We start from the raw sequence: 57671 nt of genomic DNA on the forward strand, positions 1-57671 counted from the left end.
GAAACGATGCATCGCCGATGGTAGTGTGGGGTTTCCCCATGTGAGAGTAGGTCATCGTCAAGATTAAATTCCGAAACCCCTATCTGCTGATGCAGGTAGGGGTTTTGTTTTAGTAGAAGTTATCGATTTTCGCCGGCACGTTGCTGTTGAACGGGCTGGTCACAGAATTTCTTGACGACCATAGAGCGTTGGAACCACCTGATCCCATCCCGAACTCAGCAGTGAAACGATGCATCGCCGATGGTAGTGTGGGGTTTCCCCATGTGAGAGTAGGTCATCGTCAAGATTGAATTCCCAGAACCCCTGTCTGCTGACGCAGACAGGGGTTTTGTCGTTTTGGGCCGGTAATCGGATCGTGCCCCTGATTACTGCCGACACCCCGGCAAACCGTGGGGCCGTTGCTATGCTGTGAGAGTCGGGGACTGGCAAAAAAAGAGTCCGCGACGTCAATGCGTCACTGGTCATGGGGATTCCAATAATGAAAAACCCTTATGTTCCCGGTTTCTGGTGCGCCATCGCGGCGTTGGTGCTGCTTTCGGCCACTTATTTCTATGGCGTCATGCTGACTCACCAGATCGAAAAAGCGCTGATATTCCTGGACAGTGCATCTGCGCTGATCGGCGTGATATCCATCGCCATCGTTGCCTGGGCGTCGCTGCAAGGGCAACGCATCAAGAAGAAACACCTGGGACAGGGCAAGACCCTGGTGCTGATCTGGGACACCAAGGTCGCATTAAGACGCGTCGAAACGGTGTTCGATCGTTATTTCTGGGGCAGCTACTGGCAGCCTGGTCGTACCTTCCAAGAGGTCATGGGTGAACTCACAGGCACTCCGCTGGAAAAAAGTCTCGAAGCCCTGAAAATCCAATGTGCCGCTCTGGACAAACAAATCGCCCAGGACGGCTGGCATTGGCTGAGCAATGCCCGTGAGCTATGCGATGTGGCCAATGCCATGGCCCGTGAACGTTATCAGTTGGATTTCTGCGACCCTCGTGCAGAGTCATCGGGCGCGGCGGTCATCAACCGCGATTTCGAGGTGCTGGTGTACACCTGGACAGCACGGCTCAGGACTTTCGACCATCAACTGGACGAAATTGAAGTCCAATATTCGTAGACCACCTCTCAAGAATTTGCTTTATCCCCTTTAAACATTGGGCCCCCAAGGGTGCCTGATGGTAATCTCCCCCCCTCTTTACGGCGTCAAGCCATACCCTTCGCGGGTCAGGGAAGACGACGGCTTTTTCAACCATGGATATCGATCGGGTCACTTATGAATAAATCAGCAAGCGTACTCTTGGGAATCGTTGTAGCGATCGGAGCTGTCAGTGCGGGCGGCGCCTGGTACACCGGGACCAAGCTTGAGGGCGTGCTGCAAACTGCCATTGCCGAAAGTAACAAGCAGATGGTGACTGCCTTGGCCGGCTCCAACAGCTCGTCCTCCATCGAACTGGTTTCGCTGGATCGTGGGATCTTCAGCAGCACCGCTCATTATCGTCTCAAGGGTGAAGGCGATATGTTCGGTGGCGAAGCGGTGGAGCTGCTGGTCGTGGACAACATCGAACACGGTCCGCTGCCTTTTTCCCGTCTGATGACCCTCAAGTGGCTGCCGGTCATGGCCACCAGTCATGCCGAAATCGAACGGACCCCGCTGACCGAAAAATGGTTCGCCGCCGCCAAGGACAAGTCGCCGGTCAAAGGTGTGTTCAACCTGGGTTACGACCAATCGGTCAACGGCACGCTGGAATTGCTGCCGCTGGACGCCAAGCTGGATGAGCAGTCCCAGGTCGTCTTCTCCGGCCTGAAACTCGACCTGGCCGCCAATGCCCAGGCACAGAAGATCAAGGCGGACGGCTACATGGACAGCCTCAAGCTGACCAGCGTCGCGGAGGATCAGAGCCCGGTACTGGTTGAACTGAATGGGCTGACCCTTGCCAGCAACCTGAGCAAGAGCACCTACGGCTATTACATGGGCGATAACGCCCTGATTCTGAGCAACCTCAAGGCCAGCTTCGGTGAGCAGAAGTCGGTGGTGGGCCTGAAGAATATCGAGATGAAAAACAGCAGCACCGAAAGCGGCACCAGCGCTTCGGGGCGTGCCGATTACAAGATCGGTGAGTTGTCGTTCAACGATAAGACCATTGGTGCCGCGCAGATGGCAATCAGCGCGAAGAACCTCGACATTCCCGCCACCATGTCGCTGATGCAGGTTTATCAGGCCAAGTTGCAACCCTATGAAAAAGCCGCCGCCGAAGCCGCTGAAGCTGGCGAGCCCGCTCCGGAACTGAACCTGACCGAGGCCGAAGAGGCGAAGGTCAAGGCCGACCTGGAAAAACTCCTGGCCGCTGGCCCGCAGATCGCGTTGGAGAATCTGTCGTTCAGTACCGCCAGCGGTGAAAGCCGTGCGAGCCTGGTCGTCGATCTGGCCAAGCCGCAATCGATGGACCTGCCGCCTGATGAGCTGGGTCGTCAGTTGCTCGCCCTGCTGGAATTCAACGTGAAAGTGTCCAAGCCGATGCTGGTGGACCTGGCGACCGTGCAAGCCCAGATGGAAGGTCAGACTGACGCCAAACTGATCGCGGATCAGGCCCTCGCCACCAGCGATATGTTCAGCGCCATGGCAGTGGGTACGCAGCTGGCGACCCTGGAAGGCAACGATGTGGTGACCAAGCTGCGTTATGCCAATAATCAGGTTGATTTCAACGGTAAGAAAATGACGGTCGAAGAATTCACCACGTTTGTGATGAATCAAGTGGGTGGCGGCGTCGCCGTTCAGTAACAGCGTTTAGCAACATCTGGAACCGGTCCGTGCCTTGCGCACGGGCCGGTTTTTTTTCGCCTTTCGATAGGAGCCGAATCTGTATCGATTCTGAAGAATTGTGGCGTTCTCAAAAATGCAGCGCCCCGCGATGCAAGACTAGGCCCATTAGAGCTTGGCTGGATTTCTTTGATCCGGCTTCCTGTTTGATGGGCAAGGGGCACTGCGACCCGGCTGGCCATGTAAGGATGCTGACGAATGCCGCGTACTGTGGGTCCTCTTATTCAATGCGGTTTGCGCCCGTTGTTTGGCGTCGTGTTGTGCAGCCAGTTGTGCTGGCCGGCCTTCGCATTCGCCGATACCACCTATGACCAGATGGTGCTCGACGCCCGTGCCGGCCATTACACGCCTGCGTTGACCCTGTTGCGTCGGGTACCGGCCGGACAGGCCAGTGCCGCCCAGACCAGTGATTATCTGCAGATTGCCAGTTGGGCCGGCCTCGATACTGAAGTGGTGCAGGTCTATGAAACTCAGGGGCGCCACCGCAACCTGCCAGTCCAGGCGCTGAGCGCAACGGCTCGTGCCTACCGCAATCTCAGGCGTTGGGATTCGGCCGCCGAGCTGTACCGCCAGGCGCTGCTGATCGAACCCCAGAATCCTGACCTGCAACTCGGCCTGGCCTTGACCCAGGCCGATGCCGGCAAGCCCGATGAGGCCGTCGCTCGCGCAAGGGCCATGGTCGCCGCGAAGCCTGAAGACCCGACGCGTCGGATGGCCTTGGGCTATGCCTTGACCCGCGCCGGTAACCCTCACGGAGCGCTGTTCGAATACGACCAGGCGCTCTCGCACGCTGGCAGCAGGCCCGAAATCGCCGGGGAATACATCAATGCCCTACAGCGTGCACGCCTGCCGGAGCCGGCATTGCGGCTGGCCCGTCTTCAGCCGGGTCTGATTGACCGCGGCGTGCAACGGCGGCTGGAAGGCGACGTGGCGGCCGAGCGGGTTCGCTTGGCGGACATGGCCAGTCGCAGCGAAAAGGACCGCTTCGTCATCGCCGATCGTGCCCTGGCCGATTACGATAAGTTGCTCGCCGCCTGGACGCCGGTGCCCGAAGCCCATGATGACGTGCTTCGCTGGCGAATCGACCGCATGGGTGCGCTCAACGCCCGGGCGCGTAGGGCGGAAGTGATTGCCGAGTACCAGAAGTTGATCGCCGAAGGCGTGAGTATTCCCACCTATGCCTTGCGCTGGGTGGCGTCCTCCTACCTGGAGCAGCGTGAGCCGGAGATCGCCGTCGACCTGTACCGACGGGTACTGAGCGCACCGGACGCCGATGCCGCGGATCGCTTTGAAGACAGTACCGCCCTCTATTACGCGCTGCTGGAAAGCGAAAGATCCGAAGAAGCCCGTGCCTTGGCCGAGGACCTGGCGAAGTCCCAGCATCCACGAGTCGAGCTCAAGGGCTTGCCAATCGGCAACCCCAACGACGAGTGGATGGATGCTCAACTGCTCGCCGCCCAGTCCGGGACCTATGGTGCCGATCTGCCTACCGCGGAGGCGCGCCTGGAAACCCTGGTCAATCAAGGGCCCGGCAATATCGGCCTGCGGCTGGCCCAGGCTGATCTGTATCAGGCCCGGGATTGGCCGCGCCGTTCGGAGAGCCTGCTCAAGGAGGTTGAGGCGACCACCCCGCGCAACCGGGACCTGGAAATCGCCCAGGCCCGCGCCGCCATGGATTTGCAGGAATGGCGGCAGTTGGATGTACTGACCGACGATGTTGTTGCTCGTTACCCGGAAAACGCCCACGTCAAACGCTTGCAACGCCTGCGCGATGTGCACGACATGGCTGAACTGCGCATCGAGGCCTACACCGGCAAAAGTTATGGCGGTGGCAACGGCGATGCCGGTGCGGTGACCGGCAGTCGGGACTTCGGTGTCGAAACGTTGCTCTATAGCCCACCCATCGACGAGGACTGGCGGCTGTTCGGCGGCGTCGGCTATGCCACGGGCGACTTCGAGGAAGGCACCGGCCATCATCGCTGGCAGCGCCTGGGTGTGGAGCGTCGCAGCCGTGACATGACCCTGGAAGCGGAAGTCTCCAACCATGCCTACGGCTCCGGTGACAAACAGGGCGCGCGCGTGGCGTTGGCCCGGGATATCGATGATCACTGGCAGTACGGCGGCAGCCTGGATTACCTCTCGGCCAACACGCCGCTGCGTGCCCTCAACAGCGGCATTAGCGCCAATGGCGGCAGCGGTTTCATCCGCTGGCGAGCCCATGAAAGCCGCGAATGGCGATTGACGGTCAGCCCGTCCCACTTCAGCGATGGCAACAACCGTCTCGAAACCCTGCTGACCGGCCGCGAAGGTCTCTACAGCACCCCGCGCCTGCAACTGGAGCTGGGTCTGGAGGTAGCGGCCAGCCGCAACAGTGGCTCCAACGAAGTGCCCTATTTCAACCCCAAGTCGGACCTCGGCGTGATGCCGACCCTCACGGCCAACCATGTGCTGCATCGCCGTTACGAAACCGCATGGAGCCAGCAATTCCAGGTCGGTGCCGGCAGCTACAGCCAGCGCGACCACGGCACCGGCGCCATGGGACTGCTCGGGTACGGCCAGCGTTTCCTCTGGAACGACGTGCTCGAGGCCGGTGCCACGCTGAGCTGGCTCAACCGCCCTTACGATGGCGATCGTGAAAGCGATCTGCGCCTGCTTGTCGACCTCACCTACCGTTTCTAGAAGAGTTTGAAAATGCCTGTCATTTCGCGATTCATCCTTCTGCTGGGGGTCTTGCTGATCAGCGCGTGTGCCCAGCAGGCCCCGGCATTCACGCCGCCCTCGCAACGCCCCCTGGCGGCCAACGATGAGCCGTGGCCGAAGAACCATGTGCTCGGCATCGCCTATCACGACGTCGAGGACCTCGATCCGGACCAGGCGCTGGTGGCTGTGCGTACCGAACGACTGATCGAGCAACTGGCGTGGCTGCGGGAAAACAACTACCAGCCGGTGACCGTGGACCAGATCATCAACGCCCGTAAAGGCGGCCCCGAGCTGCCGCCGCGTGCGGTACTGCTGAGCTTCGACGACGGCTATGCGAGTTTCTACACCCGCGTAATGCCGATCCTGCGCGCCTATAACTGGCCGGCGATCCTGGCGCCGGTGGGCAGTTGGATCGATACGCCGCTGGACCAACCGGTGGATTTCGCCGGGGTGCCGCGCAAGCGTTCCGAATTCCTGACCTGGGAGCAGATTCGCGAAGTGTCGAAATCGGGTCTGGTGGAGATCGCCGCCCACACCGACGCCAATCACAAAGGCATCCTCGCCAACCCGCAAGGCAACCAACAACCTGCGGCCACTACCCGGCGCTACGATCCCGCCACCGGTCGCTATGAAACCGAGGCCGATTTCCAGGCTCGCCTGCGCAAGGACGTGGCGTCGATCTCCGAGAAAATCCGCAAGGTCACCGGTTACCGTCCGCGAATCTGGGTATGGCCTTACGGGGAAGCCGATGGCACCGCGCTGCAGGTGATCGACAGCGAGGGTTATAAAATGGCCCTGACCCTGGAGGACGGCCTCGACAGCCTCGGTAACCTGATGAGCGGGCCGCGGTTTTTGGTGGCCTCCGATCCGGATGGCGCGCATTTCGCCGAAAGCATTGTTTCCGTGCAGACGAACGACCCGATGCGGGTGGTCCATGTCGACCTGGATTACGTTTACGACCCCGACCCTGTGCAGCAGGAAGCCAACGTCGGCAAGTTGATCCAGCGCATCTATGACCTGGGCGCCAACACGGTATTCCTGCAGGCCTTCGCCGATCCAAAAGGCGATGGCTTGGTGCGTTCGCTGTACTTCCCCAACCGTCACTTGCCGGTACGGGCCGATCTGTTCGACCGGGTCGCCTGGCAGTTGCGCACACGGGCCAATGCCAAGGTCTATGCCTGGATGCCGGTGCTCAGTTTTGCCCTGGATGCGAAGCTGCCGCGAGTGCAGCGCTGGGATCCGGAAACCGGCAGGACTGGCATCGCCCCGGACCAGTACGTGCGCTTGTCGCCGTTCGATCCGAACGTGCGCAAAGTCATCGGCGAAATCTACGAAGACCTGGCGCGGTTGAGCTCAGTGGACGGGGTTCTGTACCACGACGACGCCGTGTTCTCCGACTTCGAGGATGCCGGTCCCGCGGCCCTGAAAGTCTACGCCGCCAATGGCCTGCCGACGTCCATCGCCGCCCTGCGTGAAGACCCGGCAGCGATGCAACGCTGGACCCGCTTCAAGAGCCGCTACTTGATCGATTTCACCCGTGAGCTCACCGCCAAGGTCCGGGCGATTCGTGGTCCACAGGTGCTGACGGCGCGCAATATTTTTGCCGAACCGATGCTCAATCCCGACAGCGAAGCCTGGTTCGCCCAGAACCTCGACGACTTCCTCGGTGCTTATGACTGGACGGCACCGATGGCCATGCCGTTGATGGAGAAACAGACCCGCGCGCAGTCCGGCCCATGGCTGGAGCGCCTGGTCCAGACCGTCAAGGCCCGCCCCGGTGCCCTCAAGCGCACGGTGTTCGAATTGCAGGCCCGTGACTGGGACAGCAAGCCGGCCAGCGATATCGAGGGTGAACAACTGGCCGACTGGATGGGGCGCCTCAAGCGCCAGGGTGCGACCAGTTTCGGCTACTACCCGGACAACTTCATCGAAGACCAGCCCGCGGTGAAAACCGTGCGGCCGGCGCTCTCCAACAAGTGGAATCCTTGACATGCTCGACAGACTGCTCGCTCTGCTGGTGCTGGCGATCGTCCTTGGAGTGCCCCTGGGCCTGATCTTCCTGGTCACTGGGCAATTCCTGATGGACTTCGTGTTCTTCTACCCGCTGTTCATGTCCGGCCTGTGGATCGCCGGTGGCCTGTATTTCTGGCTGCACTGGGAGCGCCACTGGCCGTGGAAGGACGACACTCTGCCGCCGGCCCTGGCCGGCGAGCCGCTGATCAGCATCCTGGTGCCTTGCTTCAATGAGGGCGACAACGTCGCCGACACCATTCACGCGGCGCTGGGCCAGCATTACCCGAACATCGAAGTCATCGCCATCAACGATGGCTCCAAGGACAACACCGGCCAGGTCCTCGATCTATTGGCGCTGGAAGATCCGCGCCTGCGGATCCTGCACCTGGCGGAAAACCAGGGCAAGGCCGTGGCTTTGCGCATGGGTGCCATTGCGGCTCGCAGCGAATACCTGGTGTGCATTGATGGCGACGCACTGCTGGCGCCCAATACCTGCGCCTACTTGGTGGCGCCGATGCTGGAGAATGCCCGTCTTGGCGCCGTGACCGGCAACCCGCGTATCCGTACCCGCTCGACATTGGTGGGTCGGGTCCAGGTCGGCGAGTTCTCCTCGATCATCGGCCTGATCAAGCGCACCCAGCGGATCTTTGGACGGATCTTCACCGTCTCCGGCGTGATCGTCGCCTTCCGTCGCACGGCCCTGCACAGGGTCGGCTACTGGAGCCCGGACATGATCACCGAAGACATCGACATCAGCTGGAAGCTGCAACTGGACCATTGGAGCATCTTCTACGAACCCCGTGCGCTGTGCTGGATCCTCATGCCCGAAACCTTGCGCGGCCTGTGGCGGCAACGGCTGCGCTGGGCCCAGGGTGGTGCCGAGGTGCTGTTCAAGAATATCCGCGGCATCTGGCAATACCGTCATCGCTACCTGTGGCCGCTGCTGTTCGAATATTGCCTGTCCACGGGGTGGGCGTTCACGTTCCTGCTGTCGGTGGTGTTCTGGGGCGCGGGTAAATTCGTCGAGATGCCGGCGGCCATCGCGGTCGATCATTTGATGCCGCCGGCCTTCACCGGCCTGTTGCTGGCGGTGGTGTGCCTGGTCCAATTCGCGGTGAGCATCCTCATCGATCGCCGTTACGAAAAAGGCCTGTGGCACATCATGTTCTGGGTGGTCTGGTACCCGTTGGTGTTCTGGTTGATCAGCCTGTTCACCACCCTGGTGAGTTTTCCGAAGGTCTTGTTCGGGCAGCATCAGAAGCGTGCGCGCTGGGTCAGCCCGGATCGGGGTATCAAACCGTTTGGTGATGATGAAGAGGAAGTGATCCGATGAAAATTATCAGGACCCGGCAAAGGCCTTTTCTGGTGCTCATCGATGTGTTCTTCACGGTGCTGGCATGGGTTGGGCTGCTGTACCTGCTGGTCAATGGGCTCTGGCCGCTGTTCGACAGTCACGCCGGGCCGCGCTTCGGCGGAACGTGGCTGGATACCCTCGGGACGTTGCAGATCTACGGTTGGGTGGCACTGGTCAACGCGGTCATCCTGATTGCCTGGGCGCGTTATCAGCAGCGCAAGAGTCGAAGCTTCGCCCAGCGTCGATTGCCAGCGCCGGTCGTCGACGATCAGGGTTTGAGCGACAGTTTCAAACTGACTGACGAGCGCCTGGACACCCTGCGCCGGCCGGGCTCCAAAATCATCCATAACAACCAGGAGGGTGACATCAGCCATGTCGTGCCGCACTTTCATGTGCTGAGCAAGGAACTGCAACCGCCGCCCCTGGCGCCGTTTGAGCCGACGCGGGTTATCCAGCTGCCGGCCGATCATTCGATGTAGAGGCCGCCGACGCCTTCGCGAGCAGGCTCGCTCCCACAGGGATTGGTGTGAGCCCAAGTTTGTAGGCAACGCAGCTTAATGTGGGAGCGAGCCTGCTCGCGAAGGCGATAGGTCAGGCGCTTGAAAAATCCCGGATCAACCGCCACGCCTCGTCCACCGGCAGCGGTTGTTTCATGCGTTGGGCCAGCGCCGCCATGGCTCGGCCTTCATCGCAGGCCACAGCCGCGGCAACCAGGCCATCCTTGCCCAACAGACCAATGAAGGGCGGATGCTCGGGGGTGCCCTTGAACTGCACCTCATCCCATTGTTCGGCATGGCCGAGGTAGTCGTAGCGTTTGTCGAAGTGATAGGTCCAGAAAAACGGCACATCCAGGTAATGTTCTTCACCACCGAGCATATTCGCGGCTGCGATCCGGGCCTGTTGCTGGGCCAGGCGCCAATGTTCGATTCGCCGGGGCTGGCCGTTGAGAGGAAAGGTCGCGATATCACCGACGGCCCATACGCCATCGGCCACGCGCATGCCGGCGTTGACGGTCAACGACTGGTCTTCTTGCCGTGGCAAATCGGCGAACGGTTCGGTGGCCGGGCGCACGCCGGTCCCGACAATCACCAGGTCCGCCGCAAAGCGCTGGCCGTTATCCAGCACCACGGCCTCAACCGTGCCGGCACCTTCGATGCGCGCCGCTTCGCCCTCGCTGTGATACACCACGCCGTTGGCTCGATGCCGGGCGAGGATGGCCTGGCCGACGCTGTCGCCCAACTGCGCCGCGAACGGCACGGGATGCCGGGCCAGGACAGTGACGCTCAGCTCCCGTTTGCGCAGCGACGAGGCGACTTCCATGGCAATGAAACTGTCACCGATAATCACCGCCCGTTGCCCCGGCCGGGCACTGTCGAGGATGTGCCTTGCGTGCTCCATCGAGCGCAGCACGAACACCTGCGGCAAATCGATGCCCGGCAGGTCCGGGGTCTTGGGCGTTCCGCCAGTGGCAATCAGGGCTGCGTCGTAGCTCAGCGTCTGCCCGTCGGCCAGGCGAATCTGGCGAGAGGCGCTATCCAGACCGATGACCTCGCCGTGAATCCGTTCGATGCGTTGCTGGGTGAAGTAAGTTTCATCGCGCAGTGCGGGGGTCTCGTCGACGGTCATGTCACCGGCCAGGACGTATTTGCTCAGCACTGTACGGTCATACCCGGCGTCGGGCTCGCGATCAATCATCTGGATCCGGCCGCCGAAGCCTTTATTGCGCAATGCCGCAGCGCATGCCGTACCGGCTGCCCCGGCACCGATGATGACAAAGGCGCGTGGGTCGTCGGCCGGCGGGATTTTCTCGTCGGGCAGCGGTTGATCATCGACCCAGATGTCGCCGTCGCGCACCTCGACGTGGTAGCGCTCCAGGCTGTCGAGGGCCGGCGGTTCGCACAGGGCGCCGTCTTCAGCCCGAAATGCCGCCTTGTGCCAGGGACAGATCAGCCGTCCGTGACACACCGCACCCTTGGCCAGCGGCGCACCAGCGTGCGGGCATTTGCCCTGGAAGGCGCGTACCTGATCGCCGGTGCGCAGCAGCACGATGGGCGTTTCGTTGATCTTGACTTCGAGGCCGCGGTCTTCGCGTACATCCGTGAAGCGGGCGACTTGATGCAAGGGCATGGTCGGTCCTCCGGCAGGCGTTTCTCGTTGGAGTCGGCTGATTGGAGTGAGGTTCATCATAATTGTCACTGCAACCCGGGCGAAGCTGGGGCTATAGTGCGCAGGCCGTCCATGGCCTGACCCGCATAAGGTGCCCGGTATGACCCGATTGACTTCCCTCACTCCCTGGCTGGCAGCCTTCACCCTGGTGCTGTGCGCACAAGGGGCTGCCCAGGCTGACGAGCGCTTCACCCTCAACATCCCCGGCGTGTCGGATGACCGTCTTTTCACCGCTGCGGCCGCCAGTGATGCCAACAATTGCGGGGGCAAGAACATTTCCCCTGCCTTGAGCTGGAATGCCGGCCCACCGGGCACCCTCAGCTACGCCATCGTCATGCTGGATCCGGATGGCCAAAGGGGTCAGGGCGTGGACCATTGGGTTCATTACGGTATCAAGGCCACTACGCGGCAAATACCGACCGGGGCGGGCAGCAAGTCCACGCTGGAAGGCATGAGCGGTATCAACAGCAAGAATACCCGTGGTTACATCGGTCCTTGCCCACCCATCGGCGACAGCGCTCATCACTACCTGATCCAGCTCTTCGCCCTGGACCTGCCACCGGATGCGTTGCCCGCGGGACTGACCCGTGCCCAGCTGATGGAAAAGATCAACGGCCACGTGTTGCGCAACAGCAGCGTCGTGCGGCGTTACCACCGCTGATCTCTCTCCCTGTGAGCCTTTGTGGCGAGGGGATTCCCATCCCCCCGCCCTTTCAACAACCTGATATTCAAATCTGCCCATGACAGCCATCACCCATCCGCCAGGCGACCGGTTCAGCCGGTCCGACTACAAGACCCTGGGGCTTGCCGCCTTGGGCGGGGCGTTGGAGATCTACGATTTCATCATCTTCGTTTTCTTCGCCCTGACCCTCAGCCAGTTGTTCTTCCCACCGGAAATGCCCGACTGGCTGCGCTTGCTGCAAAGCTTCGGGATTTTCGCCACTGGCTACCTGGCGCGGCCACTGGGCGGCATCCTCATGGCACACTTCGCTGATCGCCTGGGACGCAAGCGGGTATTCAGCCTGAGCATCCTGATGATGGCCTTGCCATGCCTGCTCATCGGCGTGATGCCGACCTACGCACAAATCGGTTATTTCGCACCGTTGCTGCTGTTGGCGCTGCGTATCCTGCAGGGCGCGGCGGTGGGGGGTGAGGTGCCGAGCGCCTGGGTGTTCGTGGCCGAACATGCCCCGCTCCACCATCGTGGCTACGCCCTGGGCTTCCTCCAGGCCGGGCTGACCTTCGGCTACCTGCTCGGCGCGCTGACCGCCACGGCGCTGGCCCGTATCTACACCCCAACGGAAATCCTCGATTACGCCTGGCGCATGCCTTTCCTGCTGGGCGGAGTCTTCGGCGTCATCGGCGTCTGGTTGCGGCGCTGGTTGAGCGAAACACCGATCTTCATGGCCTTGCAAGCCAACCGCGAAGGCGCAGCGGAACTGCCGTTGCGCACGGTGCTGCGGGAGCATCGGCATGCCTTGCTACCCGCCGCCATTCTGACTTGTGTGCTGACCTCCGCCGTGGTGGTGTTCGTAGTCATTACCCCGACCGTGATGCAGAAAAGCTTCGGCATGACGCCTGGCCAGACCTTCGCCTTGAGCAGCCTGGGCATCGTCTTCCTGAACATCGGCTGTGTCCTGGCCGGCCTCATCGTCGACCGCATCGGCGCCTGGCGCACGGTCATGCTCTACAGCGTGTTGCTGCCCCTGGGCATCTTCGTGCTCTACGCCAGCCTGATCAACGGCGGTGCCTGGCTGGGCCTGGCCTACGCCGTGGCCGGCCTGGGTTGCGGCGTGGTCGGCGCGGTGCCTTCGGTGATGGTCAACCTGTTTCCGCCGAAGATCCGCGTCTCCGGCATCTCGTTCACCTACAACATCGCCTATGCGCTGTGGGCCAGTGTCACGCCGCTGGTGCTGATCGCGCTGGTGCCTTGGAGTCCGTGGGTGTGCGTGGGGTATAGCGTGGTGATGGGGGCGGTGGGTGTCGCGGCGGCGCTGTTTTTCTCGCGACGTCCCATGAAGTCGGCGCAGCCTTCATTGGCGTGTGACGCCTAGTCCTGCTCAGGCGCCTCTGCAGGTCCAGCCTTCAAAGGTGTTCACGCAAGAAGTCCACAAACGCCCGGGTACGTGCCGAGCGGCGTCGGTCCTGACTGAATACCGCGTGGATGGGCAATGCCATCGGCAGGTAATGGGCAAGCACGTTGGTCACGGTTCCCTGGTGAACATCGGCGGCGAACAACCACTGTGGCGAAAGCGAAAGCCCTAACCCGGCAAGCACCATTTCCCGGATCGCTTCGCTGCTGTTGCTGGTGACGTTGCCCTTGATCGTCACGTGATGTTGCTCGCCATGGTGGTCGAATTGCCAGGCGTCATAATGTTCCAGCAGGGTAAACCCCAAACAGTTATGGCGGCTCAGGTCGGACGGTTCGAGTGGCGTGCCATGCCGTTGCAAGTAGGCGGGGGAGGCATACACCCGGCGTGTGCTTTCGCCGAGCTTCAGGGCTACCAGCCCTTCGTTTTTGATCCCGCCGATACGGATGGCCACGTCGATATTTTCCTTCAGCACATCCTCATGTTGATCGCTCAGCCTCAGGTCGATCCGAACCTGTGGATGACGCGCCAGGAAGTCCCCCAGCAAAGGCGCAATGCATAGCCGTCCGAAACTCACCGGCGCCGCCACGCGCAGAGGGCCGGCAACCTGCTCCTGTCCGCTGGCGAAACTGAGCCTTGCAGTGTCCAGGTTGGCGAGGATCTCCTTGCTTTGGGCGTAGAAGCGCTGGCCTTGGTCGGTCAACGCCAGATGGCGGGTGCTGCGGGCAAACAGCGCCCCACCCAGGTGTTTCTCCAATCCGCTGATCTGCTTGCTGACCGCTGGTTGACCCAGGTTCAGTTCCCTGGCGACGGCCGAGAACGAGCCGCGTTCCACCACCCGTACGAACACCTGCATTGCCTCGAACAGATCCATGGGATTTGGCCTTTATGAGGAATAAATCCTATCCATTCTTGCTTACTTATCGGAATAGCCCGGCGCTCGCAATATAAACCTACCCACCCATTGGAGGTTTACCCGTCATGAACAACACCATGTCCGCTGCCATCGCCGAAGTTGCCCAGGCGCCACTGGTCGTCCGCTCTATTCCCCGGCCTGTTCCGGGCAAGGGACAGGTCCTGATCAAGGTTCAAGCTGTAGGGATCAACCCGCTGGATACCAAGATCGCGGCAGGAGGTGGTGCCCATGCTCGTCAGCCGCTGCCTGCTGTATTGGGGATTGACCTGGCCGGGACAGTTCTTGAGCTGGGGGAAGGCGTGCATGACTTTATCCCCGGCGAGGAGGTATTCGGCATGGCGGGCGGTATCGGTGGTGCACAAGGTGCCCTGGCCGAATACATTGCCGTCGATGCTCGCCTGATCGCCCCCAAGCCCGCTTCACTGAGCATGCGGGAAGCAGCGGCACTGCCGCTGGTCTTCATCACGGCTTGGGAAGGGCTGGTGGATCGTGCCAATGTCCGGGCCGGCCAGCAAGTGCTGATCCATGGTGGCGCGGGCGGTGTTGGCCAAATGGCTGTGCAGATTGCCAGGGCACGGGGTGCCGAGGTCTATGCCACCGGTTCGATCGACAGCCTGGATTTCATCCGCGAACTGGGCGCGACGGCCATTGACTACCGATCCGAGGACACCGACAGCTACGTACGCCTGCACACCGATGGCGAGGGCTTCGACGTCGTTTATGACACGGTCGGCGGCCCGACCCTGGACGCGTCGTTCAACGCCGTGAAGACTTACACCGGCCACGTCCTAAGTTGCCTGGGCTGGGGGCAACACAGTCTGGCGCCATTGTCGTTTCGTGGCGCGAGCTATTCCGGCGTATTTACCTTGATGCCCTTGCTGACCGGCAAGGGACGCGAGCGCCATGGCCAGATCTTGCGGGAGGCGGCAGGGCTGGTAGAGGCGGGGAAATTGCGGGTCAGGGTGGATCCGCGGCGGTTTAGCCTGGACGAGGTCAATGACGCGTTTGTGCAAGTGGCCGAAGGACGCGGGCAAGGAAAAACGGTGGTGGAAATCGGCATCGAATGATCGGATCTCCCTGTTGCGAGTCATGTGCCAACCAAAGCTCCGGTCCATCACGACCGGGGCTTTTGGCTTCTGGGGGAAGGTCGTCAGGGCAGCACAGTCGCGTAAACAACAAAACAGCTTGAGAAGCCTTCCAGACTCCGTAAAATCCGCCGCGCTTTACAATCAACTCTTCAAGGACGAATTCGGATATGCGCTTTTTTGCCACATTCCTGGCCCTCTGCCTCCTGGCGGGCTGTGCCTCCAAGCCCGATTACTACATTTCTCCCGCGCCGGTAGCGATCCCCAAGACCGCCACTTACTGGATCGATACCTTCAACGTTGAAGTCGTCGGCAAGAATGAACGCTTCCTGCCTGACGAAGCCGTTCGCGAGCAATTGAACGGCGATCTGGTCCTGCGCCTGCTCGATGCCAACCGCTATGCCTCCAGCCGGGAAACAGCGGACTACCTGCTGGATGTAAACACCGTTTACGCGCGCCGCATCCAGGACACCCAGGGCGGCTTCATGAACAAGGTCGTCACCGACGGTACGTACCTTGCCAGCGTCGATTTCAGCTATCAGGTCAAGGTGAAGAAGGCCGGCGCCGAAGTGTTGCACTTTGCCCAGGCCCGTGAGGGGTTGATGCCTGGCGGCGCGATAGGGCAAATGCAGAACATGAAGAGCATGCTGGGCGCGCTGACCAACAAGGGTAACTCCGATGTGGAGGGTTACTATACCGGCGTGTTGAGCCGCTTTATCGTCGATGATCTGCAAGCCATTCCGTCTCGCTAGTCGTGTCTTGCGCCTGGACATCTAGGGTGACCAGGCGCTGCTGTTTCAGTACCCCCAAAAAAAATTTTGCCATCGTTAACCCGAACCGCAAATCCTCCTCGTCTGAGCTTGTGAACGGATCATCCACTCACGAGGTTCAGCCCCATGTCCCGTCCCCGTCCATTTCTTCGTCCTGCAGCCCAGGGCTTCACCGTGACCTTATTGGTGGCGCTGGCGGGCTGTGGGTTGTCTTCGTCCCGAGAGACTGCCGTTACCGCCGAGCCCGCCGCCGCGCCCGCAAAGCCTGGACCGCAACGCGAGATCGCCCCCATGCAGCCCCGGTTCAAGCGCATGGACGTGCCAATGACGATTGGCTCGTATCTGGTGATGGACGATGATGCCGTCACGCGTTACCGCAGCGCGCCCGGGGAGCGATATGAAAACTTGCCAGGCAATCCCGTCCGCAGCGTTGCGCAGAAACCGGTGTCGACCTTCAGCGTGGATGTCGACACCGGCAGCTACGCCAATGTGCGACGTTACCTCACCCAAGGCAGCCTGCCGCCCGAGGGCGCTGTGCGGCTGGAGGAGATGGTCAACTACTTTCCCTACACCTACGCGCTGCCCACCGATGGTTCGCCTTTTGGCGTGACCACCGAAGTGGCGCCGTCGCCGTGGAACCCTCACACCCGTTTGCTGCGCATCGGCATTAAGGCTTCCGACCGCGCCGTGGCGGACCTCGCGCCGGCCAACCTGGTGTTCCTGGTGGACGTCTCCGGTTCGATGGACCGTCGCGAAGGCCTGCCGCTGGTCAAGGGCACGTTGAAATTGCTGGTTGACCAATTGCGCGATCAGGACCGAGTGTCCCTGGTGGCCTATGCCGGTGAGTCCCGGGTGGTGCTCAAGCCGACCTCGGGTCGCGACAAGGTGAAAATCCGCAATGCCATCGATCAGCTCGACGCCGGCGGTTCCACCGCAGGCGCCTCGGGTATCGAAATGGCTTACCAGATGGCGCGGGAGAGCTTTATCGACAAAGGCATCAACCGCATCCTGCTGGCCACCGACGGCGACTTCAACGTCGGCGTCAGTGATTTCGACAGCCTCAAGCAGATGGCAGTGGACCGGCGTAAAAGTGGCGTATCCCTGACGACCCTGGGTTTCGGTGTGGATAACTACAACGAACGCCTGATGGAGCAACTGGCCGACGCCGGCGACGGCAACTACGCCTACATCGACAACCTGCTCGAAGCACGCAAGGTGTTGGTGGACCAGCTCAGCTCGACCCTGGCGGTGGTGGCGCGGGATGTGAAGTTGCAAGTGGAGTTCAACCCCGCCCAGGTCAGCGAGTATCGCCTGTTGGGTTATGAGAACCGCGGGCTGAAACGTGAGGATTTCAGCAACGACAAGATCGACGCCGGCGAAATCGGTGCCGGGCACACGGTGACGGCGTTGTATGAAATCGTGCCGAAAGGGGAGCAGGGTTGGCTGGAGCCGCTGCGCTATGCCAGCCCGCAGCCCAAGCAAGAGGGCAAGGCCGGTGAGCTGGCAATGGTGCGGGTACGCTACAAAACCGCTGAAGGCGGCAGCAGCCGACTGATCGAACATCCCATCGCCAGTGCGCAGGGCGAAGGCAAGGCCAGCGATGACCTGCGTTTCTCGGCGGCGGTGGCGGCTTTTGCGCAGCAGCTCAAGGGCGAGGGACGCTACACTGGGTCGATGAGTTTGAAGGACACCGCTCAGTTGGCCCGTTCCGCCCGGGGCGATGACCCGTTCGGGCTGCGTGCCGAGTTCGTGCAGATGGTCGAGCTGGCGCAGAGCCTCAAGCCCGAGGTCAAACACGGCTCCTGAAGATTAATGGGATCAAAGTGTGGGAGCCGGGCTTGTGGGAGCAAGGCTTGCCCGCGATTGCGGTAAGTCAGTCAGCAGCAATGTTGACGGGGCCATCGTTATCGCGAGCAAGCTTTGCTCCCACAGGTGTTGCGCCGTTTGATCCTTAACTGACCGGCGTTAGAGCAAGCCCGGCTCCCACAGTGGATCGGTGTTGTTTGCAGGATCGCATTTCTATTGGAAGGAGTCCGCTGCCCAAATGCCCACCCCGATTGACTCTGTCAGCGACGAAGCGCTGCTGGCCCGCTACCGCAATGGCGATGGCGCCAGCTTTGAAAGCCTGTATGCGCGGCATCGGCAGGGGCTTTACCGTTTCCTCGTGTCCTTGAGCAACAAGGCCGAGCTGGCCGAGGAAATCTTTCAGGACACCTGGCTCAGCCTGATCCGCAGCAGCACCCAGCCACAAGGACGGGCGAGTTTTCGCACCTGGCTGTTCCAGATCGCCCGCAATCGCTTGATCGATCACTGGCGCCGGCACGGTGTTCACAATCCGTTGCATGACAGCTATGACGAACAGCTTCACGTCCAGTCCGACGACTCCAACAGCCCGGAGCAGCAGTTGAGCCTGAGCCGCGATCAGGGCCGTCTGGAGGCCGCGTTGCAAGCCTTGCCGGAAGACCAGCGAGAAGTCTTCCTGCTGCGCCTGCACGGCGACCTGGAGCTGCCACAGATCGCCGCCCTGACCGGCGTCCCGCTGGAAACAGTGAAGAGCCGTTTGCGTTACGCCCAGCAGAAGTTGCACCGGCTGCTGGCCGAGGAGGTACCCGCATGATTGACTCCCGAAAGACCCCGGATCCCGCTGACGAAGCGCTGATCGAGCATTTCCGCCAACACGCCAGCGGCGAGCCACCTGCCTCCCTGGACGCCTTCATCCTGGCCACCGCCCGCCGCGAAGCGCCGGCGCCCAAGCCAAGCCTGTGGAGCCGCTGGTTGCAGGCCTGCCAACGGCCGCGCTGGCAAATGGCGTTCGCCACGGTGGCGGGCGTGGCGCTGATGATCGGCCTGGTGCTGCGTTCGCCGGTCCCGAAGGACGAACTGGCTGCACCGGCAGCGCTGGATTATTCCGCGGCCCGGCAGGAGCTTGCCGTTGCCCCCGCGCCGGCAGCCCCTGCTGCCTCGGCGCCGATGGCGCGCATGGCGCCCCTGGGCGAACTGAGCCGGGAACCGGAGCAGCCTGTGCAAATTCAGGCGGATGAGCCCATGGCGAAAAAGAGCAAGCCCGTGCCCGCCGCCGCCCCTTCGCTGGAGCAGGGATTGCTGGAAATCCTGCGGTTGCGCCAGGCGGGGGAGACCAAGGCGGCGGATGAGAAGTTGCTTGCTCTGCACAAGCGGTTTCCCAAGGAAGACTTGCCGGCGCGGCTGGAGGCGTTGCGCAAGCGTTGAGTGAACCAACGCCCACAAAAAAGCCCCAAGTCTCGCGACTTGGGGCTTTTGATCATCTGTATGGTGCACCAGGCGGGATTCGAACCCACGACCCCTGCCTTCGGAGGGCAGTACTCTATCCAGCTGAGCTACTGGTGCAACGCGGCGCCATGATACTCATATGCATGGCGGGCGTCCATGCTGCTGATTTGCCGTTGTTTTCCGGCTCTGAGGCATGTGTTGGCTACGCTGATCAGAAAAAACGGTCAATTTCGTCTTTTTCGTTCTTTTTTTCGAACAGCCTATTGTCCTTCACCCCCATCGGCCCTAGGATTCGTTTGAGATTTCAAACGCTCTTGTCTGGGTGCTGAACCGCACGTCTATGCTTGTTGTGCGTTATTTCTGTGCTTCAGCCCGGTGAATGATTTCCCTGACGGCAGCCCATAAGGCGCCTTTCTACAACTCTAATTCGCTCCGCGTGCGCGCGGTGCTGTTAAGGAAAGCCGACATGCAGCTTAAAGACACCCAGTTGTTCCGCCAGCAAGCCTTCATCGATGGCGCTTGGGTCGATGCGGACAATGGTCAGACGATCAAGGTCACCAACCCGGCCACGGGCGAAGTGTTGGGTACCGTGCCGAAAATGGGCGCTGCCGAAACCCGTCGTGCGATCGAAGCCGCCGACAAGGCCCTGCCGGCCTGGCGTGCGCTGACCGCCAAGGAGCGCGCCAACAAGCTGCGCCGCTGGTATGAATTGCTGATCGAAAACCAGGACGACCTCGGTCGCCTGATGACCCTGGAGCAGGGCAAGCCGCTGGCAGAAGCCAAGGGCGAGATCGTCTATGCCGCGTCGTTCATCGAGTGGTTCGCCGAAGAAGCCAAGCGCATCTACGGTGACGTGATTCCCGGCCACCAGCCCGACAAGCGCCTGATCGTGATCAAGCAGCCGATCGGCGTGACCGCCGCCATTACTCCGTGGAATTTCCCGGCCGCGATGATCACCCGCAAGGCCGGTCCAGCCCTGGCCGCCGGTTGCACCATGGTCATCAAGCCGGCCTCGCAAACCCCGTTCTCGGCACTGGCCCTGGTGGAACTGGCGCACCGTGCCGGCATCCCGCAAGGCGTGCTGAGCGTGGTCACCGGCAGCGCCGGCGATATCGGCGGCGAGCTGACCAGCAACCCGATCGTGCGCAAGCTGTCCTTCACCGGTTCGACCGAGATCGGTCGTCAACTGATGGCCGAATGTGCCAAGGACATCAAGAAAGTCTCCCTGGAACTGGGCGGCAACGCGCCGTTCATCGTGTTCGACGACGCGGACCTGGATAAGGCCGTCGAAGGCGCGATCATTTCCAAGTACCGCAACAACGGCCAGACCTGCGTCTGTGCCAACCGTCTGTACATCCAGGATTCGGTGTACGACGCGTTCGCGGAAAAACTCAAGGCCGCGGTCGCCAAACTCAAGATCGGCAACGGTCTGGAAGACGGCACCACCACCGGCCCGTTGATCGACGAGAAAGCCGTTGCCAAGGTCCAGGAGCACATCGCCGATGCCGTCGGCAAAGGCGCGACCGTGCTGGCCGGTGGCAAACCGATGCAAGGCAACTTCTTCGAGCCGACCATCCTGACCAACGTCCCGAAAACCGCTGCGGTAGCCAAGGAAGAGACCTTCGGACCACTGGCGCCGCTGTTCCGCTTCAAAGACGAAGCCGAAGTGATCGCGATGTCCAACGACACCGAGTTCGGCCTGGCCTCGTACTTCTATGCCCGTGACCTGGGCCGTGTGTTCCGCGTGGCTGAAGCCCTGGAATACGGCATGGTTGGCGTCAACACTGGCTTGATTTCCAACGAAGTCGCGCCGTTCGGCGGCATCAAGGCCTCGGGCCTGGGCCGTGAAGGCTCCAAGTACGGCATCGAGGACTACCTGGAAATCAAATACCTCTGCCTGGGTATCTGATCCTGCTGCAAGCGCAAAGGGCACGAGAGCGCTGTCCCTTTGCGTGTTCCACCTGTTCTGTTTCTTGTGGCCGGAACGCTGCGGCAGTCGATCATCGCATGCTGTCGCAGTTGCCTCCCCGCCATGTATTCCTTGGACTACGCCGACCGATGAGCGGCGAATGAGGACCGTAATGAGCAAGACTAACGCTGACCTGATGGCCCGCCGTACCGCTGCCGTTCCACGTGGCGTCGGCCAGATCCACCCGATCTTCGCTGAATCGGCGAAGAACGCCACGGTAACCGACGTCGAAGGCCGTGAATTCATCGACTTCGCCGGCGGTATCGCCGTGCTGAACACCGGCCACGTGCACCCGAAAATCATCGCCGCCGTGACCGAGCAGCTGAACAAACTGACCCACACCTGCTTCCAGGTCCTGGCCTACGAGCCGTACGTGGAACTGTGCGAAAAAATCAACGCCAAGGTGCCAGGCGACTTCGCCAAGAAAACCCTGCTGGTAACCACCGGTTCCGAAGCGGTGGAAAACGCCGTGAAGATCGCCCGTGCCGCCACTGGCCGTGCCGGTGTGATCGCCTTCACTGGCGCTTACCACGGTCGCACCATGATGACCCTGGGCCTGACCGGCAAGGTCGTGCCGTACTCGGCCGGCATGGGCCTGATGCCAGGCGGTATCTTCCGTGCGCTGTATCCGAACGAATTGCACGGCGTGAGCATCGACGATTCCATCGCCAGCATCGAGCGCATCTTCAAGAACGACGCCGAGCCGCGTGACATCGCTGCAATCATCATCGAGCCGGTGCAGGGCGAGGGTGGTTTCTATGTGGCGCCTAAGGAGTTCATGAAGCGCCTGCGCGCCCTGTGCGACCAGCACGGCATTCTGCTGATCGCCGACGAAGTGCAGACCGGCGCAGGTCGTACCGGTACTTTCTTCGCCATGGAACAGATGGGCGTCGCTGCCGACCTGACCACCTTCGCCAAATCCATCGCTGGCGGTTTCCCGCTGGCCGGTGTCTGCGGCAAGGCCGAGTACATGGACGCCATCGCCCCGGGTGGCCTGGGTGGCACCTATGCGGGTAGCCCGATCGCCTGCGCGGCGGCGCTGGCGGTGATGGAGGTATTCGAAGAAGAACACCTGCTGGATCGCTGCAAGGCGGTGGGCGAACGCCTGGTCAGCGGCCTCAAGGCCATCCAGAAGAAATACCCGGTAATCGGTGAAGTCCGCGCCCTGGGCGCGATGATTGCCGTGGAGCTGTTCGAAAACGGTGATTCCCATAAGCCGAACGCCGCTGCCGTGGCCCAGATCGTAGCCAAGGCGCGCGACAAGGGTCTGATCCTGTTGTCCTGCGGTACTTACGGCAACGTCCTGCGTGTCCTGGTGCCGTTGACCTCGCCAGACGAGCAACTGGACAAGGGCCTGGCAATCATCGAAGAGTGCTTCTCCGAACTCTGACGCAGCCAGCTGTGCACTGATCCACAAAAAACCCGCTTTTAGCGGGTTTTTTCATGTCCGGGCACCTATTCTCAACGTTCAAGCTGTCTGGAACGACGGTCATTGTCTAAGGTGCAGGTATTGCAAGGGAGCGATGCCGCATGACTGCTGTGGACTTACCCGCTGTACCCCGCGTGTTGATCGCCGAGGCCGACCCGGCATCCCGTGAGCTGCTGGAACAGGTGTTGTCGGGCTTGCGCTGCGATGCGCGGGTGGACATGTGCAGTGAGGGCAAGCAGGCGCTGGAATTGCTGGCGCATCATCCTTACGACCTGGTGATCGCCGACTGGGAGCTGCCGGGTGTCGATGGCTTGAGTATCCTGCGGGGCCTTCGCCATCAACAACGCACTCCGCCATTGCCATTCATCCTGATGAGCCGGCGCAATGACAGCGCCAGTGTACGAGAGGTATTGCCACTGGCGCCGGCCGCTTATCTGACCAAACCCTTGAACCGGGAAAGCCTGACCCAGCGTCTGCAAGGCTTGCTGTTGAGTGGCTCTGAAGACGTCGCCAGCGATGCGCCGACGCCTGGCCCCGCCCAGACCCTGGCGACGTATCTTGAGCGTCGGCGCGAGCAGTCCGAAGGCGCGCCGCTGATGACCGATGTGCAAGTGGCGGTCAAACGCAGCCTCAACCCCAGCGGCCTGGACCTGAAATTACTGGAAGAGGAAATTCGCACCGACCCGCAGATTACCGCCGTGCTGATCGCCGCGGCCAACAGCGCCGCCCAGCATCAGGGCGGCGGTCCGGTGCAAACCGTGGCCCAGGCGCTGCACCAGCTCGGCACCGGGCAGAGCATGAACCTGATTCTCGGATTGACCCTCAAGCGCTGTGCCCGACTCAACGATCCCTGCCTGGCGGACTATGCCGAGCGTTATTGGCTGTTGTCGCTGCACACCGCCGAATACGCCCGGACGATGGCTCGCTTGCTGGATCTGGATCAAGAGCGCTGTTATTGCGCCGGGTTGCTGCATCGCCTGGGTGAACTGGCGGTGTTGCGCTGTCTGGAGGAATGGAAGCGGGCCGATGGCGAACTGGATGAGCCGGAGGAAGTGGGGAACTCCCTGGCGCAGTACGGTGCCGGTTTCGGCTCGGCGTTGCGTACCCGCTGGCGCTTGCCACTGGAACTGCGGGAGTTGATTGCGGCGGTCTATAGCCTCGGCGGCGGGGTCTACTCCCGCGAGGCCCTGGTGATGAACATGGCGGCGCAAATGGCCCACCTGACCGAGCATGAAGGCCTCGAAGAGCTGGCCCGTGGACGCACGGCGCGTTTGCTGAAGATTGGCTTGCCGGAGTTGATGCGTTTGCGCAGGAAGTAAGAACGTCGATTCAACCCTGTGGGAGCGAGCCTGCTCGCGAAAGCGGTCTTGCATTCAACGATGCAGTGACTGTCAGACCGCTTCGCGAGCAGGCTCGCTCCCACAGGGAATTGTATAGGACGTCGGTCAGGCGACGATGATCCGATTCTTGCCCTGGCGCTTGGCTTCGTACATGGCGGCGTCAGCGCGCGAGAACAGGCTGTCGAGGGTCTGGTCTTCGTCGGTGATGCTGGTCAGACCCTGGCTGACGGTGATACCGAAACCCTGCTCCCCACTGCGGAAGGTCAGGCGCTGGATTTCCCGTTGCAGGCGCTCGGCCACTTGCATGGCCATGTCCGGGGCACAGCCGGGGAATACGGCGGCGAACTCTTCGCCGCCGATCCGTCCGAACAGGTCGCCTCGCCGGAGCACGGTCCGCCCGCTTTCGGCGATTTTCTGCAGCACGCTGTCGCCTTCCTGATGACCGTAGGTGTCGTTGATCACCTTGAAATCATCGATGTCCAGCAACAGGAACGCCATGGGCGTCCCTTGCAGTCGTGCCTGCTCGAATTCGCGGTGGGCGCATTCGAAGAAGTGGCGGCGGTTGCTGCTCTGGGTCAGCACGTCGGTGGTCGCCAGTCGCTGCAGCTCGCTTTCCAGCAGCTTCTTTTCGGTGATGTCTTCGGCGATGCCCACCACGATTACCGGCTGCCCCGATTCGGCCTGGCGGTTGATGAAGCATTTGTCGCTCAGCCAGCGGATCTGGCCATCGGCGGCGATGATGCGGTACTCGCGATCCTCCACGGCACCCTTGACCAGCACTTCGGCCAGGCTGCGCTCGGCATAGTCCAGGTCGTCGGGGTAGATTGCGTCACGCCATTCGTTGAAGTCGGCCAGTACCAGGCCGACGGGCCGGCCAAAAATCCGTTCGTAGGCGGGGCTGACGTAGAGCAGTTGCCGGGTTTCCCAGTTGAACGCCCAGAGCACCGCGTTGACGCTGACCAGTAACGAACTGAAGAGCTGTTCACGCTCGCTCAGGCGCGCCACTTCGCCTTGGGCGTGCATCAGCGCCATGAGCGTCTGGGCCGCTTCAGGCCAATGAGGTTGGGTTGAATCCTGCAGGTTCTTGTCGACCATTGGCACAAATCTCAAAGAGCGTGCACTGTTGAAGGTTCGCACGCGCTTGCTCCAAAGCCCGCCTGGATGGCGAAGTGCTCTTGAGATAGGGGATTCGAGACGAAGTTCCTTTTCAGGCGACGAAGGGGCGGGGTTTCGGCAGCCAAATCTGTGGGATCGTGCAGGAAAGAAAACCCCGCCGGGTGGCGGGGCTTGGTTATCAAGCCGTAGCAGGCCGCAACGAGTAGGTCTTGAGCTGATCGGCAAAGTCCCGCAAGGATTGGATACCGCTGATCTCGGCGTCGTGGACCCATTCCTTGATGGCCGCCAGCATGTCGTGGCCGTTGCTGCTGGTCTTGACCCAGATCTGCTGCAGGGCCAGGCGTTTTTCGTAGATCACCTTCAACGCCTGGCTGTGTTCCAGCATGTTCTGGATGCGCAGATGGTGACGGTCGTCCAGCAGGCTGGTTTCCCGCGACAGCAGGCGCTTGGCCCGATGGAATTGGTGGCGAACGGAATGATCGACCTTTTCCAGTTCCTGCTTGACCAGCGGGGCGATCACCAGCTTGCGGTACTGGGCCATGATCTGGAACCGGTTGTTGAGGATCGCGATAGCGGTGTCCATGTCCAGGTGGCCCTTGCCTTCGATCCGATGGGCAATCGGCGCGACCCGCTGGACCTTGGCCAGGCGCAGGAAGCGGAACACCTGGATCCAGGCCCAGCCCAGATCGAATTCCCATTTGCGTACCGACAGCTTGGCCGAATTGGGGTAGGTGTGGTGGTTGTTGTGCAGCTCTTCGCCACCGATCAGGATGCCCCAGGGCACCAGGTTGGTCGCCGCGTCGCGGCATTCGAAGTTGCGATAGCCCACGGCATGGCCCAGGCCGTTGACCACGCCGGCCGCCCAGACCGGAATCCACATCATCTGGATGGCCCAGATGGTGATGCCAATGGTGCCGAACAGCAGCAGGTCGATCACGCCCATGATCGCCACGCCCAGGAGCGGGTAGCGGCTGTAGAGGTTGCGTTCGATCCAGTCTTCGGGACAGTTCTTGCCGTAGATGCGCAGGGTTTCCGGGTTTTCCGCTTCGGCGCGGTACAGCTCGGCGCCTTTGCGCAGTACGGTGGACAGGCCTTTGACGACCGGGCTGTGGGGATCGTCGACAGTTTCGCATTTGGCGTGGTGCTTGCGATGGATGGCGGTCCACTCGCGGGTGTTCTGCCCTGTGGTCAGCCACAGCCAGAAGCGGAAGAAATGTTTGAGGCCGGCGTTGAGCTCCAGGGAGCGGTGAGCCGAGTAACGGTGCAGGTAGACCGTGACGCTGATGATCGTGACATGGGTCATCAGCAGGGTGACTGCCACCAGTGACCAGGGTGACAAGCCAAGAAAACCTTCGTACCACATAGGCTGTAGGGCCCTCGATAAAGATAGAAACAGCCGTTGCATTATCACCAGCCCTACAGATAAAACCAGTCGGCCTTTCAGATAAGAGTGGCAGGATGTTTCTTCCTCTATAATCCCGGCCTATTTATAAGGACATGGACGACCGAATGACTGCCCATCACCGCATTGCCATGCGAGAAGCGCTGTTTTATCTCGTGCTGTCAGTCGCCTGGCTGCAGCTGGTTGGTTATTTATTAAGCAATTTCTTCGATCAATCCGCCGTCAGGCAGAACTGGCAACTGATCAACGGTTATGTCTGGATGTTGATCAGCGCCGGGTTGATCTTCTTCGCGCGGGCGCGCATGTGCCAGTCGCTCGGCGAAGGCGGGCACACGGCTGATCGCGAACGTCTGCGCCAGGCCGCCGCTGTTTTCGACTGCACCCGCGAAGGGGTACTGGTGACTGATCGCAGTGGCCTGATCGTGCACGTGAACCGGGCCTTCATGGCGATCACCGGTTATGACCGGGACGAGGTGCTGGGCCGGCGTCCCAACCTGTTCAAATCCGGCCGCCACGGGGCGGATTTCTACCGCGACATGTTTGCCTCCCTGGACGGGCGGGGGGAATGGAGCGGTGAAATCTGGAATCGACGCAAGAGCGGTGAGATCTTCCCGCAATGGCAGACGATTCGCGCGCTTATCGACGATAACGGCCAAGTCAGCCAGTACGTTGCAGTGTTCTCCGACATCAGTGCAATCAAGGATTCGGAACACGAACTGGCGCACCTGGCTCACCACGATCCGCTGACCGGCCTGCCCAACCGCATGCTGTTTTCCGACCGCGCGGAACAGGCCCTGGCCTCGGCGCAACTGCACAAGCGCGGGTGCGCCCTGCTGCTGGTGGACCTGGACCACTTCAAGAACATCAATGACAGCCTCGGACACGCGGTGGGCGACGAGTTGCTCAAAAGCGTGGCCGAGCGGTTCCAGGCACTCTTCGTGCCGGGGGTGACCCTGGCTCGCCTGGGCGGCGATGAATTTGCCGTGCTGGTGGAGAACTGCTCGCAGCCGGGGCAGGCAGCGGTCCTGGCCCAACGTATTCTCGACACGTTGAAAGAGCCATTGCGGCTTGATGGTCATGCCCTGTTCATCAACGCCAGCATCGGCATCAGCCTGTTTCCGGGCGACGCCCTCAGCGCTGGGCAATTGCTACGTAACGCCGACTCGGCCCTGTTCAAGGCCAAGAGCGCCGGACGTGACGGCTACGCCTTGTACACCGAAGAACTGACCGCCCACGCTCAACAACGGGTCGAGATAGCCTCCGAATTGCGTCGTGCCCTCGCCCAGCAGGAGCTACGGGTGCACTACCAGCCGGTGCACGACCTGACGTCCAGTCGCCTGATCGGGGTCGAAGCGCTGGTGCGCTGGGAACATCCTGTACGTGGTTTGATCTCGCCGGCCGAATTCATCCCCGTCGCCGAGCGCACCGGGCTGATCGCCCAGATCGATGGTTGGGTCGTGGCCCAGGCCTGCCGACAGATGTGCCAGTGGCAGCAGGCCGGGATTGCGTTGACGTTCGTCGCGGTGAACGTTTCCAGCCGATTGTTCGCCCATCGTGAGTTGTACGAGCAGGTTTCACGGGTGCTCCATGAAACCGGTCTGGATCCGGCGTTCCTGGAGTTGGAGGTGACCGAAAGCGCGGTGATGGAAGACCCGGAAGTGGCGTTGGAGCAGATGCATCGGTTGCGGGAACTGGGTGTGCGGTTGGCGATTGATGACTTCGGCACCGGTTACTCATCGTTGTTGCGGCTCAAACGCCTGCCAGTGCAGAAGCTCAAGATCGACCAGGGCTTTGTCGCGGGGTTGCCGTGTGATGAAGACGACGCGGCAATTGTCCGGGTGATCATCGCCCTGGCCCGTAGCATGGGTATGCAGGTGCATGCCGAAGGCATCGAACAGCGCGAGCAGGCAGGATTCCTGCTGGAGCAGGGCTGTGGGATGGGACAGGGTTATTGGTTCGGACGACCGATGCCGGCGCAGCAGCTGGATTGGGAGCGGGCTCCGGCGATCACCTGACAGACAAAAAAACCTGTGGGAGCGAGCCTGCTCGCGATGGCGCCAGATCAGCAACATAGGTGTCTGACTGACACGCCGCCATCGCGAGCAGGCTCGCTCCCACAGGGTTTGCTGGTGATGTTTTTGGTTATATAAAAATTCTTAAATAGTCTTTTTAAGAATATCTCGGCTTATCTAGTATTGCTCCACGCCCCAGGCAGTGCCGCCCATTGCCGGGCATTCATTCAAGGAGCAGCAGTATGAGCGCATCCCTACGTAGCGTTGACGGCCAGGACGAAGCAACCATCTTGCGTGAGATCCAGAGCGCATTGCGCGACCTGCGCTTTGGCGCGGTGGAAATCACTGTGCACAACGCGCAGGTAGTCCAGATCGAACGCAAGGAAAAATTCCGCCTGCAGCAGCCGAGCCATAAGCCAGGCTGAAACAGTTTGGCTGTGGGGAATTCTCGAGACCATCCGATCTGCCAGAAACCATAAGAAATCAGCACTCCAGGAGCTTTCACCATGTCGTCGATTCGCCGTTATGCCTTGGCCGCTCTGGCCAGCGCTGTTTTCGCAGGTTCCGCCGTCGCGAAGGATTACGAATTGCTCAATGTGTCCTATGACCCGACCCGCGAGCTGTACCAGGATTACAACGCCGAATTCGTCAGTTTCTGGAAGCAGGCGCACCCGGACGACAGCGTGAAGATCCAGCAATCCCATGGTGGTTCGGGCAAGCAAGGCCGGGCGGTGATCGATGGGTTGCGCGCCGACGTCGTGACCCTGGCCTTGGCCGGCGACATCGATGAAATCGCCAAGTTGGGTAAAACCCTGCCGGTGGATTGGCAACAGCGCCTGCCGGACGCCAGCACCCCTTATACCTCCACCATCGTGTTCCTGGTACGCAAGGGCAACCCCAAGGGCATCAAGGACTGGGGTGACCTGATCAAGAATGACGTCTCGGTTATCACCCCGAATCCGAAGACTTCCGGCGGTGCGCGCTGGAACTTCCTCGCGGCCTGGGCCTATGGCCTCAAGGCCAATGGGGGGGACGAGGCCAAGGCCAAGGAATACGTGCAGGCGCTGTTCAAGCACGTGCCGATCCTCGACACCGGCGCCCGTGGTTCGACCATTACCTTCGTCAACAACGGTCAGGGCGACGTGTTGCTGGCCTGGGAAAACGAAGCCTTCCTGGCGCTGAAAGAAGAAGGTGGAGCCGACAAATTCGATATCGTCGTGCCGTCGTTGTCGATCCTTGCTGAACCACCGGTGTCGGTGGTGGACAAGAATGCCGAGAAAAAAGGCAACCTGCAGATCGCCGAAGCCTATCTCAAGCATCTGTACAGCCCGGCCGGACAGGAAATCGCCGCGAAGAACTTCTACCGTCCGCGGGACAAGGACGTGGCCGCCAAGTACGCCCGGCAGTTCCCGAAACTGGAGCTGGTGACCATCGACAAGGACTTCGGCGGCTGGAAAACCGCCCAACCGAAATTCTTCAACGATGGTGGTGTGTTCGACCAGATCTATCAGGCGCAGTAAGCTGGGCTGATCTGAAAAACCGGACATTGAATCTGTGGCAAGGGGATTTTGTGGGAGTAAGGCTTGCCCGCGATGAAGGCGATGCGGTCCTTTAGAAACCGAGTCGCCCCCATCGCGGGCAAGTCTTGCTCCCACCCAGTTTTGCTCCCACGGTGTGTTTTCAACCAAGGACTTTTATGTCGCGTCGCATCTCCCCCGTCATACCCGGCTTCGGGCTGACGCTGGGCTACACCCTGGTGTACCTCAGTCTGATTGTGCTCATACCGCTGGCGGCGATGTTCGTGCATGCCGCCCAACTCACCTGGGACCAGTTCTGGACGATCATTTCGGCACCGCGGGTGTTGGCTGCCTTGAAGCTCAGCTTCGGCACCGCGCTGTGCGCCGCGATCATCAACGGCGTGATCGGCACGCTGCTGGCCTGGGTGCTGGTACGGTATACCTTTCCTGGCCGCAAGATCATCGACGCGATGATCGACCTGCCCTTCGCCCTGCCCACCGCCGTGGCCGGTATCGCCTTGACGGCCTTGTATGCACCGACCGGCCTGGTGGGCCAGTTCGCCACCGACCTGGGGTTCAAGATCGCCTATACCTCGCTGGGGATTACTCTGGCACTGACCTTCGTGACGCTGCCGTTCGTGGTGCGCACGGTGCAGCCGGTGCTGGCGGATATCCCTCGTGAGGTCGAAGAGGCCGCCGCCTGCCTCGGTGCCAAGCCGTGGCAGGTGTTTCGCCATATCCTGATGCCGGCGTTGTTGCCGGCCTGGCTGACCGGTTTCGCCCTGGCGTTTGCCCGGGGCGTGGGCGAGTACGGTTCGGTGATTTTCATCGCCGGCAACATGCCGATGAAAACCGAGATCCTGCCGCTGTTGATCATGGTCAAGCTCGACCAATACGACTACACCGGCGCCACCTCCATCGGCGTGCTGATGCTGGTGGTTTCCTTCGTCCTGTTGCTGCTGATCAACTTGCTGCAGCGGCGCATCGAAACCCCATAAGGAGGCGCGAACATGTCCCAATCGTCTATTTCCGCGGCCTCCACCAACGCCGCCCGCCGCGGCAGCGCGACGTCACGACGGATCCTGATCGGCTTCGGCTGGCTGTTCTTTGCCTTGTTCCTGCTGTTGCCGCTGTTCATCGTGGTGTCCCAGGGCCTGAAGCTCGGCCTGGGCGCGTTCTTTACCGCGATCTTCGAACCCGACGCGCTGTCGGCGCTGAAGCTCACGGTGATCGCGGTGCTGATTTCGGTGCCGCTGAACCTGGTGTTCGGGGTCAGTGCCGCGTGGTGCGTGAGCAAGTATTCGTTCCGTGGCAAGAGCATGCTGGTGACCCTGATCGACCTGCCGTTCTCGGTCTCGCCGGTGATCGCGGGCCTGGTCTACGTGCTGATGTTCGGTGCCCAGGGCCTGTTCGGGCCGTGGCTGGCGGACCACGATATCCAGATCGTGTTTGCGCTGCCGGGCATCGTGCTGGCGACGATTTTCGTCACGGTGCCGTTCGTGGCCCGTGAGCTGATCCCGCTGATGCAGGAACAGGGAACCCAGGAAGAAGAAGCCGCGCGCCTGCTGGGAGCCAATGGCTGGCAGATGTTCTGGCATGTCACCGTGCCGAACATCAAGTGGGGGCTGATCTATGGCGTGGTGCTGTGTACCGCACGGGCCATGGGCGAGTTCGGCGCGGTGTCGGTGGTGTCCGGACACATTCGCGGGGTGACCAACACCCTGCCGTTGCACGTCGAGATCCTCTACAACGAATACAACCACGTGGCCGCGTTCGCCGTGGCGAGCCTGTTGCTGATCCTGGCGCTCTTCATCCTGCTGCTCAAGCAGTGGAGCGAAAACCGAATCAACCGCCTGCGCGCCAGCGCCGCGGAGGAATAAGTCATGTCGATCGAAGTTCGTAACGTCAGCAAGAATTTCAACGCGTTCAGGGCACTGGACGACATCAGCCTGGACATCCAGAGCGGTGAGCTGGTGGCGCTGCTGGGCCCGTCGGGTTGCGGCAAGACCACGCTGCTGCGGATCATCGCCGGCCTCGAAACGCCGGATCAGGGCAGCATCGTGTTCCACGGTGAGGACGTGTCCGGCCACGACGTGCGCGATCGCAACGTCGGCTTCGTGTTCCAGCACTATGCCTTGTTCCGCCACATGACCGTGTTCGACAACGTCGCCTTCGGCCTGCGCATGAAACCCAAGGGCCAGCGCCCGAGCGAGAGCCAGATTGCGACCAAGGTTCACGAGCTGCTGAATATGGTGCAACTGGACTGGCTTGCCGACCGCTACCCCGAGCAACTCTCCGGCGGCCAGCGCCAGCGTATCGCCCTGGCCCGCGCACTGGCGGTAGAACCCAAGGTGTTGCTGCTGGACGAACCGTTCGGCGCCCTCGATGCCAAGGTCCGCAAGGAACTGCGCCGCTGGCTGGCGCGGCTGCACGAGGACATCAACCTGACCTCGGTGTTCGTGACCCACGACCAGGAAGAAGCGATGGAAGTCGCCGACCGCATCGTGGTGATGAACAAGGGTGTGATCGAGCAGATCGGCTCGCCAGGCGATGTGTATGAAAACCCGGCCAGTGATTTCGTGTATCACTTCCTGGGCGACTCGAACCGCCTGCACCTGGGTGAAGACCGGCATGTGCTGTTCCGTCCCCATGAAGTCTCGCTGTCGCGTTCGGAGCTGGAAGACCACCACGCCGCCGAAGTGCGGGACATCCGCCCGCTGGGCGCCACGACCCGGGTGACCTTGAAGGTGGAAGGCCAGAGTGAACTGATCGAAGCCGAAGTGGTGAAGGACCACGACAGCCTGGTGGGACTGGCGAAGGGCGAGACGCTGTTCTTCAAGCCGAAGGTCTGGCAGAAGGTCGCCAACCTCTAGGATCAAAAGCATCGCGAGCAGGCTCGCTCCCACAGGGATCGTGGTCTCCCTGAAGTCCCTCTTGTGGGAGCGAGCCTGCTCGCGATGGCGTCCACCATGACACCGCTCTTTGAATTCGAATAACGCCGTCCGGCCTTGCTTCGATTGGTTCTACGTCCACCGCTCTTCTTGCATAAAACCCTACCTAGACTCTGACGTGCCAGGAGGCAGTGAGAGTCCATGACGGACCGGAGTGATTTCCTGGCGCCCTGATGCCAAGGAGATCAAGCATGAGAATGGAAGTCAGTCGGCATGGCCCGCTGGGCTGTGCCTTGTTGAGCGTTTTGCTGTGCCCGTTCGCCAGCGCCGACCCCTCGTTGTCGCCGCAAATACCCTTCGATGTCACGGCCACCCAGCCTGTCTCCCTGTCCAGCCTGCAAGGTAATTTCGATGACCTGTCGTGGCAGACCTTCATCGCCCTGAACTGGCCGGCGCTGGACAACGGCAATCCCAATACCGGTACCACCATCGGCCAGCAGGACGGGGCCACGGTCTGGGAAAGCTGGAAAGAGAGCTACCAGATTTTCCGCGCCAAGGGCCAGGCACCCTTGCCCTGGGATGCGCCGGCGACGCTTCCCGAAGTGTGCAAGCAGCTCAAGCCCGGGCGGTTGCTGCAGCAGATGGGCAAGGTCCCCGACATGCTGGATGAGTTTATCCAGCCCTTCGATAGCGGCCCGCTGGTGGATCAGAACGGCGTGTATACGCGCAACGAAATCGTGGTCAACCAATCCATGTTCAACGGGATCGTCGACAACGGTCTGTACAGCATCGAAGGCCAGCAGAAATTCTTTGCCGCGAACAAGACCAACACCGTGGCGTTCAGCTGTGGCTCCAACGACACGAGCCAGGTCGGTTCGGTGATGGTGAAGGCATCCTGGAAGGTGCTGGGCGCCAACGACCGGCCCCAGGATTTCCACACGGTCGATGCACTGGTCTATACGCCGGGCAACAGTGACCCAAGCCATGGGCCGATTGTCGAGGAGTCGTGCGCGTCCCAGTCGGTCGGTCTGGTGGGCCTGCACATCGTTCATAAGACCGCCAGCGCACCGCAGTGGGTCTGGTCGACCTTCGAGCATGTGAACAACGTGCCGGAACAATCCACCCCGGTGGCGCAGCGTAAAGGCCCGTACCTGTTCTACAACGCCGCCAGCACCAATGCGATCAACCAGCCTCCGCCACGACCATGGAACCCGGCCGTCAAGGCGACGCCCTCGCAGATCGTGCGCGAAGTACCGCTGACCGGACCTACCAATGCCTTGAACGCCAAATATCAGGGCCTGTTGCGCACGGTCAACCCGCAGAGCGTCTGGGCCAACTATCAGTTGATCAGCACCCAGTGGCCGAGCGCCGCGCCGCCACCGAACTGCCAGATTTCGGCGGCCAACCCGCTGGGCAATCCCGCGCCCCCGTTCCTGGCCAACGCCACGCTGGAGACCTACATCCAGGGCACCACGCCCCAGGCGTCTTCCAGTTGCATGGCTTGTCATGGCAATGCCGCCACTCATGTCACCGAATCTCCGCGTACCAGCTTTGCGGACTTCACCTATTTGCTCGAACGCGCGCAGTCCACTTCCGGACAAGGAGCCAAACAATGAGCACTGACCTGGACAATTTCGTCGGCCTGTCATCGGCCCTGACCGGTATCCCCATCGCGCGCCTGGCGCCACAGCTCGACCCGATAGGTCTGCCTCCGCTCTTTCTCGATTACGTCACCCCACGCATCACTACCGATGTGCTCAACCCGTTGCTGGCGCAGTACGCCACGTTGGCGGCCGACAACGTGCCCCCGGACAAGATCGCCCAGCAGGTGCTGGTCACCACGCAACCGATCCCCAACTCCGTGCTGGCGGCGCGTTCAATCATGAAGCTCTGGTTCCTGGGTGTCTGGTACCAACCGTATGACGCGGGGAATTACAAAAAGGGTGACTCGGCGGTAGTGTCCGATCAGGCCTACATCAACGGCTGGTCCTGGAAAATCGCCCAGGCTCACCCCATGGGCTACAGCGAATCCTTCTTCGGCTACTGGAACGAACAGCCGTCGAGCCTTGAGGACTTGACCGGCGTACCCGCCACCGCGTCCTCCAATGCACAACAAGGAGACCGGTCATGAGTACTGAACAAGCCGAAGTGGTGATCGTTGGCGCTGGACTGGCCGGTAGCATCGTTGCCTATCAACTGGCCATGGCCGGGGTGGAGGTACTGGTACTCGAGTCGGGGCCGGAGATCCCGGTCAATCGGGCTCAATACCTGGAGCGGTTCTACACGACCACGCTGAAAACCCCGGAATCGCCCTATCCACCGGTCACCAGCCTGGACCCGCCCCGTGACCCTGCCGGGCAAAACGCCCCGCGTGCGACCATCGCCGACCTGATCCTGGGCTGGGACAATCCAAAGGTCAGTTATCTGGTGCAGAAAGGCCCGATGCCTTTCACCAGTACCTATGAGCGAGTGGGCGGCGGGACCACCTGGCACTGGGTCGGAACGAGCCTGCGCATGGTGCCGAACGATTTTCGCCTGAAATCCTTGTACAACGTCGGAGTGGACTGGCCCATTGGCTACGACGATCTGCAAAGCGCCTACTGCCGGGCCGAGGCGGAAATCGGCGTCTCGGCCAACGTCGCCGACCAGGCGTACCTGGGCATTACCTTTCCCGAAGGCTACGCCTTTCCGATGCACAGCATTCCGTTGTCGCTGGTCGATGGCAGTTTTGTCACGGCGGTGACAGGGCAGACCTTCGATGGCTTGCCGTTGGTGGTCAGTCCGACGCCCGCTGGGCGTAACTCCCAGCCCTATGCGGGGCGCCGGGTGTGTGCCGGCAATACCAATTGCACCCCGATCTGTCCGATCCAGGCCAAGTACGACGCCACCGTGACGATGACCAAGGCCCTGGCCACCGGCAAGGTCAAGGTGCTGTACCGAACCGTGGCGAGCAAAGTGACCGTGGGCGCGGACAACAATGTCAGCGGAGTGGAGTTCATGCAGTATCAATTGGGTGACGGACCGGTCACCGGCACTGGCGTGGCCCTCGGCCAACGTTATGTGATCGCCGCCCATGCCATCGAAACCCCCAAGCTGTTGCTCAACTCCGCCACGCCCGCCTGGCCCAAGGGCGTGGCCAACAGCAGCGGTCAGGTGGGACGCAGCCTGGCCGATCACCCGATCTACCTGGCGTGGGGCCTGATGCCTGAAGGCAAGGCGATTTTTCCGTACCGCGGACCCCTGTCCACCGCGGGTATCGAGAGCTTGCGCGACGGTGCCTTCCGCAGCCAACGAGCGGCGTGGCGCATTGAAATCGGCAACGAGGGCTGGAACTGGCCGGCCAACGATCCTTACGACACGGTGGCCGACTTCATCGACGGCACGAACAACAACCGCGTCAACCCGCTGTCGTCGAATCAGGACCCCAAAGCCCCTACCGAAGCGCTTTATGGAACAGCGCTGGTGCAAAAACTCAACGACATTTTCATCCGGCAGTTCCGCATCGCGTTCCTGGTGGAGCAGGTGGAAGATGATCCCGATAACGCCAAGTGCTACATCGTGCCGTCGACCGAGTACAAGGACCGCCTCGGTATTCCCCGGCCGGAAATCCACTATGAATTGTCCAAGTACACCCAGAAGGGGTTCCTGGAGGCAAAACGGCTGGCTACTCACATTATCAAGGACCTGCTCGGTGCCGTAGAGCTGACCAAGCCTCTTACGCCGGGGACATTCACTTACGGGAACGAATCTATGAGCTTCCAGGGTGCCGGTCACTTGATGGGTACCTATCGCATGGGCAGTGACCCGGCCAAATCGGTGGTCGACAAGGACCAGCGCAGTTGGGATCACAAGAACCTGTTCCTGGTGGGCGATGGTGTTTTCCCCAGCAGCGGGACCTCGAATCCGAGCCTGACCATCGCGGCGTTGTCGTTCCAGGCCGGGGATACCGTGGCCAACGACCTGAGGGCGGTGACGATGAAGGTCCAATCCAACGTCGCCTGGCAGGGCACCGGTGTGCAGGTCAACGGTTTGGTGCCGCGCCTGGTTCGCTACGTCAGCGGGCTATGGTGTGCCAGCCCGCAGGGCGGCAATGTCGATGGGAAGGGTGGTTCGAGGCACATCGACTACAGCAGCTATGCCTTGCCCGGTGCTGCCGAAGGTGCCTTGGTTGGTCGCGTGGGAGACAGTGGCACGCCGTTCCTGGTGGGGGATCTGGCGCAAGTGCCGGGCAACCAGCAAGGGGAGCTGCAACTGTGCATCAATGATGACCTGACCGGGAAATACGGGGCTGGCTTGAGCGATAACACCGGTGCGCTGACCATCCGGGTCGAGTTCGGTGCGCTGTAACGCTTGACTGCTAAGGTCTGGCACTTGTGGGAGCGAGCCCTGCTCGCGATTGCGCCCTGTCAGTCAATAGTGTGTTGACTGACCCACCGCTATCGCGAGCAGGCTCGCTCCCACAGGGTTTGCCCGGACAGCCTTGTCGTTGGTGATCAGGCGGCCGAGCGCTGGTTGTGCAAGGCCACCGGGCCGACGCGTTCCTCAATGGCCTGCTTCAGTTCACCACGAAGTCCCAGTAGGAATCCTGCCTCGACCACCACGAACAACGGCCCGACGATCAACCCGGTCAGGTCATCGACGAATGCCGGTTTACGGCCTTCGTAATAGTGACCGACGAACTGGATCGCCCAGCCCACCACGAACATCCCCAGGCCACTGCCCAGCCACACCGCTGTGCCTTGCGCGGCCAACACCTGTCCCAGCCACACGGCTAGGCCCAACAGTACCGTCATCAGCACACCCAGGCGCAACTCCAGGCGCAGGTAGAACCAGGCACTGGCCGCCGCGACCAGCAACGCCGGTGACAGCAGCAGCGCGCCCATTGGCCAGCCCGGTCGTGACAACAGCACGGCGACAGCGACGAAGATCAGCGGAATGCCAATGAAATGGCTGGCAATGTTGCGCGGGTCGCGGTGATAGGCGGCGTATTGACTGAGATGATCGACGAGGCTTTTCATTGTTGTTCCTCCTGAGGTGATGCCTGCATGATGCCCAGGTCCTATATGGTGTTCTGTCAGTTAGCCGACACTTCCCGGAGTTTCCATGAATTCGCAGCCCTGGCACTCGCACCTGATGGCTGGCCACTGGTACAGCCATCTGCCCATTGAACTGCAGGATAGCCTGCTGGGCATGTCACGGCTGCGTCGACTGTCGCCGGGGCAGCGGCTGTTCCAGCGCGGCGATCCACCGTGCGGCCTTTACGCCGTATTGGAAGGCGCGGTGCGGGTCGGTTCGGTGAACGAGCAAGGCAAGGAAGCGCTGTTGAGCGTGGTGGAGGCGCCTCACTGGTTTGGTGAAATCTGCCTGTTCGACGGCCAGCCGCGTACCCATGACGCGGTCATCGTCGGGCAATGCACGCTGCTGCATTTGCCCCAGGCGACGTTATTGGCCTTCCTGGAACAGCACCCGGCCTACTGGCGGCATCTCGCGCTGCTGATGAGCCACAAACTGCGCCTGGCTTTCATCAACCTCGAACAACTGAGCTTGATGCCTGCCCCGGCCCGCGTTGCCCATCGCTTGCTGCTGATCGCCGAAGGCTACGGCGAAATCGAATCGGCGCGACAGGTCCTGCAACTGTCCCAGGAACAACTGGCGCTGATGCTCTCGCTGTCACGTCAGACCACCAACCAGATCCTCAAGGACTTGCAGGCCCAAGGCATCCTGCACCTCGGTTATGGCGAGATCGAGATCCTTGATATGGGGCGGTTGCGGGAGATGACACTGGTCTGAGAGCGGTATCGACTGATCCATCGCTTTCGCGAGCAGGCTCGCTCCCACATTGGGTCTGTGTTGGCCGTGCATCCCTGTGGGAGCGAGCCTGCTCGCGATGAGGCCAGCCCTGCTAGCGCAGCCCCTCCCGAAACTGCCCGGGCGTCATCCCGGTCCAGCGCTTGAATGCGCGGCTGAAGCTGCTGGCGTCGGCAAAGCCCAGCAGGTAGCCGACTTCGCTCAACGAGCATTGGGGGTCGCGCAGGTGCAGCAGCGCCAGGTTTTCCCGGCACTCGTTGAGCAGCGCATCGAAGCGGCAGCCTTCGTCGGCCAGGTGCCGTTGCAGGCTGCGCAGGCTCAGGTGCATGGCTTGGGCGATGCGTTCGGCGCTGGGTTCACCTTCGGGTAATTGGGCCTCGATGGCTGCACGCACCTTGCGCTCCCAGGTCAACGGCTGGAGGTGGGCGAGGGTGCGCTTGAGCACCGTTTCATTGTGCTCGGCCAGTTCCGGGTTGGCATCGTCCAGGTGGCTGTCGAAGTCGGCGAGGCTGAACTCCAGACAATCCTGTTCGGCGGCGAAATGCACCGGCGAACGGAACGCTTTATGCCACGGCGCAGGGTCCGCCGGCTCAGGGCGTCGCAGGTACACCGCCAACGGTGCGTAGTCGCGACCCAGGCGGTTACGGCAGGTGCGCACGTAAATCGAGGCGAACGCGTCGATGGCTTCGAAAGCGGGCACGGGGTGGCCCTGGGGCAAATCAAGGGTAAAGCGGTAACGGTCCTCGCAGCGCCTCAGTTGCAGCGTCAGCGCGTCGCTGACCACCGGGTGATAGCGCACGATGCGCTCGAACACTTCCCGCAGGCTGCCGCTGGCCACCAGGGCGTAACCCAAGGCGTGAAACGTCGTGGGGCTGACGAAGCGCGATACCCGCAGGCCGATGGCCGGATCACCGCTGGTTTGCACTGCCAGGGCCCATAAGCGGGTGGTGGCTGAAAGCGGGTAGCGAGCGTTCGGATCGTCCATCAGCTGTGGGTCAAGCCCGGCTTCGAGGCACAGGGCATGGCCATCCAGGCCCAACGCATCGAGCTGTTTGCGCAGGGCGCGGGTCCAGCTGGCGAGGGTGGTCGGTTCAGTCATGGCGATTGGCGCTTGCGGTCAACAGGTTGGCGTCTACGGCTACCACCCGGCGGCGCAAGGCTCGTCAGGATGAGCACATCTTTAACAGAGGATTTAAGCCATGCATGGCCGTAGCGCAAGTCCCGAGCGATTGAATGCACAACAACGATCCGCCCATATTCGCCAGGTGGTATTGGCCCATGGCGAAGAGTTGCGCCGACGCTACCCGATCCTGCTCCATCAGGATGCCTTGGGGGCGGGCATTCTGGCGTTCGCCCTGGCGGGGATGATCGGATCGGCACTGCTTTACATCAACGGCCATCTGGCTGGCTGGGCGTGCCTGCTGCTCAACGCTTTTTTCGCCTCGTTGACCCACGAATTGGAGCACGACCTGATCCACAGCATGTATTTTCGCAAGCAACGCCTGCCCCACAATCTGATGATGGGATTGGTGTGGCTGGCGCGGCCGAGCACTATCAACCCGTGGATCCGCCGTCACCTGCACCTCAATCACCACAAGATGTCCGGCACCGAGGCCGACCTGGAAGAACGGGCCATCACCAACGGCGAGCCGTGGGGGCTGGCGCGGTTGCTGATGGTCGGTGACAACGTGATGTCGGCCCTCATCCGTCTGCTGCGGGCCAGGACCTGGGCGCACAAGCGCAACATCCTCAAACGCACGCTGAAGGTGTATTTCCCGCTGGCACTGCTGCACTGGGGGGCCTGGTACGTGTTTCTCGGTTTCCATGGGGCCAATGGCGTCGCGAGCCTGTTGGGTGCATCGATTGACTGGTCGGCGGACACCCTGGCGATGATGCACGTGATCGATATCGCGGCGGTGGTGATCATCGGTCCAAACGTGTTGCGCACCTTTTGCCTGCACTTCATCAGTTCCAACATGCATTACTACGGCGACGTCGAACCTGGCAATGTCATCCAGCAAACCCAGGTGCTCAACCCGTGGTGGCTATGGCCGTTGCAGGCGTTCTGCTTCAACTTCGGCAGCAGCCACGGGATCCATCATTTTGCGGTGAAGGAGCCGTTCTACATCCGTCAGCTGACGGTGCCGGTGGCACATAAGGTGATGCGCGAGATGGGTGTGCGGTTCAATGACTTCGGCACCTTTGGCCGGGCGAACCGGTTTGTAGGCGAGGATAAACCGAGGCAGGAAGCGGTGAGTGCTGTTCAGGGTTGAGGAGGCTTTTTCACACGTCGTCGATAGACCCATAGTCCGTGGCGAGGGAGCAATTCCCTTTGCCACTGAGGTCGCGCCCGTTGGCCATGCAGCAGCCCTGGCGAGCGGGTGCATAACGACTACGCTCATCCTCTCGTCGGGCCATCCCAAAAAAACCTAATTTTTTCCCGGGGCTTGCCGAAAGACTGATATGCGTGCACCAAAGTGGAGCAGACCACAAGTCCTGCCCGCGCTGGCATGTGAACGTTGCAACCGGAATGCACCCCCACTCCCTGCATAAGAAGCCTCTTCGATGAATTTGAAATTCAGCCATAAAATCCTTCTAGCCGCCTCTGGTGTGGTAGTTCTGGCTTTTGCCCTGTTCACCCTCTACAACGATTATTTGCAGCGCAACACCATCGGCCGCAGCCTTGAGTCCTCTATCGAACAATCTGGTGACCTGACGGCCAGCAGCGTCCAGAACTGGATGAGCGGTCGCATCCTGGTACTGGAAAACCTGGCGCAGAACATCGCGCACCAGGGGGCTACCGCCGATCTGGCGGGGCTGGTGGACCAGCCGGCGCTGACATCGAATTTCCAGTTCACCTACGTGGGCCAGGCCAACGGTGTCTTCACCCAGCGCCCCGACGCAAAAATGCCCGACGGCTACGACCCGCGCCAGCGCCCTTGGTACAAACAGGCGGTGACCGCCGATAAAACCATGCTGACTCCGCCTTATTCGGCCGCCGTCGGCGGGCTGGTGGTGACCATTGCCCTGCCGGTGAAGAAAAGCGGCGAATTGCTGGGTGTGGTGGGCGGCGACCTGAGCCTCGATACCCTGGTGAAAATCATCAACTCGGTGGACTTCGGTGGCATCGGCCATGCCTTCCTGGTCAGCGGTGACGGTCAGGTGATCGTCAGCCCGGACAAGGACCAGGTAATGAAGAACCTCAAGGACATCTATCCAGGCACGCCTGTGCGCATTGGCAAAGGTATCCAGGACGTCGAGTTGAACGGGCAGGATCGTATTCTGTCGTTCACCCCGGTGACCGGCCTGCCGGGCGCCGAGTGGTACATTGGCCTGTCGATCGACAAGGCCAAGGCCTATGCGCCGCTGAGCCAGTTCCGTACCTCAGCGCTGATTGCAATGTTCGTCGCGGTCGCGGCCATCGCGTTGCTGCTGAGCCTGCTGATTCAGGTACTGATGCGTCCGTTGACCACCATGGGCCGTGCCATGCACGACATTGCCCAGGGCGAAGGCGACCTGACCCGGCGTCTGGCCGTACAAGGCAAGGACGAGTTCGCGGTATTGGGGGGCTCGTTCAACCAGTTCGTTGAGCGGATCCACGCCTCGATTTCCGAAGTGTCTTCCGCCACCCGCCAGGTGCACGACCTGTCGCAGCGCGTGATGACGTCGTCCAACGCTTCGCTCGTCGGTTCGGATGAACAGAGCGCCCGCACCAACAGCGTGGCGGCGGCTATCAACCAGTTGGGCGCTGCGACCCAGGAAATCGCCCGCAATGCCGCCGACGCCTCGCAACAGGCCAGTGGTGCCAGCGAACAGGCCGATGACGGTCGTCAGGTGGTGGAAAAAACCATTCAGGCCATGACCGAGCTGTCGCAGAAAATCAGCCTTTCGTGCACCCAGATCGAAACCCTGAACGCCAGCACCGACAACATCGGGCACATCCTGGACGTGATCAAGGGCATTTCCCAGCAAACCAACCTGCTGGCCTTGAACGCCGCCATCGAAGCGGCCCGTGCCGGTGAGGCGGGGCGTGGTTTTGCGGTGGTGGCCGATGAAGTACGCAACCTGGCGCACCGTACCCAGGAATCGGCGGAAGAAATCCACAAGATGATCACCTCGCTTCAGGTCGGCTCCCGTGAAGCGGTCACGACGATGAACGCCAGCCAGGTTTCCAGCGAAGAGAGTGTGGAAGTTGCCAACCAGGCCGGTCTGCGGCTGGTCAGCGTGACGCAGCGTATCGGTGAAATCGATGGCATGAACCAGTCGGTGGCCGCCGCGACCGAAGAACAGACCGCCGTGGTGGAAACCCTCAACATGGACGTCAGCCATATCAACCTGCTGAACCAGCAAAGCGTGGCCAACCTCAATGAAACCCTGAAGGACTGCGATGCCTTGTCCCAACAGGCCAATCGACTGAAGCAGTTGGTGGACAGCTTCAAGATCTGACCCAGTCCTGTGGGAGCGGGGGGTGGGTTCGTATATTGCGGTTAGTCAGGAACCAGTGTGGGAGCGAGCCTGCTCGCGATGACGGCGGCACAGTCGACATCATCGCTAGCTGACCCAGCGCTATCGCGAGCAGGCTCGCTCCCACAGGGATTTGCGGTGGATTCGCATTTTGCATTCACCCAGGAACCCGTGTGGGAGCGAGCCTGCTCGCGATGACGGCGACACAGCCAGCATCATCGTCAACAGACCCAGCGCTATCGCGAGCAGGCTCGCTCCCACAGTGGCATTACCTAGGCGAACATCTTCCGCACATTCCCCATGGCCTCGTCGGCAAAGCCTTGCAGGAAATCCCTGAACCCCGACGGCGAATGGGCTTCGGTGTGGTCGGCGATGATGGTCCAGGTGGCGCGGCAGCGGTTGTTCGCCATTGGCTCGACGCGCATGGCGGCCCACAGGTTGTCGATGCCCAGGGTGTTGTAGATCAGTGTCCAGGTCATGTGCATGGCCTGGTCGTCACGGCTGTTGAGCTGTTCCACCACCAGGTTCTGCCCGTCGACAAAGAACTTCTTGCGCAGGGATCTCACCCCCTCTCCGGTCATTTCGATGCGCTCGAGCGCCGGGATGAAACGATTGAAACCGCCAAAATCGCCCACCAGTTCCCAGACCTTTGCCGCGTCCGCCGTCACCTCCACTGAGGTTTCGACTTGGCAGGCGTGAGGGTTCCTGATCAGGGTATCGGGTTGAAATGCATTCATGGTCTTGCTCCTTGCTTCGGGTTGGATGGCTTCAGATGAAGTCGATGGCTTTGAGGTAGTCGGCACCGCGCCGCAGCAGCGCCGGGGATTTTTCCGGGTAGCGGGCCCCCATCTGCCGCACCCCGGTCCGAGCGTTGTCATGGCGGATCATCGAGATGTCGCCGATGTCTTCTTCGAAGCCGTTGAGGTAGAACCCCAGCACGCCGAACAGCGCGTTGTCGGCATCGACCCGGCCCAGTTGTCGCTGCCAGTCCGCGACGCTCACCAGGGAAAACTCCCGGCCGCTTTCGCGGAACGACGCCACGTAGGCGTCCCAGCTCAAAGGCTCGGGGTTGTGCAGGTTGAACACCGCTTGCGTTGGCTGGTAGCGGCTGGCGTGGAAGGCGATGAAGCGGGCCAGGAAATCCACCGGCATCAGGTCGAAGTTGAGTGACAGATCCGGCACCTGGCCCAGCTGGATCGAGCCCTTGAGCATCAGCATCAAGCGATTCTTGTGGGGCTGGCAGACCCCCGTCAGGCTGTTGAAACTGATGTTGCCTGGACGGAACAGGTTGACCCGCACCCCGCGATCACGCGCCCGCTGCAGGATCCGTTCGCCGACCCATTTGGACAGGTTGTAACCGTTCTTGATGTAGATCGGTGGCGTCGGTGCGGCGGGTTGCTCCAGTACCTGGCCGTCGGCGCCCAGGGCACTGGAGGCCGAAAGCGTGGAGACGAAGTTGAAGATCTTCTTGCTGCGGCCTTCACACAGGCGCAGGCATTCGAAGATCGGCTCCACGTTGTCCCGCGCCAGGGACTCGTAGTCGAGCACGTGGTTGACGTGGGCGGCGTTGTGCACCAGGGCACCAAAGGTTCGGTCGATACGGGCATAGACATCGTCCGGCAGACCCAACTGCGGTTGGGTGATGTCGGCGGCATAGACACTGACCCGGCTCAGGTCCAGATGAGTCAGGCGATTGTCCTGCAGGGCCTGAGAAAAGCGTTCTGCCGCGCTTTGTCCGGCAGACGCGCGCACCAGACAGGCGACTTCGGTGGCGCCCCAGGCCAGCAGCGCCTCGACAATGTGCACTCCGAGAAAGCTGTTGGCGCCGGTCACCACCACTTTATGCACGTCACCGCATTGACTGATGGGCAGTGGATCGATGTTGAGTTCCGCCTCGGCATCGATGAAGGCCTGGGGACTGAGCACCGATGTGTCGCTTTGTTCAGGGCTGTCGAGCAGTTTCGCCAAGGTCATCAGCGTCGGTGCCTCGATGAAGCGATTGATCGACAGGCTGCGCCCGAAGGTCTGGCGAATGCTCAGCAGCAGTTGCGACAGCAGGATCGAATGCCCGCCCAGGTTGAAGAAACTCTCGTCGGTGGCAATGTCTTCGGCCGGCAGCTCCAGCAGCTCGGCCCACAATTGCTGCAACTGGGTTTCCAGCGGGTTTTGCGGCTGGCGTCGTTGGCCACTGACCTGAACCTGCACCGACAGGGCGAGCAAGGCGCGGCGATCGACCTTGCCGTTGCTGGTGTAGGGCAGGCTGGGCAGCTCGATGAAGGCGCCAGGGTGCATGTAGCTGGGCAACGTGTCCTGCACATGCTCGCGCAGCGCCTGGAGGGCGGTGCCGGGCCGGTCTTCTCGAGGATGGACCAGGAACGCCAGGATCCGTCGACGCTCGTCCACACCCACGGCCACCTGGCGGTACAACTGGCTTTCCCGCAGGCAATGTTCGATTTCCTCGGGTTCGACCCGAAAGCCCCGGACCTTCACCTGATTGTCGCGCCGGCCGCACAGTTCGATGCCGTTGTCGCTCCACTGGCCGATATCGCCGGTGCGATAGACCCTCAGCTTCTGTCCACCGGGCAGGGTCAGGTCAAGATACCGCGAGGCGGTCAGGGTCGGGTCGTGCAGATACCCCAGGCCGACGCCCGGCCCGGCGATGTAGAGCTCGCCGGGTACGCCTTGGGGCACCGGTTGCAGCTGCTCATCGAGGATCAGTACCCGAGCGTTGGCGATGGGTACGCCGAGGTTGCGGTTGTTATCACCCACGCCAAACTGCCGCGTGGTGGCAAGCACGGTTGTTTCGGTCGGGCCATAGATGTTGTGGAAGCGGCACTGGGGCGCGAGTCGCTCGATCACGAACGGCTCGCAGACATCCCCACCGGTGATCAAGTGCGCCAGGCCCAGGGGGGCGTCCAGCGGCAGCACGCTCAGCAGCGCAGGCGGTAGAAAGGCGTGGCTGACGCGCTGCGCGTGAATCAACGCCACCAGTTGCTGGGGATCGCGGCGCTGGTCTTCGCTGGGCACTACCAGCAATGCACCCTGGATGAAGGTCGGGAGGATATCCAGCAGCGACGCATCGAAGTTGATGGTGGAGAACTGCAACGCCCGACTGTCGCGCTGCAACCCGACGTAATCGCTGTACCAGGCACAGAAATGACTGAGGTTGCGATGACTGAGCAGCACGCCTTTGGGTTGGCCGGTGGTGCCGGAGGTGTAGATCGCCACGGCCGGTTCGTCGATGTCCACCGAGCGACGGATCAGCGAGACGGGGATGCCCGGCTTGAGCGCTGGCAGCCGATGCACGTTCAGCGCGGGCACGGGCAGATCGCCCAAGTCGCTGTCGCCATCGTGCAGCAGCAGGTCGGCCTTGGCGTTTTCCAGGATGAAGCGTCGACGCTGCACGGGGTGTTGCGGGTCCAGCGGCAGGTACACCGCGCCACAGCCCAGAACGGCCAGGATCGCTGCATATAACGGCGCGGATTTAGACAGGCACACCGCAATCACCATTTGAGAGCTAGGCTTGTGGGTGCAAGGCCTGTGGGAGCAAGGCTTGCCCGCGATGAACGATGACTCGGTCTGGTTGGGTACCGCTGTGTCTGTATCGCAGGCAAGCCTTGTTTCCACAGGTTTTGCTTCCACAGATTCTGCCTGCCCCAGCCGGTCCAGCATGGCCTGCTGCAACCTCAGCGCCTGGGTGCGCAAGGTTTTGTAGTCGGTGAGCTGGCCTTCGACCCACAACGCCGGTTGCACCGCATCATCGAGCATGCGCTGTTCGATGCCGTGCATCACCGGCACTTCGGCGGCGGCCAGCAGCCAGGGCACTGGCCGCCGGTTGAGGCCATGCTCGAAAGCCAGCACGTCCAGCGCATCGAGCCCCTGTAAAGGGTGTTCGGCAGCGTCGGCCTGCACCGTCGGCCAGTGATCGAGGCCGGTGTCATCCCGAGATAATTGGCTGACCAGCTGCGCGCCGATCTCAACCACCACTGCCAGGGCCTGCAGTCGCAAGGACTGACCATTGCCGCTTTGCGCAGCTATCACCTCCTGGCATAACAGCCGCTGCGCACCGTCGCGAAAAATAATGATCGGTTGTGGCAACGCTTCGCCGGGTACCGTTCGCAGCGCTACACGCACCTCAAGGCGTGAGCGGGCTTCAATGGCGCACGGCGCCGTACCGTCGTCGATCAACAGGTCGACCGCCGGAGATTGAATCGTCACGACACCATGGCCGTGCAGTTCAAGTTCCTGGGTCAGTTCGGCCATGGCCCGGCTGGTGCCAGGCACTGCAATTTCGAGGCGTCTCATCGGCAGCTCCTCATGGGGTCAGGTAGTCGGCCAAGGCATCGCGCACGCAGGGGGAAGCGAGCATCGAACTGCTGCGGAAAAAGCGGGTGATGTTGCCCACCAGCGGATGAAAGCGATTGATGGGGTAGGCCAGCGCGCTGGCCTCTTCACGCAGCGACTGGCGCACCGATTCATCAACGGGCAGATGAGCGATCAGCTCGAAATCGAAGGCCTGCTGCAGATCGCTCGCCAGGTACTGGACGATGAAGCCGGGCATCAACCGGGCAATCGCTTCGTGGTCTTCTTCGGGGGCTGCACGCCAGTACATCTGCACCAGCCGCGTCCAGAAGCCCGAGTGTCGTCCCTCGTCCATCAGATGATCGGCCATCAGGCCTTTGATCGAAGCCTTGACCGAGTCGTCCCGGGCGAACGCCGCGACTTCGTTGGTCACAGTGTTTTCGGCGATCGCGATGCAGATCAGTTCCACGGCGCTTTGCAGATGTTCCGGCGCCTGGGCCAGCGTCGTCGGTATCGCGCGGCTGAGCTCGATCTGGGTCGGCAACGGAATCGGTTCGATGCCGGTCATGTCGATGGTCTGCTGCATGAAGTCCATCGCCACCAACGCGTGGTAATCCTCGTCCACCACCACGGTCATCGCGTCGTAGCGGCAGGCGAACGGGAACTCGATGCCGAAGCGATTCTTGGCGATGCGCCGGGCGGTGTGATCCACCAGTTCGGTCTCGAAGATCACGACGTCGTTGATGAACTTGTAGAGGCTCTGCACCAGTGCGTAATCGCGCAGCTGCGGGCAATGGCTGAGAAAGGTCTGGCTGTGCACCAGGGGCTGACGGCTCATGGGAAAGATCAGTTTGTCGTCATTTTCGACCCGGCGCCGTGGCCGGGTACGGATCGTGGCGCGGCTTTCCCAGGTGTCGGCGAAGGACTGGTATTGGATGGCGTTCATGGCGTCACCTGCGCGACCGGTTGGGTCATGCTCTGGCGCAGGCCATCCCACAGGGCCGCTCGACTGTGGACGGCGGCGAGCGCGGCGGACAGCACCTCGGTTTCGCGCTGCGGATCGCCGTCGATCAAGCGGGCCAGCAATTTTTCCGCAGCAGGGCCGTGGTCTTCGGAGTCGACCTCGATGTGCCGTTGCAGGTAGTACCGAAATGTCGGCGCCTGATCCAGGCCGATGCCCCAGGCATCCAGCATGCGTTGGAACATCTGCGGGATGACGCTCTCGCGACCATGCACGAATGCGGCTGCTACGCTGTGGGCTGGGGCATGCAGGGCGGTGTGCAGGGTCTGGCGAACGAACCGGGCCGCCGCGGGTTCAACCTCGACGCTATCCAAGGCGGTTTCGGGGCTGACGCCTTCCTGCTGCAGGGTGATGAATTGTTCAATCGCCCGAGTGTCCGCGCCGACTTCCCGCATGGCGTCCAGGTACAGCTCGAAATGGCTGCAATACCCGGCGCCGGGGCGATCGTCGGACTCTTCCCCCAGCACGATTTCATTGATCAGGCGTGCCGCATGCGGGTCGGCCGGTGGTAGCCAGGGTAGATGAACGCAGGTCAGCTCCCGTTGCAGCCGCTTGGTCAGCGACATGAAGTCCCACACGGCAAAAACGTGGCTTTCCATAAAGCGGCGTAGTAGATCGATTGATGTTATTTCAGAAAAAACAGGGTGTTGGCCAAGTTCGCGTTTCTTCAAAAAAAGTTGTTCTTTTGTTGGCTGCATTTGAACGTCCTCATCAATGATGTTTGTCCGGTAGGGTGCTCGTTATTTTTAATAAGGCGAGCGGGTGCCTGAACCGAAATCCATGAATTACCCAAGTTATGCAAGTGTGTGCTGCTATTTCAGTTGTAAGGTCTGAATGCCTTGTTTTTTAAGCGCTTGAGGGAAAATTAAGTCATCGACAACAACTCGACGTAGAAAAAATTAATACACGAAACAAGTCCGCGGCAAGCGATTTTTTAATTATTTAAAGTTGTGGTTTTATTGGGCGTGAAGAGGCTTTATAAAACTTATAAGGTAAGTTTTATTTAGGCGAAGTTGCTCCTTCCGATGTATAACGATCAGAATCGATAGTTCGAGTGAATGCCTCACCCGGAGCACTTCAGGGAACAGGGAATAATGAAGTTCGTGTTTTATGGGCGGGGCGTCGGTCGGACACTCGATTCTCCCGCCGGTGGGCGACGCTCCTTGCGTGGTGGCTTCGATCCGCCTGGTATGTACCAGGCGCTGACTTCTTCAGGTCTTTTTTTGAATCGACAAACGCAAGAGTGAGCCCAAATCGACGGCAGTGCCATTGAACTGATGTGGCGGCGAGTCGCAGACGCGGCCAAGCCGCGTCAGGCGGGCGGGAAGACGGGTGGGAAGGATGTGTAAGAAAGTAATACGCCGGCTGGGTCGCCGGCGCGCGATCAGTTGGATGACTGTTCCAGATAGCGTCGAATAGTCACGCAGGCTTTTTCCAGATGACGCTCCAGCAAGGTTACCGCTGTATCGATGTCTTTGGTTCTTGCGGCCTCGAGCAGTGCGCGATGATCATCCTGGGTCAGCTTGCCCAGCCCCATGGACGACAGATGAAAGCGCAGGAAGCGCTCCTCCTCATTGAGCTCGCGTTCGATCAGGTCCAACAACTTGCTATTGGGTGCCTTGTGATAAAGCGACATGTGGAACAGCCGATTGAGTTTGCCGATCTCGGCATGATCGGTTTGTGCTTCCAACTGTTCGATGTAATGGGCGGCCAGCGCCAGGTCGTCGGCATCGAGCAAAGGTACTGACAGGCGCAAGGCGAACGATTCCAGCACCGCGCGTAGCGCGTAGGTTTCGATGGCGTTATTGGTGATCAGCGGGGCGACCACGGCGCCTTTGTGTTGAACCACATTGAGCAGCGATTGCGCTTCGAGCTGGCGCAGCGCCTCGCGCACCGGCATGCGACTCACGCCGAACAGGTCAGCCAGTTCCTGCTGACGCAGGGCCGTGCCGCAGGGCAGGCGTCCGTCGAGGATCGCTTCGCGCAGAGCACTCTCGATGATCGAACGGGCCTGGGCAGCGGGGATGGGTCCGTTGACCTGGATAGTGCTTAACGGCTTGGGCTTCTTTGTCACGACCACGCACCCTGAATGAGGAATTGGATCCATGCCAACATTAGTGACAGATTACCAGCCCGTCAAAGTCTCACGGCCGGGGTTCATAAACTAAAGTGTTCCTGAACTAAAGTTTAGCGTGCCTTGGGTGATTGCATCCTGCCATTGTCTTTTGCCGGGTCAGGCTTCACCATCCCACGCATCCTCAACGGCCTTTTCTGGACGCATTCCCTTGGCTGCACCTTCCCCTGCCCTCAGGTCCCTGCGCTGGCTGTGTTCGGCATTGTTGCTGGCCGGCCTCATGCTGGGTGGCCTGCGGGCCGACTGGGACTTTGCGCAGATCAGCCGACGGGCGCAGGCACTGTACGGGCCGCTGGGTGAAGGGCAGCAGCGGATCGATGCCTGGCAGCACCTGCTGGCGACCGAGAAGCAGACGCCTGAGCTGGAGCAGCTCAAGGTGGTGAACCTGTTCTTCAACAAACAGGTGCGCTACGTGGAAGACATCGACCTGTGGCATGAGGTCGATTACTGGGAAACCCCGATCCAGGCGTTATGGAAGGGCGCCGGCGATTGCGAGGACTACGCCATCGCCAAGTACTTCAGCCTGCGGCATCTCGGGGTGTCCAGTGACAAGTTGCGCATCACTTACGTCAAGGCGTTGCGACAGAACCGGGCGCACATGGTGCTCACCTATTACGCCACGCCCGAGGCGATGCCGCTGGTGCTCGACAGCCTGATTGATGCTATCCAACCGGCCAGCCAGCGAACCGACCTGCTGCCGGTCTACTCTTTCAATGCCGAAGGGCTGTGGCTGTCGGGCGTCAAGGGCAACAAGAAAGTCAGCGACACCAAGCGCCTGTCCCGGTGGCAGGATGTGTTGAAGAAAATGCAGGCCGAAGGTTTTCCGGTCGAGACGACTAACTAGGAGCACGCGCTCAGATGTCTTTGTTCAAACAACTGTTGATCGCTATCTGTCTGTTCCTGGTGGTTGCCTTCAGCGGCAGCTTCATGGTCAGCCTGGAGAGCTCGCGGGCCCAGTACGTCAATCAGCTGCGCTCTCATGCCCAGGACGCGGCCACGGCGCTGGCGTTGTCCTTGACGCCGAACATCGACGATCCGGCGATGGTGGAGCTGATGGTCAGTTCCATCTTCGACAGTGGCTACTACGCCAGCATCCGTGTGGTCGACGTGGCCACCGACAAGACCCTGGTCGAGCGCACCGGCACGCCGGACGCCGGCAGCGTGCCGCAGTGGTTCGTCAAGCTCATCGGTCTGGAGCCGGCCGGTGGCGATGCGATCGTCAGTCGTGGCTGGGAGCAGGCGGCGCGGGTCGAAGTGGTCAGTCACCCGATGTTCGCGCTTGCCAAGCTGTGGCAGAGCGCACTGGGCAGCCTGGGCTGGTTGCTGCTGTGCGGTGCCGTGAGCGCGGTGCTGGGGGCCTTGCTGCTGCGTCGCCAGCTCAAGCCATTGGATTACATGGTGCTCCAATCCCAAGCCATCGCCCGGCGCGAATTCCTGAGCCTGCCGGAGCTGCCGCGTACTCCTGAACTGCGCCGCGTGGTGCAGGCGATGAACCAGATGGTCGAGAAGCTCAAGGCGTTGTTTCAGGAGCAGGCCGAGCGCAGTGAAAAGCTGCGGGTCGAGTCCTACCAGGACAATCTCACAGGGCTGGCCAATCGGCGTTATTTCGAAATGCAGCTCAATGCCCGGGTGAGCAACCCGGAGCAAGCCAGTTCCGGTTATCTGTTGTTGTTGCGGGTCCAGGACCTGGCCGGTCTGAACCAGCGCTTGGGTGGGCAGCGCACCGACCAATTGCTCAAGGCCGTGGGCGAGCAGTTGTTGCGCGAGTGTGCCCGATACCCGGAAACCCAGAATCTGGTGACACGTATCCGAGGCGGGGAATTCGCGGTGCTGGCGCCGGGGCTGGTGCGCGAGGAAGCGCTGCAACTGGCGCAGAATCTCGAAGTTGCACTGGCGAGCCTGCATGCCACCGGCGCGACCGACGTGGCATCGGTGGCCGCGATCGGGCTGGCGCCCTTCGTCCATGGTGACTCGCCGCAAGCGGTGTTGCAGCTTGGCGACCAGGCCCTGGCCCAGGCCGAAAGCCAGGGCGAGCCGGGCTGGGCCTGTCTGGAGCACAGTGCTTCGACCAGTATCGGCGACGATCATCATGCCTGGCATACGCTGCTTGACCGGGCGCTGGACAATCAGCGGTTCGAGCTCTACTTCCAGCCGGTGGTGGCTGCCCAGGACACTCAACTGGTGCTGCATTACAAAGTACTTTCCCGGTTGCTCGACGATCAGGGCCAGACCATTCCCGCCGGGCGTTTCCTGCCTTGGCTGGAGCGCTTCGGTTGGACGGCGCGCCTGGACCGCTTGATGCTCGAGCAGGTGCTGCGGCAAATGGCCGGGCACGAAGAGGCCCTGGCGCTGAATCTATCCTCTGCCACCCTGGCCGACCCGCAGGCACTGAACAAAGTCTTTGAGGTCTTGCGGGCCCATTCCAACCTCGGGTCGCGCCTGACCCTGGAAATCGGTGAAGAACAGTTGCCCGAGCAGGCGGTGCTGGAGCAACTGACTCGACGTTTGCGTGAGCTTGGTTTTTCCTTGAGCCTGCAGCGTTTTGGTGGGCGTTTCAGCATGATCGGCAATTTGTCGCGGTTGGGGTTGGCCTATTTGAAAATCGATGGCAGTTATATCCGGGCTATTGATCAGGAGAGTGATAAGCGTCTGTTTATCGAGGCTATCCAGCGTGCTGCCCACAGTATCGACCTGCCGTTGATTGCCGAGCGGGTGGAGACGGAGGGGGAGTTGGCGGTGATTCGGGAGATGGGGTTGTTTGGAGTGCAGGGGCAGTTGGTGGGGGGGCCGCGGCGTTGGGATTGAGTACATATCCGTTGCTGTGGTAATGGCTGCTGGCGGTTCCGCCCTTACGGCGGGTTACTTTGGCAAACGCCGGAATGCCGGCCCAGCCCAAAGTAACCAAAGGTCTGCGCCCCACCACTCGGCACCTCGCCAAGGCGAGGTGTTCCCTCACTCCGGCATTGCTCCGTGGGCCCGCCGCGAAGGGCCATCCATGGCCCAGCGCGGCTAACCCGGCATCCATGCCGGGTTGCCCACTACGCAATGCCTGCGTTCGGCCAGCGTGGTTAATGGGGCCTTCAGATCAAAAGCAGAGCAAAAGCAAAAGCAAAAGCGAGGCGGCCTTTGGGCCGGCCTATTTCTTGCGGCTGACCTCAATACCCCCTGTGGGAGCGGGCTTGCTCGCGAAGGCGGCCTTACAGCCAACCTGTCTCTCCGGACGTACCCCGATCCACTGTGGGAGCGAGCCTGCTCGCGATGACGCCAGCCCAGACAACCCAGCCCTTGGGGTTATGCAGAGAACAGCCAGGTCCTAGGAGATTTCCTTCAAGTTGTAGCGAAGTTGGTGAACTTGTCCGGCGTCGGGCTCATGGCTAGTCTGGGTTTGTCACTGAAAAAACGGTGACACCGGCGTGCAAGCCGGTTAAAAGAACGTCCTATATCTCACTAGCCGTCTATCGTGCATTCGTGCTCGTTTTTATGGCAGCTGTGTGTGGGAGACCTTCGGGTCTGCCGAGGTCTTGGGCGTTGTCTTACTCGGTCTTGCACACTCGCACATAGCTGCCACCCTTCATCGCGTGCAAGCGAGCCGGGGTGGCTCTGAATTGAATAGGAAGCCCAAGCCATGTTCAAACCTACGCCTAACCCTCCACAGTCGTCTTCCAAATCCCGCGTCGAAACCCTGCAAGCCAAAAAACTCGACGAAGCCGCCGAACGCGCCCTCGACTATTACCTCAAGCCCAAACCCGTCGACGAGTCTCCATCCGGTCAGCTCTTCGTCGTCGCTCCGGACATCGATACCGAAACCCTGCTGGCCAACGCTTCCGAAGACTTGCTGTCCATCAGCGCCATTGCCGCTGACCTGGCCGACGATGTCGACGGTTCGCGTCGCAGCGTGATCCTGGCGATCAGTCGGATGGCCGATGGGGTGCATCTGTTGGTGGAGCGAGCGATGGACCGGCTGGAAGCCCGGGTGTCGGGCTGAGGGGTTTTCGGTGGACTGAAGATCGCTATCGCGAGCAGGCTCGCTCCCACAAGGGATGGGTGTTGCCCCGGTTATTGCGGTGAGCACCGATCAACTGTGGGAGCGAGCCTGCTCGCGATGGCGTCAGTCCAGGCGCCTAGATCAAGCCCTTTTCATCATCATCGATCAATCGGCTCAGCCCGCCCAAGGCTTCCCGGGCCTGGTTGCGGTCCATCAGCTTGGCCTGGGCGGCAGGGGGCAGGTCGGTGACGCGGATGACGCCTTTACTGGTCAGCACTTGAATCAAGTCGTCGAGTACCCGGATCATCTCCAGGTCGCTTTGCTTGAGTTGCTTGAGGCTGTTTTCCACGGCTTGGTTGGCGAACCAGTCCTGGATCTCGTGGTTGTCGGCCGGCAGGGTTTCGGTGGCTTCGGCATAGGCGATGGCTTCTACGCGCACCAGCAGGCCTTGTGCATCGCGTTGCACATAAAACATCGGGCATCCCTCATGGATTAAGCAGCGTCATGCCGAGCAGCATAGGCCAACTGTGCGCGAGTATGAACCCTTATCCCATGGCGAGGGAGCAAGCGCCCTCGCCATGGGTTTTGTGTCAGGTTCAGCTGTTGTTGTGATCGACCTTGATGGTCGGGTCACTGCCGGCGATCAGCGTGTTCAGGTTGACGTTCGACCAGTTGTTGCCTTCCAGCTTGATCGTCACGTCCGGCGCTGCCGATGCGCCGTTGGCCCCGTTGAACTGGCCGGTGGTGCTGACCTGCAACGACGACACCCCATCGACCGTACTGATCTGCAGGAAGTGATCAATGGTGCTGCCGGATTCGCCTTGCAACAGATCCCGCAGGTCGATCCGGTCGCCATCGGCAGCCTTGAAGTCCTTGATCACGTCGTTGCCGGTGTCCCCGGCCTTCCAGACAAAGGTATCGCCGCCCAGGCCACCGATCAGCGTGTCATGACCCTGACCGCCGATCAGCGTGTCGTTGCCAGTACCGCCGAGCAGGATGTCATTGCCCTTGCCGCCGTTTAGCGAGTCGTTACCGCCCTGGCCGAAGAGGATGTCGTTGCCGCCGCCACCCAGCAGCGTGTCGTTGCCATCATGGGCACCGGACACGTCGAACGCGGTGTAGTGCTCGGTGATGTATTGGTGCACGTTGCTGGTGGTGACTTTGCTGACATCCACGCCGCTCTGCTGGGCCACGAACGCCTGGATGGCCTGGTAGCCTTCGCCAGTGACGCCGTTGAAGCTCACCAGGTCGCCGAAGAGGATGTCGTTGCCTTCGCCACCGTTGACCGTGTCGGCACCCGGCAGGGTTGCTTCGGTGTGGCCGATGATCGAGTTGGCCAGGTTGTTCGGGTCGATGTTGGTCTGTGGTGTGCCATCCGAGTCGTACGGCTTGAGGTCGTTCAGGGTGACGTCATTGTTCAGGCCAATGGCTTCGACATTGCTCAGGCCCTTGAGCAGGGTGAAGCTGGCGCTCGAACCCGTCGCGGCCCAGGAGTCGGCGTAGCCGCTACCGTCCACGTAGGAGAATTCGAAGGTACCGTTGCCCTCGGCATGCACCGTACCGACATAGTTGTCGTTCCAGTTCCTGCCGTTCTTGGTCGACAGGTACATGTCGCCGTTTTCGTAGATGGTGTATTTGTGCGTGCTGTCGATAGTCTGGGTGTAGTACTTGCCAATGGAGTAGTTGGCCGCACTCAAGACGTCATCGAGCTTGACGTTGCCGTACAGTGTCGGGTTCGTCTGTTCGCCGGACTGGTAGAGCGTCGGCTGGCCGTCGGTGATGAAGTACGTCAGGTTCTTCGCGCCGGTATTGTTCAGGGCCTGGGTGCTGTTGAAGAAGTTCGCCGTGGTCTTGAACACGTCTTCGTAGTTGGTACCGCCGCCGGAGACCATCGAATCGATGACGCTCTTGAGCAGCGTCAGCGCGTTCGGGTCATTGAGGTTCACCGCAACGTTCTTGTTCACCTGGTTGTCGAAGTCCGCCAGGAAGATGTTCACGGTCCCGGAGTTGCTGCCCAGGCTCTGCTTGAGGGTATTGAATACCTGGGTCAACGAGTTCTTGGCTGCGGCAATGGACGACGAACTCATGCTGCCGGAGCTGTCGACCATGAATGCGATGTTGTAGTTGACGCCCGGCACGACGGTCAGCCCGCCAATGTCGGCAACCATGATGTCGTTGCCATCGGTGCCGGTGACGTTGTCACTGCCCGAGGTCGCGGTCACGGCGTTGTAGACCGCCGGGTACACGGTGACCGGGATGTGTGCGGTGGTCACCGCCGACCCGCCGAGGGCTTCCGTGGACGTGGAGGTTACAGTCAGGTCCAGGTGACCGTTGTAGTAGGCCGGTGGCGTCAGGGTCAGGCTGCCCAGGTTCCAGCCGCTGACCGTGGCTTCGCCGTTGCTGCCCACGGTCGCGGTGTGACCCGCGCCGTCGGTCAGCACGCTGCCTTCGGGCATGCCACCGATCTTCACGCTCAGTTTCTCGGAACCGTCGGTGTCGGTCAGGGCGGTGGTGATTTTCGACAGGTGCACGCTGGTGCCTTCGGCGCCTTCGTTGAGCTTGTAGCCGTCGTAGTAGCCTTCGCCGTTGGTGCCGTGCAGGTCCGAGACGGTTACGCCGGCGTTCGCCAGATCGGTCACGCTGGTGTACAGCGGCACACCCGCGCCGCTCAGGTCGATAGGCGTGCCGCCATTGACCGACAGGTTCACGTCATAGCTGCCCGGGCCGCTCTGGTTGTGGTGATAGATATCGAGGGTGTAGTAACCGCTGGTGGTCGGCGTGAACGAACCGTTCAACTTGCCGCCCGCGCCCCAAGTGATAGCTGCCACGTCCTTGCCGCCGACGGTGACCAGCAAGCTGTCGTCGCCGGTGCCGCTGAAGGTGTAGGTCTTGCCCGCTTCGAGGTAGATCAGGCCCGATGTCTTCGAGGCCGTGCCGGCGTTCACGTTGCTGTCGGACTGCACGTTGGTCACGGTGCTGGTGCTGTTCGGTGTGCCGGCAGCATCGATCACCGACTTGAGTGTGCCGGACGGCGCGCCGCTGCCGTCGGTGCCCAGGCCCGACAGGCTGGTCCAGACTTCCTTGATCAACCCGGTGGAGGTCACGTTGTTGTCGGCCACACTC

The 57671-nt window shown here is 61.3% G+C and carries 43 protein-coding genes, 1 tRNA gene, 1 rRNA gene and 1 pseudogene (1 of these 46 running past the window's edge); 32 read left to right on the forward strand and 14 right to left on the reverse strand.

Annotated features, from left to right (window positions below; all coding sequences use genetic code 11):
• Positions 1–170: 170 nt before the first annotated feature.
• The 7 genes from rrf to pgaD all read left to right on the forward strand — a co-directional run bounded on the left by rrf (position 171) and on the right by pgaD (position 9361).
• A 5S ribosomal RNA gene (rrf, locus tag FGE05_RS28605) occupies positions 171–286 on the forward strand.
• A 192-nt stretch (positions 287–478) separates the two neighbouring features.
• A complete protein-coding gene (locus tag FGE05_RS28610; RefSeq protein ID WP_139650247.1) occupies positions 479–1114 on the forward strand; it encodes an NADH:ubiquinone oxidoreductase subunit N in 636 nt (211 codons plus the stop codon).
• 156 nt (positions 1115–1270) lie between these two features.
• Positions 1271–2776, forward strand: a complete 1506-nt coding sequence (locus FGE05_RS28615; RefSeq protein ID WP_139650249.1) for a YdgA family protein — start codon at positions 1271–1273, stop codon at positions 2774–2776.
• Positions 2777–3013: 237 nt separating this feature from the next.
• Positions 3014–5494, forward strand: a complete 2481-nt coding sequence (gene pgaA / locus FGE05_RS28620) for a poly-beta-1,6 N-acetyl-D-glucosamine export porin PgaA (protein WP_139650251.1) — start codon at positions 3014–3016, stop codon at positions 5492–5494.
• Positions 5495–5506: 12 nt separating this feature from the next.
• Complete coding sequence (gene pgaB / locus FGE05_RS28625) at positions 5507–7504, forward strand: poly-beta-1,6-N-acetyl-D-glucosamine N-deacetylase PgaB (protein ID WP_139650252.1); 1998 nt, start codon at positions 5507–5509, stop codon at positions 7502–7504.
• Position 7505: 1 nt separating this feature from the next.
• Positions 7506–8861 (forward strand): poly-beta-1,6-N-acetyl-D-glucosamine synthase, encoded by a 1356-nt coding sequence (pgaC, locus tag FGE05_RS28630; RefSeq protein ID WP_139650254.1) that lies wholly within the window; start codon positions 7506–7508, stop codon positions 8859–8861.
• On the forward strand, positions 8858–9361 hold the full coding sequence (gene pgaD / locus FGE05_RS28635; RefSeq protein WP_139650256.1) for a poly-beta-1,6-N-acetyl-D-glucosamine biosynthesis protein PgaD: 504 nt from the start codon (positions 8858–8860) through the stop codon (positions 9359–9361). Before pgaC ends, pgaD begins: the two co-directional genes overlap by 4 nt.
• 112 nt (positions 9362–9473) lie before the next feature.
• On the opposite strand, the gene FGE05_RS28640 is transcribed toward pgaD, so the two are convergent.
• Complete coding sequence (locus FGE05_RS28640; RefSeq protein WP_139650258.1) at positions 9474–11009, reverse strand: FAD-dependent oxidoreductase; 1536 nt, start codon at positions 11007–11009, stop codon at positions 9474–9476.
• Between the two features lie 139 nt (positions 11010–11148).
• Here FGE05_RS28640 and FGE05_RS28645 point away from each other — a divergent pair, with 139 nt between their 5' ends.
• The gene (locus FGE05_RS28645) at positions 11149–11709 is read left to right on the forward strand and encodes a YbhB/YbcL family Raf kinase inhibitor-like protein (RefSeq protein ID WP_139650260.1); all 561 of its coding nucleotides are present in this window, start codon (positions 11149–11151) and stop codon (positions 11707–11709) included.
• A gap of 79 nt (positions 11710–11788) precedes the next feature.
• Positions 11789–13102, forward strand: coding sequence for an MFS transporter (locus tag FGE05_RS28650; RefSeq protein ID WP_139650262.1), 1314 nt, complete (start codon positions 11789–11791; stop codon positions 13100–13102).
• Positions 13103–13133: 31 nt separating this feature from the next.
• Here the strand turns inward: FGE05_RS28650 and FGE05_RS28655 are convergent, their stop codons facing one another.
• Positions 13134–14012 (reverse strand): LysR family transcriptional regulator, encoded by an 879-nt coding sequence (locus FGE05_RS28655; RefSeq protein ID WP_139650264.1) that lies wholly within the window; start codon positions 14010–14012, stop codon positions 13134–13136.
• Between the two features lie 107 nt (positions 14013–14119).
• Here FGE05_RS28655 and FGE05_RS28660 point away from each other — a divergent pair, with 107 nt between their 5' ends.
• From FGE05_RS28660 to FGE05_RS28680, 5 genes are all read left to right on the forward strand, one after another.
• Entirely contained in the window at positions 14120–15121 is a 1002-nt protein-coding gene (locus FGE05_RS28660) for a zinc-dependent alcohol dehydrogenase family protein (RefSeq protein WP_139650266.1), read from the forward strand.
• A gap of 188 nt (positions 15122–15309) precedes the next feature.
• Entirely contained in the window at positions 15310–15891 is a 582-nt protein-coding gene (locus FGE05_RS28665) for a hypothetical protein (RefSeq protein WP_139650268.1), read from the forward strand.
• 144 nt (positions 15892–16035) lie between these two features.
• Positions 16036–17715: a VWA domain-containing protein gene (locus tag FGE05_RS28670; RefSeq protein ID WP_139650270.1), complete on the forward strand. Its 1680-nt coding sequence runs from the start codon at positions 16036–16038 to the stop codon at positions 17713–17715.
• 238 nt (positions 17716–17953) lie between these two features.
• Entirely contained in the window at positions 17954–18526 is a 573-nt protein-coding gene (locus FGE05_RS28675) for an RNA polymerase sigma factor (RefSeq protein WP_139650271.1), read from the forward strand.
• Entirely contained in the window at positions 18523–19137 is a 615-nt protein-coding gene (locus tag FGE05_RS28680; RefSeq protein WP_139650273.1) for a hypothetical protein, read from the forward strand. Before FGE05_RS28675 ends, FGE05_RS28680 begins: the two co-directional genes overlap by 4 nt.
• Positions 19138–19198: 61 nt before the next feature.
• Here FGE05_RS28680 and FGE05_RS28685 read toward each other — a convergent pair.
• Positions 19199–19275, reverse strand: a tRNA-Arg gene (locus tag FGE05_RS28685).
• 349 nt (positions 19276–19624) lie between these two features.
• Between FGE05_RS28685 and gabD the strand changes: the two genes are divergently transcribed.
• The 3 genes from gabD (at position 19625) to FGE05_RS28700 (ending at position 23875) form a co-directional block, all read left to right on the forward strand.
• A complete protein-coding gene (gene gabD, locus FGE05_RS28690; RefSeq protein ID WP_053190479.1) occupies positions 19625–21067 on the forward strand; it encodes an NADP-dependent succinate-semialdehyde dehydrogenase in 1443 nt (480 codons plus the stop codon).
• A gap of 172 nt (positions 21068–21239) precedes the next feature.
• Positions 21240–22517 (forward strand): 4-aminobutyrate--2-oxoglutarate transaminase, encoded by a 1278-nt coding sequence (gene gabT, locus FGE05_RS28695; protein ID WP_139650275.1) that lies wholly within the window; start codon positions 21240–21242, stop codon positions 22515–22517.
• Between the two features lie 140 nt (positions 22518–22657).
• Positions 22658–23875, forward strand: coding sequence for an HDOD domain-containing protein (locus FGE05_RS28700; protein ID WP_139650277.1), 1218 nt, complete (start codon positions 22658–22660; stop codon positions 23873–23875).
• A gap of 126 nt (positions 23876–24001) precedes the next feature.
• On the opposite strand, the gene FGE05_RS28705 is transcribed toward FGE05_RS28700, so the two are convergent.
• Both FGE05_RS28705 and desA read right to left on the reverse strand, forming a co-directional pair.
• A complete protein-coding gene (locus tag FGE05_RS28705; RefSeq protein WP_139650279.1) occupies positions 24002–24991 on the reverse strand; it encodes a sensor domain-containing diguanylate cyclase in 990 nt (329 codons plus the stop codon).
• A gap of 199 nt (positions 24992–25190) precedes the next feature.
• A complete protein-coding gene (desA, locus tag FGE05_RS28710; RefSeq protein ID WP_139650281.1) occupies positions 25191–26375 on the reverse strand; it encodes a delta-9 fatty acid desaturase DesA in 1185 nt (394 codons plus the stop codon).
• Positions 26376–26521: 146 nt separating this feature from the next.
• Here desA and dibA point away from each other — a divergent pair, with 146 nt between their 5' ends.
• From dibA to FGE05_RS28760, 9 genes are all read left to right on the forward strand, one after another.
• Positions 26522–28429: a phosphodiesterase DibA gene (gene dibA, locus FGE05_RS28715; protein ID WP_139650283.1), complete on the forward strand. Its 1908-nt coding sequence runs from the start codon at positions 26522–26524 to the stop codon at positions 28427–28429.
• A gap of 239 nt (positions 28430–28668) precedes the next feature.
• Positions 28669–28851: a sulfur starvation response protein OscA gene (oscA, locus tag FGE05_RS28720; RefSeq protein WP_042732574.1), complete on the forward strand. Its 183-nt coding sequence runs from the start codon at positions 28669–28671 to the stop codon at positions 28849–28851.
• A gap of 81 nt (positions 28852–28932) precedes the next feature.
• A complete protein-coding gene (locus FGE05_RS28725) occupies positions 28933–29946 on the forward strand; it encodes a sulfate ABC transporter substrate-binding protein (RefSeq protein WP_139650285.1) in 1014 nt (337 codons plus the stop codon).
• Between the two features lie 176 nt (positions 29947–30122).
• Entirely contained in the window at positions 30123–30941 is an 819-nt protein-coding gene (gene cysT, locus FGE05_RS28735) for a sulfate ABC transporter permease subunit CysT (RefSeq protein ID WP_139650287.1), read from the forward strand.
• Between the two features lie 12 nt (positions 30942–30953).
• A complete protein-coding gene (cysW, locus tag FGE05_RS28740; RefSeq protein ID WP_139650289.1) occupies positions 30954–31823 on the forward strand; it encodes a sulfate ABC transporter permease subunit CysW in 870 nt (289 codons plus the stop codon).
• 3 nt (positions 31824–31826) lie between these two features.
• Positions 31827–32816 carry a sulfate/molybdate ABC transporter ATP-binding protein gene (locus tag FGE05_RS28745; protein ID WP_139650291.1) on the forward strand — a complete coding sequence of 330 codons (990 nt, stop codon included), beginning with the start codon at positions 31827–31829 and terminating at the stop codon, positions 32814–32816.
• A 269-nt stretch (positions 32817–33085) separates the two neighbouring features.
• Positions 33086–34450, forward strand: a complete 1365-nt coding sequence (locus FGE05_RS28750; protein ID WP_139650293.1) for a cytochrome C — start codon at positions 33086–33088, stop codon at positions 34448–34450.
• A complete protein-coding gene (locus tag FGE05_RS28755) occupies positions 34447–34965 on the forward strand; it encodes a sorbitol dehydrogenase (protein ID WP_139650295.1) in 519 nt (172 codons plus the stop codon). The genes FGE05_RS28750 and FGE05_RS28755 overlap by 4 nt, the downstream gene beginning before the upstream one ends.
• On the forward strand, positions 34962–37181 hold the full coding sequence (locus FGE05_RS28760) for a GMC family oxidoreductase (RefSeq protein ID WP_139650297.1): 2220 nt from the start codon (positions 34962–34964) through the stop codon (positions 37179–37181). The genes FGE05_RS28755 and FGE05_RS28760 overlap by 4 nt, the downstream gene beginning before the upstream one ends.
• A 146-nt stretch (positions 37182–37327) precedes the next feature.
• Here the strand turns inward: FGE05_RS28760 and FGE05_RS28765 are convergent, their stop codons facing one another.
• On the reverse strand, positions 37328–37852 hold the full coding sequence (locus FGE05_RS28765) for a DUF962 domain-containing protein (RefSeq protein WP_139650299.1): 525 nt from the start codon (positions 37850–37852) through the stop codon (positions 37328–37330).
• A gap of 85 nt (positions 37853–37937) precedes the next feature.
• Here FGE05_RS28765 and FGE05_RS28770 point away from each other — a divergent pair, with 85 nt between their 5' ends.
• The gene (locus FGE05_RS28770) at positions 37938–38624 is read left to right on the forward strand and encodes a Crp/Fnr family transcriptional regulator (RefSeq protein ID WP_139650301.1); all 687 of its coding nucleotides are present in this window, start codon (positions 37938–37940) and stop codon (positions 38622–38624) included.
• 112 nt (positions 38625–38736) lie between these two features.
• Here FGE05_RS28770 and FGE05_RS28775 read toward each other — a convergent pair whose 3' ends face one another.
• Complete coding sequence (locus tag FGE05_RS28775; protein WP_139650303.1) at positions 38737–39741, reverse strand: AraC family transcriptional regulator; 1005 nt, start codon at positions 39739–39741, stop codon at positions 38737–38739.
• A gap of 100 nt (positions 39742–39841) precedes the next feature.
• Between FGE05_RS28775 and FGE05_RS28780 the strand changes: the two genes are divergently transcribed.
• Together FGE05_RS28780 and FGE05_RS28785 are read left to right on the forward strand one after the other, a co-directional pair.
• Positions 39842–40915: a fatty acid desaturase gene (locus tag FGE05_RS28780; protein ID WP_139650305.1), complete on the forward strand. Its 1074-nt coding sequence runs from the start codon at positions 39842–39844 to the stop codon at positions 40913–40915.
• Between the two features lie 292 nt (positions 40916–41207).
• The gene (locus FGE05_RS28785; protein WP_139650307.1) at positions 41208–43088 is read left to right on the forward strand and encodes a methyl-accepting chemotaxis protein; all 1881 of its coding nucleotides are present in this window, start codon (positions 41208–41210) and stop codon (positions 43086–43088) included.
• A 290-nt stretch (positions 43089–43378) separates the two neighbouring features.
• Here FGE05_RS28785 and FGE05_RS28790 read toward each other — a convergent pair whose 3' ends face one another.
• The 5 genes from FGE05_RS28790 to FGE05_RS28810 all read right to left on the reverse strand — a co-directional run bounded on the left by FGE05_RS28790 (position 43379) and on the right by FGE05_RS28810 (position 50503).
• Positions 43379–43843 carry an SRPBCC family protein gene (locus FGE05_RS28790; protein ID WP_139650309.1) on the reverse strand — a complete coding sequence of 155 codons (465 nt, stop codon included), beginning with the start codon at positions 43841–43843 and terminating at the stop codon, positions 43379–43381.
• A gap of 31 nt (positions 43844–43874) precedes the next feature.
• On the reverse strand, positions 43875–47411 hold the full coding sequence (locus tag FGE05_RS28795; protein ID WP_139650311.1) for a non-ribosomal peptide synthetase: 3537 nt from the start codon (positions 47409–47411) through the stop codon (positions 43875–43877).
• A gap of 10 nt (positions 47412–47421) precedes the next feature.
• Complete coding sequence (locus FGE05_RS28800; RefSeq protein ID WP_139650313.1) at positions 47422–48354, reverse strand: diiron oxygenase; 933 nt, start codon at positions 48352–48354, stop codon at positions 47422–47424.
• On the reverse strand, positions 48351–49127 hold the full coding sequence (locus FGE05_RS28805) for a DUF3050 domain-containing protein (protein WP_139650315.1): 777 nt from the start codon (positions 49125–49127) through the stop codon (positions 48351–48353). Before FGE05_RS28805 ends, FGE05_RS28800 begins: the two co-directional genes overlap by 4 nt.
• Positions 49128–49813: 686 nt before the next feature.
• The gene (locus FGE05_RS28810; protein WP_139650316.1) at positions 49814–50503 is read right to left on the reverse strand and encodes a GntR family transcriptional regulator; all 690 of its coding nucleotides are present in this window, start codon (positions 50501–50503) and stop codon (positions 49814–49816) included.
• Positions 50504–50783: 280 nt separating this feature from the next.
• Between FGE05_RS28810 and lapG the strand changes: the two genes are divergently transcribed.
• The 3 genes from lapG to FGE05_RS28825 all read left to right on the forward strand — a co-directional run bounded on the left by lapG (position 50784) and on the right by FGE05_RS28825 (position 54548).
• A complete protein-coding gene (gene lapG, locus FGE05_RS28815; protein ID WP_257225749.1) occupies positions 50784–51407 on the forward strand; it encodes a cysteine protease LapG in 624 nt (207 codons plus the stop codon).
• 14 nt (positions 51408–51421) lie between these two features.
• The gene (lapD, locus tag FGE05_RS28820) at positions 51422–53368 is read left to right on the forward strand and encodes a cyclic di-GMP receptor LapD (RefSeq protein ID WP_139650318.1); all 1947 of its coding nucleotides are present in this window, start codon (positions 51422–51424) and stop codon (positions 53366–53368) included.
• An 820-nt stretch (positions 53369–54188) separates the two neighbouring features.
• Positions 54189–54548 (forward strand): DUF6124 family protein, encoded by a 360-nt coding sequence (locus tag FGE05_RS28825; RefSeq protein ID WP_139650319.1) that lies wholly within the window; start codon positions 54189–54191, stop codon positions 54546–54548.
• 136 nt (positions 54549–54684) lie between these two features.
• On the opposite strand, the gene FGE05_RS28830 is transcribed toward FGE05_RS28825, so the two are convergent.
• Positions 54685–55023: a hypothetical protein gene (locus FGE05_RS28830; RefSeq protein ID WP_041021529.1), complete on the reverse strand. Its 339-nt coding sequence runs from the start codon at positions 55021–55023 to the stop codon at positions 54685–54687.
• Between the two features lie 121 nt (positions 55024–55144).
• Positions 55145–57671 (reverse strand): annotated as a pseudogene (locus FGE05_RS28835) (LapA family giant adhesin); its annotated part runs 2970 nt beyond the window's last position; the annotation flags it as partial.

The sequence above is a fragment of the Pseudomonas sp. ICMP22404 genome (assembly GCF_006227205.1).
GTDB lineage: Bacteria > Pseudomonadota > Gammaproteobacteria > Pseudomonadales > Pseudomonadaceae > Aquipseudomonas.

Coding starts and splice junctions, on each gene's coding strand:
- FGE05_RS28805 (WP_139650315.1), bottom strand. CDS start 49,127: ATGCAGCCAACAAAAGAACAACTTTTTTTGAAGAAACGCGAACTTGGC.
- FGE05_RS28645 (WP_139650260.1), top strand. CDS start 11,149: ATGACCCGATTGACTTCCCTCACTCCCTGGCTGGCAGCCTTCACCCTG.
- FGE05_RS28655 (WP_139650264.1), bottom strand. CDS start 14,012: ATGGATCTGTTCGAGGCAATGCAGGTGTTCGTACGGGTGGTGGAACGC.
- pgaD (WP_139650256.1), top strand. CDS start 8,858: ATGAAAATTATCAGGACCCGGCAAAGGCCTTTTCTGGTGCTCATCGAT.
- FGE05_RS28790 (WP_139650309.1), bottom strand. CDS start 43,843: ATGAATGCATTTCAACCCGATACCCTGATCAGGAACCCTCACGCCTGC.
- FGE05_RS28780 (WP_139650305.1), top strand. CDS start 39,842: ATGCATGGCCGTAGCGCAAGTCCCGAGCGATTGAATGCACAACAACGA.
- FGE05_RS28795 (WP_139650311.1), bottom strand. CDS start 47,411: ATGAGACGCCTCGAAATTGCAGTGCCTGGCACCAGCCGGGCCATGGCC.
- FGE05_RS28680 (WP_139650273.1), top strand. CDS start 18,523: ATGATTGACTCCCGAAAGACCCCGGATCCCGCTGACGAAGCGCTGATC.
- FGE05_RS28610 (WP_139650247.1), top strand. CDS start 479: ATGAAAAACCCTTATGTTCCCGGTTTCTGGTGCGCCATCGCGGCGTTG.
- FGE05_RS28745 (WP_139650291.1), top strand. CDS start 31,827: ATGTCGATCGAAGTTCGTAACGTCAGCAAGAATTTCAACGCGTTCAGG.
- FGE05_RS28650 (WP_139650262.1), top strand. CDS start 11,789: ATGACAGCCATCACCCATCCGCCAGGCGACCGGTTCAGCCGGTCCGAC.
- FGE05_RS28665 (WP_139650268.1), top strand. CDS start 15,310: ATGCGCTTTTTTGCCACATTCCTGGCCCTCTGCCTCCTGGCGGGCTGT.
- FGE05_RS28800 (WP_139650313.1), bottom strand. CDS start 48,354: ATGAACGCCATCCAATACCAGTCCTTCGCCGACACCTGGGAAAGCCGC.
- dibA (WP_139650283.1), top strand. CDS start 26,522: ATGACTGCCCATCACCGCATTGCCATGCGAGAAGCGCTGTTTTATCTC.
- FGE05_RS28760 (WP_139650297.1), top strand. CDS start 34,962: ATGAGTACTGAACAAGCCGAAGTGGTGATCGTTGGCGCTGGACTGGCC.
- cysW (WP_139650289.1), top strand. CDS start 30,954: ATGTCCCAATCGTCTATTTCCGCGGCCTCCACCAACGCCGCCCGCCGC.
- FGE05_RS28670 (WP_139650270.1), top strand. CDS start 16,036: ATGTCCCGTCCCCGTCCATTTCTTCGTCCTGCAGCCCAGGGCTTCACC.
- FGE05_RS28770 (WP_139650301.1), top strand. CDS start 37,938: ATGAATTCGCAGCCCTGGCACTCGCACCTGATGGCTGGCCACTGGTAC.
- FGE05_RS28825 (WP_139650319.1), top strand. CDS start 54,189: ATGTTCAAACCTACGCCTAACCCTCCACAGTCGTCTTCCAAATCCCGC.
- FGE05_RS28705 (WP_139650279.1), bottom strand. CDS start 24,991: ATGGTCGACAAGAACCTGCAGGATTCAACCCAACCTCATTGGCCTGAA.
- FGE05_RS28700 (WP_139650277.1), top strand. CDS start 22,658: ATGACTGCTGTGGACTTACCCGCTGTACCCCGCGTGTTGATCGCCGAG.
- FGE05_RS28615 (WP_139650249.1), top strand. CDS start 1,271: ATGAATAAATCAGCAAGCGTACTCTTGGGAATCGTTGTAGCGATCGGA.
- FGE05_RS28755 (WP_139650295.1), top strand. CDS start 34,447: ATGAGCACTGACCTGGACAATTTCGTCGGCCTGTCATCGGCCCTGACC.
- FGE05_RS28660 (WP_139650266.1), top strand. CDS start 14,120: ATGAACAACACCATGTCCGCTGCCATCGCCGAAGTTGCCCAGGCGCCA.
- lapG (WP_257225749.1), top strand. CDS start 50,784: ATGCTGGGTGGCCTGCGGGCCGACTGGGACTTTGCGCAGATCAGCCGA.
- FGE05_RS28725 (WP_139650285.1), top strand. CDS start 28,933: ATGTCGTCGATTCGCCGTTATGCCTTGGCCGCTCTGGCCAGCGCTGTT.
- oscA (WP_042732574.1), top strand. CDS start 28,669: ATGAGCGCATCCCTACGTAGCGTTGACGGCCAGGACGAAGCAACCATC.
- FGE05_RS28675 (WP_139650271.1), top strand. CDS start 17,954: ATGCCCACCCCGATTGACTCTGTCAGCGACGAAGCGCTGCTGGCCCGC.
- FGE05_RS28785 (WP_139650307.1), top strand. CDS start 41,208: ATGAATTTGAAATTCAGCCATAAAATCCTTCTAGCCGCCTCTGGTGTG.
- gabD (WP_053190479.1), top strand. CDS start 19,625: ATGCAGCTTAAAGACACCCAGTTGTTCCGCCAGCAAGCCTTCATCGAT.
- pgaC (WP_139650254.1), top strand. CDS start 7,506: ATGCTCGACAGACTGCTCGCTCTGCTGGTGCTGGCGATCGTCCTTGGA.
- FGE05_RS28830 (WP_041021529.1), bottom strand. CDS start 55,023: ATGTTTTATGTGCAACGCGATGCACAAGGCCTGCTGGTGCGCGTAGAA.
- cysT (WP_139650287.1), top strand. CDS start 30,123: ATGTCGCGTCGCATCTCCCCCGTCATACCCGGCTTCGGGCTGACGCTG.
- desA (WP_139650281.1), bottom strand. CDS start 26,375: ATGTGGTACGAAGGTTTTCTTGGCTTGTCACCCTGGTCACTGGTGGCA.
- FGE05_RS28775 (WP_139650303.1), bottom strand. CDS start 39,741: ATGACTGAACCGACCACCCTCGCCAGCTGGACCCGCGCCCTGCGCAAA.
- gabT (WP_139650275.1), top strand. CDS start 21,240: ATGAGCAAGACTAACGCTGACCTGATGGCCCGCCGTACCGCTGCCGTT.
- pgaB (WP_139650252.1), top strand. CDS start 5,507: ATGCCTGTCATTTCGCGATTCATCCTTCTGCTGGGGGTCTTGCTGATC.
- lapD (WP_139650318.1), top strand. CDS start 51,422: ATGTCTTTGTTCAAACAACTGTTGATCGCTATCTGTCTGTTCCTGGTG.
- FGE05_RS28750 (WP_139650293.1), top strand. CDS start 33,086: ATGAGAATGGAAGTCAGTCGGCATGGCCCGCTGGGCTGTGCCTTGTTG.
- pgaA (WP_139650251.1), top strand. CDS start 3,014: ATGCCGCGTACTGTGGGTCCTCTTATTCAATGCGGTTTGCGCCCGTTG.
- FGE05_RS28765 (WP_139650299.1), bottom strand. CDS start 37,852: ATGAAAAGCCTCGTCGATCATCTCAGTCAATACGCCGCCTATCACCGC.
- FGE05_RS28640 (WP_139650258.1), bottom strand. CDS start 11,009: ATGCCCTTGCATCAAGTCGCCCGCTTCACGGATGTACGCGAAGACCGC.